A 54,391-nucleotide genomic window follows, 5' to 3' on the forward strand; every position below is an offset into this window, starting at 1 on the left:
CGACTGGGAAGCGGTTCAGGACAGGGTGCTGGCGTCGGGCCTGCGCGGGCTGGGCGGGGCCGGTTTTCCGTCCGGCAAGAAATGGGGCTTTGTGCGGGCCAACGAAGGTCCGCGCTATCTGGCCGTGAACGGTGACGAAGGGGAGCCAGGAACCTTCAAGGACCGCTTTCACCTTGAACGGGAGCCCCATGTTTTCCTTGAGGGAATGCTGATCGCCGCATGGGCGGTCGAGGCCGAGCGCTGTTATCTCTACATGCGCGATGAATACCCGGCGCTTCTGGAGATCCTGCGGCGCGAGATCGTCCTGATCGAAGATGCCGGCATCGTGGAAAAGGGCTTTATCGATCTGCGCCGGGGCGCCGGTGCCTATATCTGCGGCGAAGAAAGCGCGATGATAGAGTCGATCGAAGGCAGGCGCGGTCTGCCCCGCCATCGCCCGCCCTATGTGGCGCAGGTCGGCCTGTTCGGCCAGCCCACGCTGGTCCACAATATCGAGACGCTTTATTGGGTCGCCAAGGTCTGCCGCGAGGGGCCGGAGGTTCTGTCTTCCACCGAAAAAAATGGGCGCAAGGGGCTGCGCTCCTATTCGGTCTCTGGGCGTGTGGCGACACCGGGCGTCTACCTGTTGCCCGCCGGGTCGACCATTCTGGACATCATCGAGGCTGCGGGCGGCATGGCTGAGGGGCACAGCTTCAAGGCCTATCAGCCGGGCGGCCCGTCCTCGGGACTGTTGCCTGCATCGATGGATGATATTCCGCTGGATTTCGACACTTTGCAGCCGCACGGATCCTTCATCGGCTCAGCGGCGGTCGTGGTCCTGTCGGACAAGGACAGCGCCAAGGACGCGGCGCTGAACATGCTGCGCTTCTTCGAGGATGAAAGCTGTGGCCAGTGCACGCCGTGCCGCGTCGGGTGTGAAAAGGCGGTCAAGCTGATGAGCGCGGAACGCTGGGAACAGGGCTTGCTGGAGGAACTGTGCCAGGCGATGGCGGATGCCTCTATCTGCGGACTGGGGCAGGCCGCGCCGAACCCGATCCGGCTGACCATGAAACACTTTCCCGACGAGGTCTGACAAGGCGTCAGTCGTTTCGGTAGACGGCGCAGACACAGCCAGAAGCCTTGAGCCTGCGGCACAGATCCCATGCTGCATCGCGGGTGGTCCGGCCAAGGCGGGCCATGAAATACCCGCCTTTCGGGCTGGCGCGGCTCTTTTGCCAGACCAGATCGGGGGTTTCCTGACCGACGACACCGGCGCAGGACCGGGCGCGCTGCCGGAACTGGGTCAGCGCGCGATCCTTGGTGGTGCCAAAGGCCATCTGTACGCCCCACGGCGGGCGGGATGGTTCCGGGCTGGGGTAGGCGGTCAGGCGGCGATTGTGCGCCAGCGCGTAACAGGCGGCGCGAAACCCCTTGTCGGGGTCCAGTGAAAAATCGGGCTTGTCGGGTGTGGCATCGCGCCATGTCTCTGCCGACAGGCCGGTGATGATCCGTACATAGTCAATGGTTTCGCGGGCCAGTCCGCCGGTCCGCGTCACCAACCCGTCGGCGCGCCGTTCACCACCATTGTAGGCCACTGCTGCCAGCCCGTGATTGCCGTATCGCCGACGCAGCTCTCCGAGGTATTCGGCAGAATATTCAAGCGCTTCGGCCGGGTTATAGGGATCTTTCAGCCCGCGCAGCTTGGCCGTGGAAGCAATGAATTGCGCGATCCCCTGAGCATCTGCGTGGCTGAGCGCGTTCGGGTCAAAACGGCTTTCCTGCCAGATCAGGCGCGCAAAGAAATGCGGGTCCAGCCGGTGCTCTGTCGCGAAGCGTTCCAGCGCCTGACAGGTGTCATGCACAAAATGCGCTGGCCGGATGCACTGGACATGCCCAAAGGCCCCGGCCGAGCACATCGTCCCGGCCTCTTCTTCAGCCGCCGCCCCATGCACCAGAGCAAGAAACGCCAGGACCTGTACCCACACCCGCATGAGCGCATTAACCGGCGCGGGCGCGCGGCGGTCAACTCACACTTTTATTAGAGGCCCGAGCGTATTAGGTGAGAGGGATATCTTTGACAGGCGGCACCATGTCCTTTTTCGGCAAACTCAAGAACAAGTTGTTCAAATCCTCGTCCAAGCTGGATGAGGGACTGGACGCGATCGTGCAGGATGGCGGCGAGGAAACCGCCCCCGATCTCGCGCCCGAACCGGCAACACCGGCGGTGCCGGAACCGGAACCGACGCCGGAACCGAAGCTGACGCCAAAAGCTGAACCGACGCCGAAACAGGAACCGGCACCAGAGCCGACGCCGGAGCCAATGCCCATAGAGCAGGCCGTTGCACCTGCACCCGCACCCTCAGCAGAGCCTGCGCCGAAAGTAGAACCAGCCCCGTCTCAACCCGCCGCATCGCCAAAACCCGAGGCCGACAAGCCGCGCGCGGGTTTGCTGTCCCGGTTCATGGGCCGGCGGGAGGACAGCGCGCCCGTGGTGCGGCGCGTCTTGGACGACGACATGCTGGAGCAGCTCGAAGAGCTGCTGATCGCCTCGGACATGGGCGTCGATACCGCGCTGCGTGTCACTGCCAACATCGCCGAAGGGCGCTTTGGCAAGAAACTCTCCGTTGACGAGATCAAGCAGGCGCTGGCGACAGAGATCGCCCGCATCATGGAGCCGGTGGCCCGGCCCCTGCCGCTTTATGCCAAGAAACCGCAGGTGGTGCTGGTGGTGGGCGTCAACGGGTCCGGCAAGACCACGACCATCGGCAAGCTGGCCAGCCAGTTCAAGGCAGCGGGCAAGAAGGTCGTGATCGCGGCGGGCGATACCTTTCGCGCGGCGGCGGTGGAACAGCTTCAGGTCTGGGGAGACCGTGCCGATGTGCCGGTGTTGACAGCGCCCGAAGGGTCGGACCCCGCCAGCCTTGCCTTCGACGCCATGACACGGGCGCAGGCGGAAGGCGCGGACCTCCTGATGATCGACACGGCGGGGCGTTTGCAGAACCGCGCCGACCTGATGGAGGAACTGGCCAAGATCGTCCGCGTGATCCGCAAGAAGGACCCCGACGCCCCGCACAACACGCTGTTGGTGCTGGACGCCACCACCGGCCAGAACGCCATCAGCCAGGTCGAGATTTTCCGCAAGCTGTCGGACGTGTCGGGCCTTGTGATGACAAAGCTGGACGGCACCGCAAAGGGCGGTGTTCTGGTGGCGCTGGCGGACAAGTTCGGCCTGCCGATCCATGCCATTGGCGTGGGGGAACAGATCGACGATCTGGCTCCCTTCGACCCCGAGGAATTTGCCGCCGCGCTGACCGGCCTCGAGGGCTGATACCCGCAACTCTGCGGGTCGGCGCGATCAGGGCGGCGGGACGATACCTGTCTTGTGGCCTGTATACGTGACTGATGGCATCAGGTGCGGCGGCTCATCGCCAAGGCCGCGATGCCAGCAAGCAGCATCAACCCGCCAGCGGGCAGTGGGACAGGAGCGATTGGTGTTTTGTCACCGCGAAGCTGAAACGAATACGGATAGCCAGCGTTCTTCTCCAGATCGAAAGTCCCGACGCTCAACGCCCCTCCGCTGTCCGCACCGAACGCGGCAAGATAGAATTCCATCGAGGTGACCTCAGTGTATGCCGAGAGATCGACATCCGCATAAATCCTGGGACTTGCCGAGTCGCCAAAATCGTCGCTCAAAAGCACCGTCGCGGACCCGCCGTTGATCGTGGCCAGAAGCTCGAACTGCCGGGGACCCGTGCTGGACCGGTCCAGCAGGATGTCAAATGCATCGAGGTCATAGGCTTTCGTGCTGCTGAAACTCCAATTCCAGAAATTGCCGTTTGTGATTGCGGCGATGCTGTCGGTGTTCACGCTGCCATCGCCGTTGGTCCAATCACGCCAGTTCCATGTGGAACCGGTATTCGCAACAAGGCCTGACCCGGCCGTCATTTCCGTGGCTGTCACGCCGGTACCCGTCGCGCTTGCGGCAAGGGTCGGCGTGGTCAGGCTGGGGCTTGTGACAAATTCCAGAATGGTTGCGGCCTGCACTGCCGATCCCGCAAACAACAGTGCCGATCCAAGAAATAGATTCTTCATGTCACCTCCCAATTGAGCGTCCTAATAACAGATGGGTAAGCGCCTTCATTGGCCAACTCAAGTCGCTCGCAGGTGTTGTTGAACCCTCCGCGGAGAAAGCGCACAAAAGCGCGGCAACGGAGGAAGAATGTCTCAGTATCTCCTGTCAATCGAAGGCACCGAAAGCGGGCATACACTTGCGCTTGTTCTGGCCCTGCTTGCGGCCTTTCTGCATGCGGTCTTTGGCGCGCTGCAAAAGGGTCGGCACGATCCATGGGTGACGCGCGTCGCCATCGACATCAGCCTTGTGGTCCTGTCCTTTCCGATGCTTTTTCTGGTTCCTTGGCCGGAGCCGCACATGTGGCCGATCTTTGCCGGGATGGTGGTGATCCATTTCATCTACAAGATCCTGCAGGCGATGGCCTACACGCGTGGCGCCTACACGGTTGTCTACCCGGTGGTGCGCGGCACCGGCCCGCTGTTTGCGGTGATCGGTGCGTGGCTGATCTTTGGTGAGAGTTTCACAGCGACGCAGTGGCTGGGCCTTGGTGTCCTGCTGGCGGGGATTTTTGGCCTTGCGGTCTACAACCTGATCTTTCTGGAAACCGCGCGTGAAACGCTTGCCCCGGCGCTGGGCTATGCGTTGGCGACCGGGCTGTTCGTGGCGCTTTACACCACCTATGACGCCTATGGCATCCGGGCGACCGCGGATCCCTTTACCTTTCTGGCGTGGTTCTTTTTCCTCGCGGCGCTGGATTTTCCGATCCTGATGATGGTGACACCGCTGCGCCATCGCCTGTCGGGCGTTGCGCTGCGCCCGCTGATGGCGCGCGGGGTGATCGGAGCGTTGGTCGCCTTTGGATCGTTCGGCGCGGTCATGCTGGCCACGCGGCTGGACAAGGTGGGAGAGGCGGCTGTCCTGCGAGAGACCTCGACGGTTTTCGCCGCCGTCATCGGCTGGCTGGTACTGCGCGAAACCGTGGGACCACGGCGCATCACCTTGATGGCCCTGATCGCCCTTGGTGCGGTCATCGTTGAGGTTGGCGGCTGAAGCGCCTATTTGATGCGGAAACGACAGGAGTTTTCATGGAAACGCAGAAGGTCAATCCGATGGTCAAGACGGCGCTGGAATTCGGCCCGATCCTTGCGTTCTTCGTTGCCTATCTCTGGCTGAAGGACCGGATCTTTACCATCGGCGGCACGGAGTACGAAGGGTTCATCGTGGTCACGGCGGGCTTTATCCCGGTGTTCCTGATCTGCATGGGCATCCTGTGGAAGCTGACCGGGCACCTCAGCCGGATGCAGGTTGTGACGGCGGTACTGATCGTGGTCTTTGGCGGCCTCAGCGTCTGGCTGAACGATGACCGTTTCTTCAAGATGAAGCCGACGCTGATCTACTTGCTGTTTGGCAGTGCGCTGGCCATCGGGCTGATGCGCGGCGAAAGCTGGCTGCAACTGGTGATGGAAGGGCTGGTGCCGTTGAAACAGGAAGGCTGGATGATCCTGACCAAGCGGGTGATGGGCCTTTTCTTTGCCCTTGCGGTGCTGAACGAGTTGATCTGGCGCACCATGCCCACGGAAACATGGGTCTATTTCAAGACCTTCGGCCTGACGGCGGCGGTGTTCCTGTTTTTCATGTTCCAAGGCGGGTTGTTCAAGAAATACGGGACCGAAGAAGAGGCGGAGTGACGCTCTGATCTTGGCCGCGTTGGGGTGTCGTTCCCCAGCAAAGTAACCTGAAAGCCTGCCCAAGGCGCGCTCAACTGCCCCTGTCGATCCGCGTGCTGAGGTGGATCAGGCTTTCCGAGCCCTTGACGCCCTTGGCCTCGCCAATGGCGTCCAGCGTGCGGTCCAGAGCCTCTGTCGTGTCGGAACTGACCACGGCGATCAGATCGAACCGGCCAGAGGTCGTGTGCACGGTTTCGACGGCGCTCAGCGATTTCAACCGGGACAGCACGGCGGCGGTGGCGCGCGGTTCGACTGATATCAACACGGTCGCGCGCAGTTTCGGTCGCAGCTCCGGTCCGCGTTTAAGGGTGTAACCCGCGATGGCGCCACGGCTTTCCAGCCGGTCAAGACGCGCCTGTACGGTGGTGCGGGCAAGGTCCAGTCGCCGCGCCAGATCCGTCACCGATAGCCGGGCGTTTTCCGCCAGTGCCGCGATCAGGGCGCGATCCGTATCGTCAATTTGCAGACTCATTCTGTCATTTTGCCGATTTTTGACTGCGATACGTCCATAGTGCCAAGTGAATTTGACGCGTTCAAGCGGCATTCTGTTTCTGCGAGCGAACAGGAGGCAAAAATAATGGTACTGCAGCAGGCATTTCAGGCGGACCCCGCGCGTTGGATGGCGCGCGAACAGCCCGATGAACCGGTGTTTTTCTTCGATCCCGCGCGGCTGCACACCACGGCCCGGCTGTTTCTGGATCACTTCCCCGGCGAAGTGACCTATGCGGTCAAGGCCAATCCCGATCCCAGCGTTCTGTCCGTTCTGGGGCAGGCGGGGCTGACGGCTTTTGACGTGGCTTCGCCCGAGGAAATGGAACTGGTGCGCGTGGTGATGCCCAAGGCGCATCTGCATTACCACAACCCGGTTCGCGGCAGGTCCGAGATCGAAGCGGCCCGTCGGCATGGCGTCCTGTCATGGTCCGTGGATCGCATGGCGGAACTGGACAAGCTTGGGCGGATCGAGGGGCAGGAAATCGCCGTTCGGCTGAAACTGCCGGTGGCCGGAGCGGCCTATGACTTCGGCTCCAAATTCGGGGCCGACATGGAGGCGGCAGAAACCCTTTTGCGCATTGTGGCCGCGCGTGGCGGCCTGACGTCGATGACCTTTCATCCCGGCACCCAATGCCGCGATGCGGGCGCATGGGTCAGCTATATTCACGCCTGCGCACAAATCGCCACGCGGGCAGAGGTGCGCCTGCACCGGCTGAATGTCGGCGGCGGCTTCCCGGCGCACCGCGAAGATCCCGCGCCGGATCTGCCCGCGCTGTTCGCCCGTATCGAAACGGCTGTCCGCGCGGCCTTTGGCGACGATGCCCCGGCGCTGGTTTGCGAACCGGGCCGCGCGATGGTTGCCGATGCCTTCGAACTGGGCCTGCAGGTAAAGGCGCGCGACGGCGATGCGCTGTACCTAAATGACGGGATCTACGGCGGCCTCAGCGAATGGCGGGATCTTGGCCCCTCGAACCGGATCAGCGCCCTGTCCGCCGACGGGAATCCAAGAACCGGGGAAAGCCGCGCCACCGTCCTCTTTGGCCCGACCTGTGACAGCCTTGACCGCTTGTCAGACCGGGTGAACCTGCCCGGCGACATTGCAGAAGGAGACTATCTTCTGTTCCACGCCTGCGGTGCCTACTCGACAGCCCTGTGCACGCGCTTCAACGGTTATGGCGCCCGCCGGATCGTCACCTTGGCCAGATAACATCGGCGAACGTCCGGGCGCCTCTGGACACCCGCGTCATGCAGTCTAGTGTCCCCGCAAAAGGGACAGGCGCGAAGGAGTTGCCCCATGGACAAATTCGGCAAGAGCCAGCCGGTCACGCGGGTCGAAGATATGCGCTTTCTGACCGGCCAGGGCCGATACGTGGACGATATCGCGCCGGCAGATGCGCTGCGCGCCTATGTTTTCCGCTCACCCGTGGCCCATGCAGAGATCACGACGCTGGACGTCAGCGCGGCACGAGAGGCCGACGGCGTGCACCTTGTGGTGACATCAGAGGATCTGCGGGCCGCCGGGATCGACACCGGCATGACCGGATCGCTAGCGACCAACCGCGATGGCAGCAAGGGCGCCGCGCCCAAACGCCCCGTTTTGGCCGAGGGGCGCGTGCGTTTCGTGGGCGAAGCGGTGGCCGTGGTGGTGGCCGAGACGCTGGAACAGGCGCGCGATGCGGCGGAACTGATCGAGTTCGACTATGACGACCTGCCGGTGAGCATGGCGCTGGAGGCAGGTGGCCCGACAATCCACCCAGAGGCACCGGACAATCGCGGCTATGATTTCGGCATTGGCGACGAGGCCGCGACAGAGGCGGGCTTTGCCAAGGCGGCGCGCATCGTGCAACTGGACATCGGCGACAACCGGGTGATCGTGAACTCGATGGAGCCGCGCGGCGCCTATGCCGAATGGCAGGACGGGCGCGTGCACCTTGCCTTTGGCGGGCAGGGGGTCTGGGGCATGAAGGGCGAATTGGCCCGCACCTATGGGCTGGCGCCCGAGATGATCCGCATCACCAACCCTGATGTGGGCGGCGGCTTCGGGATGAAGGGCTTTCCCTACCCGGAATACTTCGTGCTGCCCCATGCGGCGCGGGTGACGGGGCGGCCGGTGCGCTGGATGTCGGACCGGACAGAGGCGATGCTGTCGGACAACGGCGGGCGTGACCTTGTGACCACCGCCGAACTGGCCTTTGACGAGGGCCACCGGATCCTTGCCTACCGTCTGCACACGCGGTCGAACCTTGGCGCCTACAACGCGCATTTCGGGCAGATGATCCAGTCGCAGCTGTTTTCACGCGTGCTGACCGGGCCCTATGACATTCAGGCCGCCTATTACCGGGCAGAGGGGTTTTATACCAACACGACCCAGATGGACGCCTATCGCGGTGCCGGACGGCCCGAGGCGATCTATGTGATGGAACGCGCGATGGACCGCGCGGCAAGAGAGTTGGGCGTCGATCCGCTGGAACTGCGGCGGATCAACTTCATCAAGCCGGATCAGTTTCCTTACAAGACCGTCACCGGTGAATCCTATGACGTTGGCGAATTCACGCGGGTCATGTCGCGCGGGGCGCAAACGGCGGACATGGCGGGCTTTGCCGCCCGTCGCGCGGCGTCCGAGGCTGCGGGCAAACTGCGCGGATTGGGGATTTGTTATTACATCGAGTCCATCCTCGGGCAGCCGCATGAGGATGTGAAAGTGGAATTCACCGAAGACGGGGGTGCCCGGATCTATGTCGGGACACAGTCGAACGGGCAGGGGCATGAGACCGTGTTCCGCCAGTTCCTCGCCGATCAGACAGGCATTTCGGCGGACCGGATCGAGGTGGTGCAGGGCGACAGTGACCTGATCCCCGCGGGCGGCGGCACCGGTGGGTCGCGCTCCGTGACGGTGCAGGCGAACGTCACCCTGCAGGCGGTCAGCCAGATGGTGGCGGGCTTTTCCGAATTTCTGGCCGGTGAGATGGGTGTCGCGCCGGAGGCGGTGACATTCGACGATGAGACATTCCGCGCCGAAGGGTCCAACGTCACCCCGACCATGCTGGAGGCCGCGCAGATGGCACGGGAGGCGGGGCGCGACGACCTGCTGGTCTGGCAGACCAATGCGCCGCTTCCGGGCCGGTCCTACCCCAACGGCGTGCACATGGCTGAGGTCGAAATCGACCCGGAAACCGGGCAGGTCGTCTGTGACCGCTACAATGTGGTCGATGATTTCGGCAACCTCATCAATCCGATGCTGGCCGAGGGGCAGGTGCACGGCGGTGTTGCGCAGGGGCTGGGTCAGGCGCTGATGGAGCACGTAGTCTTTGACGAGGACGGGCAATTGCTCACGGCCTCTTTCATGGACTACGCGATGCCGCGCGCCGACACTATGCCCATGATCGGATTCGAAACAGAGCCGGTGCCCTCGACCGCCAATCCCATGGGGATGAAAGGCTGTGGTGAGGCCGGGACCGTGGGCAGTATGGCCGCGGTGTCGAACGCGGTGCAGGACGCGCTTTGGGCGCGGGGAATCAGGCAAGTGGACATGCCCTTCACGCCGGCGCGCGTCTGGGCCATGCTGGAAGGTGATGCGATCGCGGCTGAGTGACAGGTTGTTTGGGTGGCTTCGGCGTCGTCCGTCCGGGGATCACTCGGCCTATGCGCGACGCCGGGGACCGGTCGATCATGTCATCATCCTTGATGGCACCATGTCCTCGCTCAATCCCGGGCATGAGACCAATGCCGGGCGCACCTATATGCTGTTGCGCGAGGTTGGCCATGCCTCGGTCTTTTACGAGGCCGGGGTGCAGTGGACGGACTGGAGCCGGACGCCGGACGTGGCGCTGGGCCGGGGAATCAACCGGCAGATCCGCCGTGCCTATGGTTATCTGGCCTCGCGCTACCGCGAAGGGGACCGGATTTTCCTGATGGGCTATTCGCGCGGCGCCTACGCCGTGCGGTCCCTTGCGGGGATCATCGACATGGTGGGTCTGTTGCGGGCTGACGCGGCGACCGAACGCAACATCCGCCAGATCTATCGCCTGTATCAATACACGCCCGGTGGGGATGCGGCCCGCGCCTTTGCCGCGCGTCACTGCCATCCAAGCGCGCCGATCGAGATGGTGGGCGTCTGGGACACGGTCAAGGCGCTGGGCCTGCGTCTGCCGCTGCTGTGGCGGCTGACCGAACCGTCACATGACTTTCACAACCATGCGCTTGGATCGTCGATCCGGCACGGTTTTCATGCGCTGGCGCGGGACGAAACCCGCGCCGCCTTTGGACCGGTGATGTGGAATTGCCCGCCGGGCTGGGCGGGCAAGGTGGAGCAGGTCTGGTTCCGTGGCACTCATGGCGATATCGGCGGACACCTTGGCGGGCATGAGGCGGCGCGCCCGCTGGCCAACATTCCTCTGGTCTGGATGCTGGAAAAGCTGGAGAGCTGCGGCGTGATTCTGCCCGATGGCTGGCGCACGCGGTTCCCCTGCGACCCGGAGGCGCCTTCGGTCGGGACGTGGATGGGGCTGGGCAAGCTGTTTGTCATGCGCCAAGCCCGCGCCGTGGGCCGCGATCCATCAGAACGCCTGCACGAAACCGTCGTACAGGCCGAAGAGCAGAAAGTCGGCGAGGAAGAAGTGGTTGGCTGACTTGCCGACCGCCTGATGAGGCGGTTTTCGAGCAATTGAGGTCAGTCAAGCAAAATGTTCACGAATTCTTTACGGGGGTTTAAACTGTGGCATTGACGCCTATTTCTCTATCAGGCCGCAGGGACGGAACCCCTGCGAGACCTTCACTGTCCCTCGTTCCGTGACTTGCGCCCGGGTGTATGCCCGGGCGCTTTTTCTTTTTCGCGGGGCCGTGTAGTCCTGTGGCATGACCTACGCCGACTCCTTCCTCAAAGACGTCCTGACGCGGACAAAGACCGTCGCCGTTGTCGGTGTTTCCCCCAATTCGGTGCGGCCCAGCTACTACGTGGCGCGCTACCTGTCGCTGAAGGGGTTCACGGTGATCCCGGTGAACCCGGTGCACGCGGGCAAGGTGCTGTTCGGGCGTGAGGTTGTTGCCACCTTGGCGGATTGCCCCGACACGGTGGACATGGTCGATATCTTTCGCCGGTCCGAACACGTGCTGCCCATCGTCGAGGACGCGCTGGAGGTCTTTCCCAAGCTGAAAACCGTCTGGATGCAGATCGGCGTGGAAAATGCCGAGGCGGCGGCGCTGGCCGAGGCGCGCGGCGTCGATGTGATCCAGAACCGCTGCCCCAAGATCGAATATCAGCGTCTGTTCGGAGAACTGCGCATGGGCGGTTTCAACACCGGTATCATTTCGTCCAAATTGTAAGGCGCGGGCCGGACGGACGCTGTTTCGCGCGTGCCGCGCGAAAGGCGCCCCGCCCGCCGTCCCGCTCTGCCGCGCCTAGCGGCGGCTGAGCGCGCCATGGGCAAAGACGAGTTTTTCACGCATCTGCGGCGTCAGGACAAAGGGATAGAGATCCGGCAGGTCCAGCGCCCGGTTCACATGGGTGACGGCAAGAGACAGGCGGATGGCATGGTCCAGAACGCGGGCGGCATCGGTTTCTGCGTACGCGTCATAGCCGGACGACGGCCCTTCGGGCAGGGCCAGGTGTACTGCCGCGGCGCTGTCCGCGATGTCCACCAGATGCAGCAGATGTGCCACCGTCTCAGCCCAGTCTTCGTGCGGATGTGCCGTGGCATAGCTGGTCACATGTGCGTCCGAGGGCGAGGATGGCCGCGCGTAGTGCGCTTTCAGCGCTGCGCCGTAATCGCGCTGTTCGTTGCCGAAAAGGCTGCGAAAAGAGTCCACGAATTCAGGTTCGACAGACAGCCTCTCGAACAGGTAATGCGCCACTTCGTGACGCATATGGCCCAGCATGGTTCGATAGAGTTCGCCCATGTCCGCCCGCAATTCGGCGCGAACGGCCTCGTTCGCCTCGCTGACGTTGATGGTGATGACGCCATTGGCATGGCCCATGGTCACCTGCATTTCGCCATGCGCGGTTTCTTCGGAAAGCAGGCGAAAGACCGGGCGCGGTCCGGGGTCGGCATCGGTGAACCAGCCCCATCGGCCAAGGTTGGCCAGCATCCAGCGTTTCGCGCCCTCGGTTCCCGCCCAAAGCGGCAGATTGTCCGTTTCGCGCAGATCGGGAATCGTCCCGGTCATCGCGCAGGAACGGCAGAGCCCATCGGCGTTGTCCGGTTCGGGAATCCAGTTGCAGGAGATTTTTGAAAACCGGGCGCAGCGCTCCGAGGTTGCGATCATGACTTGCCGTTCGGGATCAAACCCGATGTCCTGCCCGCAAGCACATTGGTGATTGTCGAACCACAGCGGGGTCTTACACCCGGGGCAATGGAATACCTGCATGGATCACCTTTCGCGTTTCGTGCGCCCGGATAACGCATCCTGGACGGATTGGTTGCGGCAGACGGGAAAAATCAGCCCTGTCGCGCCGCCTTTTCCGCCAGACCAGAGGTGCTTTGACGCCGCGCAAGTTCCGCCATCACATCAGCAAGTGGCACGTCGCGGGATTTTAGCATCACCAGCAGGTGAAAGAGCACGTCGGCGGCCTCAGACGTCAGCTTCTCGCGGTCGTTCTTCACCGCTTCGATGATGGCCTCCACGGCCTCTTCACCGAATTTCTCCGCGCATTTTTCCGGGCCCTTGGCCAACAGCTTGGCGGTCCAGCTCTCGTCCGGCGAGGCGGCGGCGCGGGTGGCGACGATCTGTTCGAGGTCTTCAAGGGTCATGGCGGCTCCGTTACAGGCGGCTGTCCGTGGTCAGGATAAGATCGATCAGCGTCCAGAGTTGCGGTTCCATCGGGGTGCCCTGCACCTGGGCGCGGTTCAGCGGGCTGAAGACCAGCCGCAATTGCGGGACATCCTTTTCCGGCCAGTCGAGCAGGCTGGGCCCGTCGCGGGAGATGCCCACGCGCAGGCCCCAGCGTTCGTCCGGTCCGGCGCTGTCGGTCCAATCGCCGATATAAAGCTGTACCAGCGGCAGGTGATCCGACGCACCATGCGTCGCGGCGACGGTGTACCACCCGGCGGACATCTCCCCCACCTCCAGGTGCCCCGTGACGACAGTTGTCGGCGCGCCGCAGCAGTTGCAGTTCGCCTGTTCTGTCTCCCCTTCGCGCAGGGTGACGTCTGAGCCGTCAGAGATCACGGCCGCAGGCTCATAGGCGGACCGGGATGCCGGCGGCGGCCATATGCGCTTTGGCCTCGCCGATGGTGAAGGTGCCGAAGTGAAAGATCGAGGCCGCAAGCACGGCGCTGGCATGGCCTTCGGTCACGCCTTCGACAAGGTGGTCCAGCGTGCCGACGCCCCCGGAGGCAATCACGGGTATGTCCACCACATCGGCAATGGCGCGGGTCAGGGGCAGGTTGAACCCCGCCTTGGTCCCGTCACGATCCATCGAGGTCAGCAGGATTTCCCCGGCGCCCTTGGCGGCGATGGTGCGGGCAAATTCCACCGCGTCGATGCCTGTAGGTTTGCGCCCGCCGTGGGTAAAGATTTCCCAGCGTCCCGGCTCCACCGTCTTGGCGTCGATAGCGCAGACGATGCACTGGCTGCCGAACTGGTCGGCGGCCTCGGCCACAACGTCGGGATTGGCGACGGCGGCGGAGTTGAAGGACACCTTGTCGGCCCCCGCCAGCAGTAGGGCGCGCACATCAGCCACGGTGCGCACGCCGCCGCCCACGGTCAGCGGGATGAAACACTGCTCGGCGGTGCGGGTGACCACGTCGAACATGGTGCCGCGGTTTTCGTGCGTGGCATGGATGTCGAGGAAACAGATCTCATCCGCGCCGGCGGCGTCATAGGCGCGGGCGGCATCCACCGGATCGCCCGCATCGCGCAGATCGACAAAGTTGACGCCTTTGACCACGCGGCCATCGGCCACGTCGAGACAGGGAATGATGCGGGTCTTCAGCATGGCCGGAACTCACGTGGGGATCACCGGGTTGTTTATGGGCAAATGCCCCGACATGCCAGAGGCTGACAGCGGGAAAGCGGGTAAAGGAGTTTTCAAAATGCGTGGACTGATGACAGCGGCAGCGGTGATGCTGGCCGGGTTGCCGGGATTGGCGGCCGCCGAGACGATAAGGATCAAGGCCGAGGGTGCGGTGCCGGAGGTGACGGATGCGCTGGAGGCCGCCGTCGAAGGGGCAGGGGCCACGGTCTTTGCCCGGGTCGACCACGCGGCAGGGGCGGCCAAGGTCGATATGCAGCTAGCCCCGGCGCAACTGCTGATCTTCGGCAATCCGGCGCTTGGCACCCCCGCCATTCAGGACAACATCGAAGCAGGGCTGCATCTGCCGCTCAAGGTTCTGGTTTATAGCGACAACGCGGGGCAGACTTGGCTGACCTATGAGGACCCGGCCGGAACGGTGGGTGCTTTGGAGGGCGTGGCGGGCGATGCGCCCTACCTGGCCAAGATGCAAGGCGCGCTGAAGAAACTGACCGGCGCGGCGGCTGGGGACTGAACGATCAGCCCTTGAGCGCCTCCAGCGCCTCCTTGAGATCAATTGCACCGTCATAAAGCGCGCGGCCCGAAATCGCGCCGTTCAGTGGTGCGCCGCAGTCGCGCAGCGCCTTGAGATCCTTGATCGACGATACCCCGCCCGAGGCAATCACCGGGATGGTCACGGCATTGGCCATTGCGGCGGTTGCCTCGACGTTGGGGCCCTGCATCGCGCCGTCGCGGTTGATGTCGGTGTAGATGATCGCGGCGACGCCTGCGTCCTCGTAGCTGCGCGCAAGCTCGATGGCGTCGACCTTCGTTACTTCGGCCCAGCCCTTGGTCGCCACGCGACCATCCTTGGCGTCGATCCCCACGGCGACTTGCCCGGGGAAGGCGCTGGCCGCTTCGCGCACCAGTTCGGGGCGTTCCACCGCCACGGTGCCAAGGATCACGCGAGACAGCCCCTTGGACAGCCACATCTCGATCGTGGCCATGTCGCGGATGCCACCGCCCAACTGGGTGGGCGTATTGGTTTGTCTCAGGATTGCCTCGACGGCAGCGGCGTTGACAGGCTCGCCCGCGAAGGCGCCGTTAAGGTCGACAAGGTGCAGCCACTCGCACCCCTTGGCCACAAACTCCAACGCCTGCGCGGCAGGGTCGTCATTGAAGACCGTCGCTTTGTCCATGTCGCCGCGCAGCAGGCGCACGGCCTTGCCGTCCTTCAGGTCGATCGCGGGATAAAGGATCATTTCTGCTGCCCTTCCAGTCTTTTATCGCGCCTTATTATGACGCAACGATAGACGCAAGACGACCTCGCGTCATGCTTGAAGATGCGTCAGCCCCCCTCACACAGTGGATTGTGTTCGAAAGGGAGGAGTTGAACATGAAAACAACGATGATTGCGGCGGTTTTGGGCATGATCGCGATGCAGGTCGCAGCCGATCCGGTCGAAGGCGTGTGGAAGACACAGCCCGATGATGGCAGCTATGCCCATGTCACCATGAAACCCTGCGGCGGGAACTACTGCGGCGTGATCTCACGCACCTTCAACGGGCAGGGTGAGTACAATTCTGCCAACAAGGGCAAGACCTTGGTGATCGACATGGCGCCGCAGGGCGGCGGCAAGTACGAGGGCAAGGTCTGGCGTCCGTCCAACAACAAGATCTACCTCGGCAAGATGACCCTCAGCGGCAACAGCCTGAAACTGCGCGGCTGCGTTGCGGGCGGCTTGCTCTGTTCGAAACAGGATTGGACCCGGGTTCAGTGATCCGAACGGGCGCGGCAGGGACCGCGCCCTTTTTCGTCAGGGACGCCAGTTCAGGAAATTGGCGATCATGCGCAGGCCCGGTCCGGCGCTTTTTTCCGGGTGGAATTGCAGGCCGATCCGGTTGTCCCTAGCGACGATGGCGGTGACATCGCCGCCATAGTCCACATGCGCCACCCGCTGTGTCGGATCGTTCAGCCGCATCTGGTAGGAGTGCACGAAATAGGCGTGCTCGCCACTGTCGATCCCCTCCAGCAGCGGGTGGGGCCGGTCGATCACCAGGTCATTCCACCCCATGTGCGGCACTTTCAGGGACTTGTCAGCGGGGGCGATCAGTTCGACCTCGCCGTCGATCCAGCCAAGCCCGGGGGTTTCGCTGTATTCATGCCCCTTGCGGGCCATCAACTGCATGCCGACGCAGATGCCAAGAAAGGGGCGCGCCTTGACCTCGACCGCCTCGATCATCGCATCGAAACAGCCCGAGGCGCGCAGCGCCGCCGCACAGGAGGGAAAGGCGCCGTCACCGGGCAGCACGATCCGGTCCGCCCGCGCCACAACATCGGGGTCGTCCGTCACGCGGACGTCGCCCGCGCCGGTCTCAACGGCCATCTTCTGAAAGGCCTTTTCGGCGGAATGCAGGTTTCCGCTTTCGTAGTCGATGATCGCCGTCAGCATCGCGGTCTCCCTTGGTCGGGCGCTAGGTCGCGCAAAGGGCAGGGCAGGTCAAGGCCGCCTAGAGCGCGCCCTTGGTCGAAGGCACCGCATCCGCCTTGCGCGGGTCGGTCTCCAGCGCGTCGCGCAGGGCACGCGCCACGGCCTTGAAAGCCGCTTCTGCGATGTGGTGGCTGTTGACGCCATGCAACTGGTCGACGTGCAGGGTGATGCCGCCGTGGGTACTGAACGCCTGAAAGAACTCGCGCACCAGTTCGGTGTCGAAACTGCCGATCTTCTGCGTCGGCATGTTCACGTTCCAGATCAGGAAAGGACGCGCCGACAGGTCCAGCGCCGCACGCACCAGCGCATCGTCCATCGGCAACAGACAGGAGCCGTAGCGCACGATACCCTTCTTGTCGCCCATGGCGCGGCTCAGTGCCTGGCCCAGCGTGATGCCCACGTCCTCGACCGTGTGGTGATCGTCGATGTGCAGGTCGCCCTTGGCGCGCACGGTCATGTCGATCAGCGCGTGGCGCGACAGCTGGTCCAGCATGTGGTCAAAAAAGCCGACGCCGGTCTGGTTGTCATAGGTTCCGGTGCCGTCGAGGTTCACCTCGACGGTGATCTCGGTCTCGGCGGTCTTGCGGGTGATTGTGGCGGTGCGCATGGGTATCCCCTTGAGGTTGGCACCTTTTAGGCCGGGCACCGCCGAAGGCCAAGTGGCCGCGCACCGGATTTCCGGGCTTGTGCGCAAGCGGCAACTGCGTTTGCCCCGCAGGGCCAAGCCGGATGTCAGATCCTGCAAGCCCCGCTCATCCGGGAACACATGCCCTAGACAGGACATCCAATGTGTTGGCATCCGGGAAATTGCCCCCGGCCCAGTACACGCCTGTCGCCATCCGCAGTTTCGTGGTGACGAAACGATACTCCTGCCCAAGATGTCGTCGCGGATCGACGGGGAGCGCGACGGCCATGCGAAGGTCGTGGCCATTGCTCTCTTCGGCCAGGATATCCGCCTTTGCCATCGCAAAGCTCTCACGGCCGATGCGGATGTGCATGTCGTTATACATGAACGCGTCATGCTCGAACGGTGCGAAAACCAATTCGGATCTCGGGGCAGAGGCACGGTCGGCCTCGGGCACGGCGTTCAGCCTTGTGACGGTCAGGACCCAGTGATCGGGGGACTGGCGGCAGTGCAGCTGGATGTAGCGTTCGACCCGCCGGGCGTCGTCATACACGGTCCATTCCACGCCAAGTCCGCCCTCAAGGATCCTGGGGGTCGCCTCGCTTTGCGAGCGTGTGGTGACAAGGCGAAATTCGCTCAGTTCCGGCTGTGAAAAGAAGTACATGTCGTCTTCGGCCGCCGTGCTGGCAAGGGACAGAACACGCGGGTCGACGCCCATATCCTGCACATAGATCAAAAGCTGCCCCATGATCTGCTGCGTGGCGGCGGACGGGATTTCATTGCCCGTCCGGGTGTAAAACCGGTGCATTCCCAGCCGTCCGGGAAGCGGAACAAAGACATTGGCGTCCGGCAAATCGATCCTGCGAGCCTCTCCGCCCATGAACGCAAAGGCGCAGGCGCTTTCGCAACTGCCTTCGATGACATTACTGAAGGTGCCGAAGTCATCCTTCACGGTGGTGCCAACGCCTGTCAGATGGCCGCGTTCCCGCAGGATCCTGCCAAATCGCAGGGCCGCGCCAAGATCCCCGCCGGGGGAGTTGAAGACCACCAACCGCGCGAACTTTCCCTCCATGAATTGCGTAAAGTCGTCGGGAGTGGAGACAACAATCTCGCCTTCGGCCACGACCCACGCGCATTCGGCGCAATTGCCGCCATTTCCGGCAAGCCGGAAGGACATCTCATCGGCCAGCACGGGAGAGGCGCAGATCAGGAACAGGAGCGCGCAGAAAACGTGTTTCATCGAAAAAGTCTCCGGTAAAATAATGTCTCGAAGACTACTTTGGGTTGCAGATTCTGTAAACTGCGGCGCGTGGGGAAGTAGGCGCGCCCGTCAGTCTCCGCAGGCGCGCTGCAGGGCATCCAGCGTTTACGCGTCGGGAAACTGTCGGGAAACTGCCCGCCGCCGGACAGAACGCTGCGTTCGCGCGGCAGATCGTTGCTTTCACAAATGAAACGCGTTTCGGGATGGTTTTTCAGGTTCGGAGGCAGACCAACAGTCATCCAATGAGCCTGCCATCAATGCCGTGGTCGATACCGACGCAAATGCCGCCTTTCGAGGCGTGCTTGAAGCTCGTCGGCTCGGCCCCGGCGACGCCGGCGACGGCACGGATTCCGATTGGAACTGAATTCCCCGGTGTCAGGAACAGGTGTGACGCTAATTAGCGCCGCATACCCTGTAAACCGAAGAGAGTGACAGATGGAGCGGGCGAGGCGATTCGAACGCCCGACCCTAACCTTGGCAAGGTTATGCTCTACCCCTGAGCTACGCCCGCGAAACCATCTTGTCTGTCTGATCTTCCTGTGTCTGACGGTGGGTGCCCGTCCAGAAAGATCGGTCCATTTGGAGCGGGCGAGGCGATTCGAACGCCCGACCCTAACCTTGGCAAGGTTATGCTCTACCCCTGAGCTACGCCCGCGCACCAAATGGTGAGCGGCGATTTAGCCTCTACCGCGGGGGGGCGCAAGAGGAAAATTCGCGCGGCCCGCCGGATTTGTGCAATGCTCCGCGCAGGGGCGACCCGGGGCAGGGACGTCGGAACAGGTCCGTTACCCATGATGGCCGAGGGGCGTGTCGCGGGGCCAGGTTCAGGCCGGGCGGGCGAATTCGATCAGGTCCCAGCGATTGCCGAACGGGTCACAGAAAACGGCCACGGTGCCATAGGGCTCATGGCGCGGCGGCTCTTCGAAACTGACGCCAGCGGCGCTCAGCCGGGCATGGTCCCGCGCAAAATCATCCGTCTGCAGGAACAGCCAGACCCGACCGCCGCCCTGTTTGCCGATGAAAGCAGCCTGCTCCCCCTTGGCCTCGGCCAGCAGGAACGCGGTCTGCGCGCCTGTCGGGGCCACCCGGACCCAGCGTTTGCCGCCGCCAAGATCGGTGTCTTCGAGCAGGTCAAACCCCATCTGCCCAACGAAAAAGTCCAGCCCCGCCTCATAGGTGGGGACAAGGATCGACAGCAGGGCGAGATGCAGGCTCATTGCCAGATCGCCGGAACGGGACGCGGCACAAGGGTCGCACGCAACGCGCTGGCCAGCGGCTCTTCGATCCCTTTCAGGCGCGCGCGGGTGGTGAAATAGCCGTAATAGCGGCCATCCTCGGCCTGCACCGCCCAATCCGCGATCTCGGGGTTGAGGAAACTGATCCACGATCCCAACCGCTTGCCCGGCATGAAGCGCGGATGCCCGGCGATCCGGCCGCGATAGCCCTTGCCGTCCCGGCGGATATTGTCGACCCAGACAAATTCCACCGGCTTTCCGGGGGCGTTCACGAAGACCGCCACATAAAGCGCAAGCGATGGAGAGAACCGGCCACCGCTTTTTTCCGTTCCGGCCAGAGCGGCGGGCAGGGTGGCCCGTGCCGCCGAAAAGGCGCGGTTCAGCGCCGGGTCAGAGCTGCGCACCCGCAGCGTGGGCAAAACGCCCGGTGGCAGCGCGTCTTCGGGAATGATGTGGATCGGGCCGGGGTGGTCATACACCTGCGCCAGCGCCTCCTGCCGGGCCTCTTCCAACGCGTCGAGGCGCATCTGTTCCTGCGTCATCGTCTGCGCATGGGCGATGGGGGCCAGCGCGGCACAGGCGCAGAGCACGGCGATCACCCGTCTAAACAGCATGCGGGAATCCTTCCCAGAATCGGAATTGGCAGCGCTGCACAGCATAACCGCCCAAAGACCATGCGGCAACGTCGCGGTTTTTATCCGAAATTTCGCTTGTCCACAGGTGCGGACCGACTCAGCGCCAGGCCTCCGGCAGCGGGTCCGGTGTCAGCAGATCCTGCACGGCCTGCGCCTGTGCAGGCTCCAGCGTCTTCAACAGCACCCGCGTCGTGTAATGGCCGTACATCAATCCGCTGGTGTCCAGAACGCTCCAGTCGACGATCTGCGCCCGGTCGAACCGGACCGCATCGCCCAGCCGCGTGCCCTTGAGATAGGCCGGGGCATTGGCGACCGTTCCGGCATAGCGGCCATCCTCGATGCTCAACTGGTCAACCCAGAGCATCTCTTCTTCGATATCAAGGTGTTGGATGGGGATCTTTATCTTCAGGTTCAAGGCCGGGTGGATCCGCCCCTTGTCATCCGTCAACTGCGACAGGGCCAGGTCCAGCTGGGTGCGCGCCTCTTCCATGGCGGCGCGCATCCCGTCTTCATCGGCGGTAAAGGGCAGGCCCTGCGCAGGGGCCGCTGTCGCCAGCGCCCCCCACAGCAACAGGGTCAGGACCCGCGCCGCCGTCATTCCAGTTCGACCAGCAGGTCCTTGGCGTCGATCTGGCCGCCGGGTGTGACGTGGACGGCCTTGACGGTGCCATCGCGTTCGGCGTGCAGGCCGGTTTCCATCTTCATCGCTTCGATGGTCAGCAGCAGGTCGCCCACCTTGACCTCCTGCCCGACAGAGACCGCCACGGTCGCAACCACCCCCGGCATCGGCGCGCCGACGTGGTTCGGATTTCCCAGTTCCGCCTTGGGACGGGCGACGGTCTTGGCCTTGGCATCGCGGTTGGGCACGCGGATCGTCCGCGGCTGGCCGTTCAGCTCGAAGAAAACCTTCACGTCGCCGTCTTCTTGGGTTTCACCCACCGCCTGCAGGCGGATTTCCAGCGTCTTGCCCGGGTCGATCTCGGCGGTGATCTCCTCGCCCGGCTCCATGCCGTAAAAGAAGGTCCGCGTCGGCAAGGTGCGCACCGGGCCATAGGTCTCGTGCCGCGCCGCGTAGTCGGTAAAGACCTTGGGATACATCAGGTAGCCGTTCAGGTCCTCGTCATCGAACACCGTGTCTTCGAACTTGGCGGCCAGTTCCTTGCGCGCCACGTCGATGTCGATGGGCGCGGCCTTCAGGCCCGGGCGATCGGTGAACGGCCTTTCGTCCTTCAGGATCTTTTTCTGGATCTTCTTGGGCCATCCACCGGGAGGCTGGCCAAGGTTGCCCTTCATCATGTCGATGACTGAGTCGGGAAAGCTGACGTCCCGCTTCGGATCCTCGACATCGGCACGGGTCAGCCCCTGGCTGACCATCATCAGCGCCATGTCACCAACGACCTTGGAAGAGGGGGTCACCTTCACGATATCGCCGAACATCTGGTTCACATCGGCATAGGTCTGCGCCACCTCGTGCCAGCGTTCCTCAAGGCCAAGGCTGCGCGCCTGCGCCTTGAGGTTGGTGAACTGGCCGCCCGGCATCTCGTGCAGGTAGACCTCGGAGGCGGGCGCCTGCATGCCGGATTCAAAGGCGGCGTACTGGCCGCGCACGGCCTCCCAGTAATTGCTGATCTCGCGGATGGCCGCGATGTCCAGCCCGGTGTCACGCTCGGTGAACCGCAGGCCCTCGACGATAGAGCCCAGCGTCGGCTGCGAGGTGTTGCCCGACAGCGCGTCCATCGCCCCGTCAACCGCATCCACACCCGCGCGCACGGCCTCCATGATGGTAGCGATTGCCGCACCAGAGGTGTCATGCGTGTGGAAGTGGATCGGCAGGCCGACCTCTTCCTTGAGGGTCTTGATCAGCTGCGCCGCGGCGTTGGGCTTCAACAGGCCCGCCATGTCCTTGAGGCCAAGGATGTGAGAGCCCGCATCGCGCAGCTCCTTGCCCATGGCGACATAGTATTTCAGGTCATACTTGGCGCGGTCCGGGTCCAGCACGTCGCCGGTGTAACAGACCGTGCCTTCCAGCACCTTGCCGGTTTCCAGCACCGCGTCCATCGCCACGCGCATGTTCTCGACCCAGTTGAGCGAGTCGAAGACGCGGAACACATCGACACCGGTTTCCGCCGCCTGTTTGACAAAGAACTGCACCACGTTGTCGGGGTAGTTGGTATAGCCCACCCCGTTGGCACCGCGCAGCAGCATCTGCGTCATCAGGTTGGGCATCGCGGCGCGCAGGTCGCGCAACCGCTGCCAGGGGCATTCCTGCAGGAACCGGTAGGCCACGTCAAAGGTGGCGCCACCCCAGCATTCGACGCTGAACAGCTGCGGCAGCTTGTGGGCGTAGGCGGGCGCCACCTTGATCATGTCATGGCTGCGCATCCGCGTCGCCAACAGCGACTGGTGGCCGTCGCGCATGGTGGTGTCGGTGATCAGCACCTGTTTCTGCGCCGCCAGCCAATCGGCCACCGCCTGGGGGCCTTTTTCGTCCAGCAGGTTTTTCGTCCCCGGCGGCGGTGTCTCCAGCGGCACCTTGGGCGCGCGGGCCGGTTTCAGGTCCGGGTGCGGCATCGCGCGGCCCTGCACCTCGGGGTGGCCGTTCACGGTGATGTCTGCGATATAGGTCAGCACCTTGGTGCCGCGGTCTCGCCGCTTCTGAAAGTTGAACAGCTCCGGCGTCGTATCGATGAACTTCGTCGTGTACTGGTTGTTCAGGAAAGTCGGATGTTTCAGCAGGTTGATCACGAACTCGATGTTCGTGGTCACACCCCGGATGCGGAATTCGCGCAGGGCGCGGTCCATGCGGCGGATCGCCTGTTCCGGGGTCGGCGCCTTGGCCGTGACCTTGACCAGCAGCGAATCGTAAAAGCGGGTGATGACGCCGCCCGCGTAGGCCGTGCCGCCGTCCAGACGGATGCCCATGCCGGTGGCAGAGCGGAACGCGGTGATGCGACCGTAATCGGGGATGAAGTTGTTCGACGGATCCTCTGTGGTGATCCGGGTCTGCAGCGCATGGCCGTTCAGGCGAATGTCGTACTGGCTGGCCTTGCCGGTGGCTTCGGCAAGTGATTTGCCCTCGGCGATCAGGATCTGCGCCTGCACGATGTCGATGCCGGTCACTTCCTCTGTGACGGTGTGCTCCACCTGCACGCGCGGGTTCACTTCGATGAAGTAGAACTTGCCCGAATCCATATCCATCAGGAATTCGACGGTGCCGGCGCATTCATAATTCACATGGGCACAGATCTTGCGGCCCAACTCACACAACTCTTCGCGCTGCGCCTCCGAGAGATAGGGGGCAGGCGCCCGTTCCACGACCTTCTGGTTTCGCCGCTGGACCGAGCAGTCGCGTTCGTAAAGGTGATAGATGTTGCCCATCTTGTCGCCAAGGATCTGCACCTCGACGTGGCGAGCCCGCAGGATCATCTTCTCCAGATAACCCTCACCGTTGCCAAAGGCGGCCTCGGCTTCGCGTCGGCCTTCCATCACCTTGTCCTTCAGCTCTTTCGGGCCTTCGATCGGGCGCATGCCCCGGCCGCCGCCCCCCCATGAGGCCTTGAGCATCAGGGGATAGCCGATCTCCTCGGCCTCCTTGGCGATGGCGTCGAAATCGTCGCCCAGCACCTCGGTCGCCGGGATCACCGGAACGCCGGCCTTGATCGCCACCTTGCGGGCGCTGGCCTTGTCGCCAAGGGCGCGCATGGTTTCCGCCTTTGGCCCGATGAAGGTGATGCCCGCGGCCACGCAGGCATCCACGAAATCGGGGTTTTCCGACAGCAGGCCATAGCCCGGGTGAATCGCGTCCGCGCCCGAGGCCTTGGCGACACGGATGATTTCCTCGATGGAGAGATAGGCCTGAACCGGACCCAGACCCTCGCCGATGCGGTAAGCCTCGTCCGCCTTGAAGCGGTGCAGCCCCAGCTTGTCTTCTTCGGCGAAGACGGCGACCGTCTTCTTTCCCATCTCGTTCGCCGCCCGCATGATGCGGATTGCAATCTCGCCCCGGTTCGCAACCAGGATCTTTTCGAAATCAGCCATGTGTCGAGGGTCCTTCTCCGGCACAGATGCGCGATTTTTTCGCAATATTGTTACTTTGATGCCGTGCCGCGCCGCAGCGCAAGGGGTATTTGCAAATTATTCGGGAGAGAGGGTCGCGTTTGCAAAGTTTGAATAGAGAGCGTTCTTCGGTGCCCGGGATTCTGCAACGCGGCAAGCCTGTTCAGACCTCTGCCATTCCGCGCAGATCGACAGGACGCGACACGCCAAGCTGGCCGATGTTGGCCACCAGATCGCGGCGCAGCATCTCGATCAGATGCTCCGGTCCGCGGGGCCCCAGCGCGCAGACCGCGTAATGCCAGGCCCGCCCCATCATGACGAAATCCGCCCCCAGCGCCATGGCCCGCAGGATGTCCAGCCCGCCTTCGATGCCGCTGTCAAAGATCACCGGCAGGCTTGTTGCCGCACGGACCTGCGGCAGGTAATCGGCGGCCCCCCGCGCCCCGTCGAACTGCCGCCCGCCGTGATTCGAGACCCAGACCGCATCAACGCCCTCGGCCTCCAGCTTTGCGGCGTCCTCGGCCCGCAGCACCCCCTTGACCACCAGCGGCCCGGTCCAATGGGCGCGCAGCCAGCGCAGGTAATCCCAATCCGGCGCGGTGCGCAGCAGATAGCCGATGTGCTCTGTCGGGTCCCGGCTGGCCGTATCCTGCGTGTAGCGGTCCAGCGTCTTCATCCGTGGCATCCCGGCCTGCACCCGCGCCAGGGACCAGGCAGGCCGCAGCGCACATTGCAGCGCGATGCGCGGCGTCAGGCGCGGCGGCTGCACCAGCCCGCCTTTCACCTGCCGTTCCCGGCGCGAGGCGACCGGCACATCCACCGTCAGCACCAGCACGTGAAACCCGCTGGCCTTTGCCCGCGCCAGCATATCTTTGCGCATCTCGGGATCGCGCGGCGGATACATCTGAAACCAGCCCTTGCCCCCCGTTTCCGGGCCAACCTCCTCCGGCGTCGCATTGGCCACGGTGGACAGGGAATAGGGCAGGCCAGCCCGCGTGGCGGCACGCGCCAGCATCCGCTCGGCCCCCGGCCACAGCAGTCCGGACTGGCCCACCGGGGCCACGCCAAAGGGCAGGGGGTGCGTCTCGCCGAACAGCGTGGTCGAGAAATCGGGGGCAACCTCGCCATCCAGGATGGACGGGGTGAACAACACCCGATCCAGCGCCGCGCGGTTGCGCCGGGCCGTCGATTCCGTTCCCGTCGCAGTGTCGAGATAGGCCCAGGCAAACCGCGGCACCCGGCGTCGGGCGGCGCGGCGCAGATCGGCGATGGTCATGTAACGGGCATGCAGGCTCATCCCGGCATAGGATCGGGTCGAGGCGGAATTGTCCACGGCCCTTGGCATTCCCAAGCGCTATCAGGGATCGTTGTCCGCAGGGCCCCGGCATTACAGGACGCTTCCGGCGCTGGCTCCCGGGAGCAGGCATAGAACAGAGCCTCAGGGTCGCCGAGGGCACGGGCAACTATCTGAAATAAAATAAATTAACGCTTTCTTCAGGAAAGAGTTAACAAATCGTTAATCCGTGTCCATCGTGAACTGATTGAATTGCAGCATTCTTAAAAGGAGCTTTCGATGCCGCGAATTCCATTGGTCCCGGGCTGTGCCGCAATACTGATTTCACTATTTGCTTTCGTGGCGGATGAGGCTGCGGCGGTGACATTCACGCACACGGGGGGCGGCGAATACTGGCTGTCGGGGCAGGCGGCGTGGGATTTCGAGATGACGGTGACCAATGTCGACAACGGACCCGATGACAGCGTGGGGAACACCGGAAGCGCACGGGTGCTGTCAAGTTACACCGGTCTCTACCAAAAGGATCGGTTCGGGCCGGGCTGGGACAAATGGAGCTTTTGGTTCGATCAGCTTGTTTTCATGGATCCCGCGAGCCGTCTGGAAAAGGACGTGCCACTGTTCGCCGGGACCGATTGGTCGTGGACGGATCTCTACAACAACACTGATCATGGGTGCGGATTGGTCATCAATCATTGCACCGGCGCTCTTTCGGTCGCCAATGGCTGGCGTCTAGTTGACGCAAGCCTCCATGCCTATTCCGTTGTAATACCGTTCATCTCTTCGGACGGGCTTGGCTGGGATGGCGCACGCGTGACAGATTTCACCTTCACCGAGGAAATGATTTTCGAATCCATCGGGGAACCGGGCCGATATGCGTTTCTGACGGCGGAAGGCAGCGGCACTGCTGTGCCGCTGCTTGTAGGCGGGCCTGTCTCGGCACCTTCCCCGGTCCCGCTGCCCCCGGCATTGCCGCTGCTTTCGATGGCTGCACTGCCTTTGCTGGCCCTGCGTCGGCGCAAGCGCAGCACCGACAAGGACGTTTGACCGCCACTTGTTAGGCTCTGTCACACGCGGTCCTGTAATTCCTAACAAGGAAAAAGAAACTTCATACGCGTGGAGCGGGGTGACGTCCCGGCCGACCATGCGGTTTGTGGCGACCAAGAGCGCCGAGCAACAAGGTCAGGCGATGGTGCTGAAGACCCGTGATTTGCTAACCGGGCAACGAACCCAAACGATCAACGCGTTACGAGGGCATCTGGCGGAGCACGGAATTGTCGCTCCGAAGAGGGCCCTGAGCACCTGCCTCGGTTGGAATGGGATGTGATTGAGCACGCAGAAGGCTTGCTGTTCGAAGTGGCCGGCCTTTGTCAGATGTTCTTCGATCTGATCGCCGAGTTGAGCGCACGCATTGACGCACTGACCCGACAGCTCCGCCAGATTGCCCGGCAGAACGATGTTGCCCGCAGGCTGATGACCATGCCGGGGATCGGCCCGGTTACGGCGGTATCGATTGCCGTGCTTGCTGCGCCGCCGGAGATGTTCTCCAAGGGGCGCGACTTTGCAGCCTGGATCGGGTTGACGCTGCGCCAGCATTCAACCGGCGGCAGGATACGGCTGGGCAATATATCAAAGATGGGGCAACGCGACCTGCGACTGTTGCTGATCATCGGCGCCATGTCAGCGATCCAGGGCGCACAAAAGCGCGGTGATGCGGCGGAGGGGTCATGGCTGGCCCGCATGTTGGCGCGCAAACCCAAGATGCTGGTTGCTGTCGCACTGGCAAACAAAATGGCGCGGACGGCCTGGCGATCATGGCTCATGGCGGCGTCTACGAGACCCCAGCCAACGCCTGAGCGCGAGGCTGGGCTGGGGATGCGGTGGTTCTGAACGGAGGTCATGGCAAAGCGTCGACGAGATCAGGAATGGGTAAACCAGTAATGTCCCGAGTAGCTTGCACTACGGCCTCTCGTTTTGGACCCGTTCCTCGAACTCACCACGAGGGCCCGCGACGTTGAAGGTCGCAACCAGAGGCCGGATACACGAAGGAACTCGACCGCATCGCCTGTGACAAAGCCAAAGAAAACACTTGCAACCCCGGGGCGTCCATACACGGAACATTGCTGCGCAATGCCCTGCCGGGCAGTGGATGCTCTGTATGAAACTGCTGGGCCTGCGGCTCACGGCACGGGACTTCGATCGTCAGGTCGCGGCGGTCCAGATCCACATCGCCGTCTTGAATGGAAACACCGCGCTCGGCATCCCTGTCACAGAGGCCGTGGGATAGGTCCGACTGGGGAAAGGGGAAGCCTGCCGGTCACCAGATTTGTGCAATAGAGCACCAAGTCGATGAACCCTAAGTCCGCATCGGGGTCCTAAACGGCTACGCCGCGCTTGGAATACCCGTCACGGAAGCCGCTGGAAAAGTCCGCCCGGGGAAAGGGGAAATCCGACCATCAGCCAATCTGTGCAATCGAGCCCGACTGGTCGACCAATCGATATTGTATACATGGTCGTCATTCGTTGGGTGCGCGCTTTGACAACAAGCGAGAGACAGCAGAAAGAAGTTCTGCCTTCGGAACTGGCTTCATTATTCGAAGATCCTCTGGCCGAAGACCGTTTCCATGAACTGTTGCTTCGGCGGCGTAGCCGGACAAGAAAATGAACGGAATTTCCATCTGATCTTTACGTATCAACTTCGCCAACTGAGTGCCTTGCAGTTCTCCTGGCATGACTATGTCGGTCACGACCAGATCGAAGTTGCTGTCATTCTGAAATAGTTTGTATGCATCATCTCCAGAAGGCGCCGAAACCACTGTATAATTGGCCCGCTTTAGTATGGTACGCAACATAGCCCGAACTCCATCATCGTCTTCGACCAACAGTATCCGGGCGGAATTTGTTTGTTCGACTTGTTTTTCGATTTCGGGGGTAAACACCCGACCAGAGCCATGATGTTCGGCGGAGAAATAAAGCTTGAACGTCGTGCCAACGCCGATTTCGGAATAAACTTGCACCGTACCGCCAGATTGTTTGACGAATCCTTGCACCATCGACAGCCCAAGCCCCGAACCCGAGCCAGGTGGCTTGGTTGTGTAGAAAGGTTCAAAAATCTGAGCCATAGTCTCTGCGTCCATTCCGGAACCGGTATCGCTAACCGCCAACATTACGTATCGGCCTGGAGGGAGTTCTTCTTTTCGACTGTCGATATATGCCTCGTCTATTCGAGTATTCGCGGTTTCAATGGTGAGTTTGCCGTGACCGCCCATGGCGTCACGGGCGTTCAAGATCAGGTTAAGCAGGCTGCTTTCGATCAAGCTTTGGTCCAAACGGGTCGGCCATAAGCCTGCGAGTAGCGATGTCTCAACTTGGATCGATTCAGGCAAGGCTCGACGCATCCAGTTCTGGGCTTGCCTTGCTACATCGTTTAGATCAACGATTTCGGGCTCAAGTTGAGTCTTGCGCGCAAACGCTAGCAGGCTTCGGGAAAGATCAGCCCCGCGTTGGCTTGCCCTTATTCCCGCGTCAGCCATTTCGATCAATACTTCATCGTCGATCTGTTCGCGGAGAAGCTCAAGGTTGCCCATAATGATCGCAAGAAGGTTGTTGAAGTCGTGCGCGACGCCGCCGGTCAATTGTCCAATGCTCTCGTTTTTCTGTGCCCGGTGAGCCAATGAGGTTTGGAGCTCGGCTTCTTCTTGGGCGACCACTACGCCGGTTATGTCCATTAGAATGCCAAATACACGGTATCCGCCATTTGGCTGTGCGACCGCCCGTACGACATGCTCGACCCAATGAGTTCTGCCGTCAGGCAATTCAATTTTTTCCCTGTGGGACTGCTGAGATCCAGTAGTGATAGACCGTCGAATTGCTGCGGATACCAAGTCTTCGTTACTTGAGTTTCCCGTCTCCAGGATTAGTTTGGGATTCAATCGGAATTCATCTTGACTGCGGCCTGTCAGGTCCAAGCACTTCGGGCTAACGTAGACCAAATCAGTCATATCGTCGTCTTTCCAGGTCACTTCGTAAATTGCGCCAGGTACGTTGTCAGCGATTGCCGCGATGTGTTCCAATGCGTTCGCGCGATCCTTTTGGGCCGTTACGACATCAGTCACATCTATATGCAATCCGATATTGTTCTTGGCGCCATTGGAAACCGTTGTATCTTGTTTCCAAAAAGACCGCATATATCGTTGTCTGCCGTCGGGCCAAAGAGCACGAAAAAAATGACTTCCTTGTGTTTCGCGACTATTGATGGAATCCGAGATGAATTTTTGCATACCAGGTTGATCGTCTGGATGCACCCTGAGCCGCGCGAAGTCGCCCGGTTCGATGCTTGTATCGGCATCGAAACCATAGAGCTTTAAGAAACTGTTGTCATAGGTTAATGTTTTCTTTGCCCCATCGTATCGGAATACACCTATGCCGCACCTCTCGAAAACCAATTGGAGTTGTTGCATGAGTGCGTGGTTTTCCAGAAATACCCTTTCTAGTTCCTGGCTCTGGCGCATACGTGCCGTGACATCCTTGGCAGTTCCCTTGTAGCCGACAAAATCGCCATTGGTGTCAAACCTCGGTACGCCTGCCAACTCTGCATAGTATTCTTTCCCATCCGGATGCGTCGCCCGTACTACATAGTCGTATAGCCGTTTGTGTTCGGCTATCCGCGCCTGCAAGTACTCCCATCCTCCATCTTGTGGTGACAGGAGCGGAACTTCCCACAGTTTCTGCCCCACGTACTCAGCGGGGATCTGCCCGTCTAAAGCTTCGGGGCCTTCGACCATGGTGAACGTGAAGTCTGCATCAGTTTGCCAATACCAGTCCGTTGCCAGTTCGGTGTAGATTTTCAGTCGATCTTCTTGTTCGGTAGCAGAAGCCTCAGCCGCGAGCCGTTCCTGGTGCTCCATAGTCAATGAAACCAGGCCAGTCACAGCGACGGCAAAGTCGATTTCTGGGCGGGTCCATTGCCGAGTTGTATTGATGTGCTCAATGCAAACAACGCCAGCAAGCCCTCCGAACGTGCGGATGGGACAATCTAGCATGGCCGCGATGTTGTTCTTTGGCAGATACTCCTTCGCGAGTTCCACGCAGCGGGAGTCATTCATCGCATCGGAGATTTCCAAAACGTAATCTGTCGCGACCGCGTCAAGATATGTCCGAGCCTGATCCTGCGTCAGCCATCCCTCGCTTTTGACTTCTCCGGTAATACTGTCGAAGAGACACAGCAGTCGTAGTGCGTCCCCACCTTCTTCAAATGCCCAGATCCCAACGCGAGGCGCTGCCAGCATGTTGGACAACGTTCGACAAAAAAAAGTCAGTGCTTCATGGAAATCTAGACGGCTGAACTCCCGTTCGGTCACAAGCTGCCTGATAACCTCATCGTACGATGAATTGCCCCTTGTCTGATCGTTAGTCATCCTAGCAAGCCTCAATTGTTCCAGATGCGTAGACGACCAACTATCAAGCTGCCTTGTGACGTCCTGTAGGCCGATTCAACCATTCATTCCATGGTTTAGGCCTGCACCAAAAGAGTAAACATCTGAAGTCTCAGGCCAAGCCTGAACTCGGTCCACGGATTGGCAGATCTGAACCGCGCCCGGTTCGCCGGAGGCTCCAGTTCCTGAGTAGGATGGAGCATCATGAGCAAGACCACGAACAAGTTTTCCCCGGAAGTGCGTGAGCACGCCATGCGGATGGTTTTCGACGGCGAAGGCCAGCATGGTTCTCGCTGGCAGGCGATCACGTCGATCGCAGCGCAGATCGGCTGTTCGGCGAACACGCTGAACGACTGGAGCAGGGGAGCCGAAGTCGACTGCGGCAAGCGCGCAGGAATCCCAGCGACATGTCCGAGAGGATGAAGTCGCTCGAGCGGGAGAGCCGCGAACTGCGCCAGGCTAACGAGATCCTTCGCAAAGCCTCGGCGTATTTTGCGATGGCGGAGCTCGACCGCCGGTCGCAGTGATGGTGGATTTCATTGAAGCGCATCGTGAAGCGCATGGGGGCTGCTCTGCCCCCTGAAAACTGATTCTGTGGCGGCGATGCGCATCTCGATTAATTCCCCCTCGTCCAGCACGCCAAGTGATGGCCGAATCGGGCTACGGCATCTAGTTAAAAGGGTGCAAAGTCTGCGACCATTATTGTGCACGAGGGGCGGTGGAAGAGTATGAGTGTGACGGGTCGGGTAACTAAGACAACTGTCCGTATGCTGCTTGCTGGTCTCGCGATGACTTGGTCGAGTATTGCGGGCGCAACGCCCTTCACTACAACGGTTCCCGGTACATCAATCGTACTGCCCGACGACTACCCGGAGGCGGGCGGGGTCGCGATTGTCTTGGTCGGGCTCAACGGCAACCTCTACTATCAGTTTTCAGATCCGACCGGCGCCTTTGTCGGGTTCCAGAACAGGGGCACGCCGGTCGCCTTTCGCGGGAACCCTTTCACAATCAACGACCCGATCAGCCTCGACTGTGGGTTCTCAAGTTGTTCGGACTACTTCGGCGGTGGTCTGGCGAGAGTTCACATTCGCTTTTCGGCTTATGATGGGGATACACAGCCGCGCGGGTTCGACGAAAACGACATCTCTCTGATTCTAAATGGATACAACGTCGGAAGCTGGTCCGGTTTTACCACCGAAATTACCAACACCGACGGAACACAAAGCTTTGGTTTTACCACTGGGTTTGGCAACAACACCTTCAATACAGGCTGGTTCAGTTCGACGAACTCTGCGCTGCTCAACAACATTCTAGCAACTGGGCAGACTGTCACTCAGGTCTATGACGATGACCCGAACGACAACTATTGGGATTTCACGCGGGGGCCATCTTTGACCAACCCGGCCATTGTGACCGTCGCCCCTGGGTACACGCTGGAGAAAACGGCGCCCACGAGCGCGTTCGCTGCGGCAGGTGAATCCGTTGTGTTCACCTATGAGATCGCCAACATCGGCTCTGTCCCGATCCGCAATATTTCGGTGTTCGACGATCAGATTGGTGCGGTGTCTTGCGCCGACACGGTTATTCTGGATCGCCCCAGGGGGTCTCCAGCCCCTGACACCACGACCTGTACAGCAACCTATGTCACAACGCAGGCTGATGTGGACCGTGGCTTTGTCACAAATATCGCCAATGCAGAGGGAACGCCCGATTTCGGTACCTTGGGTGCCCTGACAGATGATTGGACGCTGACCGGTCCGGCGGCAAATCCGGTGCTCTTCTTCGACAAGGCTACCACGGCAGCCAGTTTTGGCGCGGCAGGCTCTACGGTGCCTTACACCTTTTCCGTGCGAAACGACGGCAATGTTACCTTGTCGAACGTCTCGATCAGCGATCCGCTCCTGCCGGGGTTGACTTGCATTGTACCAAATCTGGCCCCGGGCGACGACTTTCTCTGTTCGGGTAGCTATGCCGTTCGACAGACAGATGTGGATGCGGTGGCGGCAAACCCGGCGTACACGCTGGACAATACGGCAACTGCGAGGGCGGAAGCACCTGACGGTACAACGCTGACCGAAACGGACAGTGTCAGCCTTCCCGGCGACACGCCGGTCCTGGATCTGCTACTGGAAAAGGTTGCGCTGACAGCGGACTACGATGCCTTAGGGGATATTCTGCAGTACGAGTTTCGGGTTACCAACTCTGGGACCGTGACTTTTCCTGTGGCGCCGACGATTTCGGATACTCTCACCGGCGGGGCGGTCTGTCCGTCCGGCGCGGTCGCTCCCGGTGCGCAGATCATCTGTACGGCAAGCTATGCGGTCTCTCAGGCGGATCTGGACGCCGGTGAAGTCTTCAATGACGCGACTGCCGAGATCACTGTGGGCGCTGAAACTGCCAGTGACGACGATACTGCCACGGTTCTTGCCGTACGCAGAACCGGTCTAACACTCGACAAGCGACTGGCCTCGGGCTCGGCCACGTCGTTTTCTGCTACCGGTGTGGCGCTGGTCTACGACTATGTGCTGAGCAATACCGGCAGTGTCACTCTGACAACGCCTGTGGTGACGGATGACCGCGTGGCCGTCACCTGCGCGGATTCCGTGATTGCACCTGGGAGCAGCATCACCTGCACGTCGCTCGTTTATGGCACAACACAGGCCGATCTCGACGCTGGCGCCGTGACGAACACAGCGAGCGCCAGCGCCACAGCCGCAGGCCCGGCTGCCGAACTGGTGAACAGCAATAGTGACAGCGTCACGGTGACCGCGACGCAGCGTCCGGCTTTGGCTCTCGAAAAAACCGCGCCCGTGGTCGATGCCTCGGGCTTTCAGGTGGGCGAGACGATCACCTACAGCTTTGAAGTTACGAACTCGGGCAACGTGACCTTGACCTCGGCACTGACCGGCGTGGGCGAGGTCAGCATCGACGATGACAAGATCGGAACATTCGTTTGTGGTCCGCTGCCTCTGAATGTGGGCGACAGCCTGTCCTGTACTGCGGATTACACTTTGACAACTGCGGATATCCTTGCGGGAACGGTGGTCAATACCGCGACCGCCGAGGCCGGGGCGGTCACTTCGTCCGAGGACAGTGCACAGGTCACTCCAAGTTTGAACCCGGGTGTGACACTTGCAAAAAGTGCTGTCACTGCTTCGGTCAACGCCACTGGCGACACGATCAACTATAACTTTCTGATTACCAACAGCGGCGACACGCAAATCCTCCTGCCTGATCAGCCGATCTCTGTCATCGACCCGACGCTCAACGAAGCAGCCGACTGCTCGGCACAGCCCGCGATCTTTGACCCGGGCGACAGTTTTGTCTGCACAGGTTTCCGTACCGGGGTAACTCAGGCAGAGCTTGACGCCGGTCAGGTGGATAACACCGCCACGGCGCGGTTTTCCTATACCGCAGGTGGGGCACCGGTCGTCTTCCGCTCGAATTCAAGCCGCGCGAGCGTGCCAGTTCTGGCCGCTCCGGCCATGATCTTTGCCAAGAATGGCCCGGTTCAGTACACGGTCGTTGGCGATCTTCTGACCTACACCTTCTCAGCGCAAAACACCGGCAACGTGACCTTGGTCGAGGTTACGGTGAGCGATCCGCTCATCCCCGGGCTGAACTGCGTTCTTTACAACATTGCGCCCGGTTCCAGCGACAGCTGTACCGGCACATATTCCGTCCAACAGTCGGATGTGGATCGTGAGACCATCGACAACGTGGCCACGGCCGTTGCGGTACCTGCTCAAGGGGGGCAGTTGACGCAGACCGACACCCACAGCACGGCGATCGATCCGCTGGCCGCAACCATGCTCCTTGCGTTGGACAAGGTGGCGGACCGCACCACGTTCGGGGCGGTTGGTGATGTCATCACCTACACCTTTAATGTCGAGAATACCGGCACGCAGACGCTGACCAGCGTGACAGTGACCGACGCGCTGGATCCCGGCTATGCCTGCCTGATCCCAAGCATCGCCCCCGGAACAACAGACAGCACTTGTCTCTATCGCCACAGCGTTTCGCAGGCCGATATAGATGCGGGTCAGGTCGTGAACGTCGGCTCAGCCCAGAACGCGGATGTCGGACCGGTCATTGATGGTGAGGCGGTTTCTGGCCCGGCGCGCTTGGCAGCCTTCACCTTCGACAAGAGTGCGCCGTCCAGTTTTTCGGCCGTTGGGGATGTTATCAATTTCACTTTCGCGGTCAGCAACACCGGGAATGTGACCCTGAACAGTGTCGTCGTGAACGACCCGTTCTTCGGTTCGCCGGTCAGTTGCACCCTTTCAGACCTTGCGCCGGGAGCCACGGATACCAGTTGCACCGCAAGCTACACGATCCAGCAGTCGGACATCGACGCCGGCCAAATCACCAATAGCGCGACAGCCGACGTGACGGTGCCGGCGGGCGTGGCGGCCCCAGCCCAGAAAAGCGATACAGTAACGGTTTCAGGCCCGGCGGAGGCGGCTTCGGTCGAGTTGGTCAAAATGTCCGCTGACGGCGTATATTCTAGCGCGACGGACACCGAAGTCTTTACCTTTACCGTTACCAACACCGGCAACGTCACGCTGACTGGACTGCGTGTTGAAGATACAGATCTTGGTCTGGATTGTGTGGTTGATGACCTGTTGCCGGGCGCGTCGGCGACAACCTGCACGGGCGGCGCCGCATTGACGGCCACCAAGTCTTTCGAGCAGGCCGATGTTGATGCGGGTAGCTATACCAACACGGCGACAGTTTCAGGCGTTTCTGCGGTGCTTGGAACAAGTGTTGCGGACACTGCAATCGAAACGGTGAAGGGTCCGGTGCAAGTGCCCGCCATTTCGCTTGTCAAATCCAGCACCTTCACGGGAACACTTGAAACGGTCGGTCAGGTCCTGACGTACGACTTCGTCGTGACGAATACTGGCAACATCACTTTGACGTCAGAGATATCTATCAGCGACGGATTGATACCTTCGGTTTCTTGTCCGACGCTGCCAGCCGGCGGGGTTGCGCCGGGCGGGACCTATACCTGTACCGGATCCTACCGTGTGAACCAGGCGGATCTCGATTCCGGTCAGGTTTTGAATTCAGCTCAAGCCTCCGTGACCCAGGCCGTGATCCCGCAGAATCCAGGTGATCCTGCTTCGGTCACCGTATCCTCGAACACGGATTCCGCCACCGTAACTGTGGACCAGCAGCCCGCGCTGCGTATCGTCAAACGTGTGAAAACGGGTAGCGAGGCCAGCTTTGACGCGCCCGGCGACACGGTGACATTTGAGTATGTGGTCACGAACATCGGCAACGTCACGACCACAGATCCGATCGAAGTGATCGACGACAAGATCCCCGGCACCTTGACCTGTTCCGCTTTGCCGCTGGCTCCTGGCGGGCAAGTAACCTGTGAGCAGAACTGGACGGCAACCCAGGCTGATATCGATGCCGGTGAGGTCACAAACGTGGCGACCGCTGACACGGTTTACGACGGAAGTCCCGTGCAATCGGCGCCGCGCAGCGTGACTCTGAATGCTGTGCAGAGTCCCTCTCTGGCCATCGTCAAGACTTTTGACCCCGCTGGTTCCAGCAACCCCACCCGTTTCGTGCCCGGCGATACGCTGAGCTATGACATTGTCGTCACAAACGACGGCAACGTGACGGTCGCAGCGCCGATTAGCCTGACCGACAACCTCGCAACACCCTCTTGTCCTCCAGTGCCCGGCGGCGAACTGGCGCCCGGAGACACATTGATCTGTACCGCGACACATACGGTCACTTTGCAGGACGTTCAGCTTGGTTCCGCCACCAACGTCGTCTACGCGACCGGGTCGTTCGACGGGGCGTCGGTGCGCTCGCCCAGTGATGACGCAATCTTCCCGGTTGATGCGCTGCCAGCGCTGTCCCTGCTGAAAGAGGCCCTGCCAACCAACGTGCCTTTCAGTGCAGTGGGGCAGGTGGTCACTTACCGCTATACCGTCCGCAACACCGGCAACGTTGCGTTGACAGAGGTTATCACGATCGAAGATGACGTGATGGGCTCTTTGGCATGTCGTGCGGCGGGGACTTTTGTGCCGTATTATCCGACGCCCGGCGACACCACGGTTGTCGACCCGGCCGGAGAGCACGTGTGTGAATTCCCCTATGCGATCAAGCAGGCCGATCTGGACTTGGGCAGCGTTACCAACAACGCCAGCGCCACCACGGTCTACGCCCCACTGAGCCCGAACCCCGTGAATGTGGTGTCGCCGCGTGCAACCGAAGTGATCGCCGCAACACAGGTCGAAAGCTTGACTGTCGCCAAGACGATGACCACCACTCTTTCCGGTGGCGTGGCACGTGTGGGTGACGTGCTTACCTATCAGATCACAGCCACAAACGATGGCAACCAGACACTGTCGTCGGTTGCGCTCTCAGACGATCTCGTGCCGGACCTGACCTGCACGGTCGGCGGTTCTCCTGCAGGCGTGAACGTGATGCTTACGCCGACCTCGGCGCTGGTTTGCACTGGCACCTATACCGTCAGTCAGTCGGACATTGACAACCAGGTACTCAGTAATACAGCCGATGCCACCGCGACGGATCCCCAAGGTGAAACGGTTACTGGCACCGATACGCACAACCAGCCGCTTGTTGCACCGATTTCGGCCATCGAAACGGTCAAAGTGATCACTCCGGATCCTGGTGGCGATGCCGCCTTCACCGACCCGGGCCAACCGCTGACCTTTACCATAACCGTCACGAACACAGGCAATGTCACGCAAGCAAGTACCGTCGTGACCGATAGCCTGCCGGTCGCGCCCGCTTCTTGCACGCTCAGGGCGCTGGCCCCCGGTGAGAGCGAGTCCTGTGTCTTTACCTATGAGGTGACCCAGGCGAACATTGATGCTGGCAGCCCGGATGGATCAACGGTCTACGCCGGCTTCACAAATGTGGCTACGGCAACCGCGACTCCGGTGAACCCTGCGCTGCCGATTGCGACAGACGATGGTGAGGTTTTCGTTCGGGGCCCCGACCTTGAACCTATGTTGACGCTGGTCAAGGAGTCGACGACATCGACGATTACTGCGGCGGGGCAAGTGGTCGACTACCGGTTTACCATCGCCAATATCGGCAACGTGACCCTGACCGAAGTGCCGGTCATCACAGACGACAAAATCGGCACCTTCACCTGTGATGGCATGCCCGCGGGGGGAATTGCTCCCTCCGAATTCTACAGCTGCACGCGCTCTTATCTCGTGACGCAGGCGGACATGGACGCAGGCGAAGTTACCAACGTCGCCAGCGCTGACAGTTCCGAAGTGCCGGTTTCGGCGACCGTCAACCTCACCATCCCTGTCGTCCAGTCTCCGGCGCTGACGTTGGATAAACTGGCCGACTCGACCACTGGTCTTCTTCTCGGGCAGAGTGTCACCTATTCCTATACGGTGGTGAACACCGGGAATGTTACTCTCACAAATGTTGGTATCGCAGACCTTCATACCTCTGCTGCCGGAACCGTGCCTCTGACAGTCAGCGGTGAGGTGCTAACCAGCGACGTGAACGAAGTCGGTACGTCAACCGATGCCCTTTCCGGAGATGGAACCTGGTCGATTTTGGCCCCGGGCGACACCGTCAAATTCACAGCGACCTATGTGGTCACTCAGGCCGATCTGGATGCTCAGACGGATCTGACAAATGTCGCGATGGCCACCGGGACCGGCCCTCTGGCCAGTGGTTCCGCTACGGATACTGCTACTGAGGTCGTAACCCCCGTCACAAAGCTTCCTTCTCTGGCGTTGACCAAGACAGCGGACGACAGCGCGCTGAGCGATCCTGTCGTTCTGGGTCAGGAGATCGTCTTTACGATCACGGTCGAAAATACGGGCAACGTGACCCTGACACCGCCCGTTCTGACGGACACGCTGACAGATGCGAACGGCGATGCGTTGGCCCTGACGCAGGCCCCCAGCCTGACGGGTGGCGATGACGGCGACAGCCTCTTCGAGGTCGGCGAGACCTGGGTTTACACTGCGACCTTTGCCGTCAACCAGCAGGCGCTGGATGCCGGTGGTGTAGAAAACACCGTGACGGCCACGGCGGACGATCCGCAGGGCGCTCCGGCGACCGGAGATTTGCCGGCGCCGGTCGTGGTTCCGGTGCCGCAGGCCCCGTCGCTGGCGGTGGTGAAGTCCTCGGTTCTGAACGATGGCGGCGATGGCCGGGCGGATGTGGGGGATACGATCACCTACACCTACGTGGTGACGAACACCGGCAACGTGTCGCTATTCGATGCGACGGTGTCCGAGACCGGGTTTGCCGGCGCGGGGACAGCGCCGGTGCCGGCCTACGCCTCAGGCGGGACGGATCTGGATGCCGACACCGTGGTGGATGACATTGCGGTGGGCGGCACAATCACTTTCACCGCGACTTATGCGCTGGTGCAGGCGGACATCGACGCGGGAACCGTAACCAATCAGGCAACGGCGCGTGCCAATGACCCGGCCGGTGCGCCGACAAGCGACCCGTCTGGCGCCACCAACGGTGATGACGATCCGACCAGTACGCCAATTGCGAACGCTCCCGCGTTGCAGGTCACCAAGACAGCGGATGACAGCGCGCTGAGCGATCCTGTCGTTCTTGGTCAGGAGATCGTCTTTACGATCACGGTCGAAAATACGGGCAACGTGACCCTGACAGCGCCCGTTCTGACGGACACGCTGACCGATGCGAACGGCGATGCGTTGGCCCTGACGCAGGCCCCCAGCCTGACGGGTGGCGATGACGGCGACAGCCTCTTCGAGGTCGGCGAGACCTGGGTTTACACTGCGACCTTTGCCGTCAACCAGCAGGCGCTGGATGCCGGTGGTGTAGAAAACACCGTGACGGCCACGGCGGACGATCCGCAGGGCGCTCCGGCGACCGGAGATTTGCCGGCGCCGGTCGTGGTTCCGGTGCCGCAGGCCCCGTCGCTGGCGGTGGTGAAGTCCTCGGTTCTGAACGATGGCGGCGATGGCCGGGCGGATGTGGGGGATACGATCACCTACACCTACGTGGTGACGAACACCGGCAACGTGTCGCTATTCGATGCGACGGTGTCCGAGACCGGGTTTGCCGGCGCGGGGACAGCGCCGGTGCCGGCCTACGCCTCAGGCGGGACGGATCTGGATGCCGACACCGTGGTGGATGACATTGCGGTGGGCGGCACGATCACCTTCACCGCGACTTATGCGCTGGTGCAGGCGGACATCGACGCGGGAACCGTAACCAATCAGGCAACGGCGCGTGCCAATGACCCGGCCGGTGCGCCGACAAGCGACCTGTCTGGTGCCACCAACGGTGATGACGATCCGACCGCAACTTTCATCCCTGGTACCCCGGCACTGGAAGCCACGAAGACAGCGATCACCACCGGACTGAGCGATCCCGTCGCGGCAGGTGACGCAGTTACCTTTGTGATTTCCGTCCAGAATACCGGAAACGTTTCGCTTGCAAGTGTCGCTTTGGCTGACGATTTCCGAAGCCGTGACGGCGCACTCCTGAGCCTGTCACCGGCTCTTGTGTCCGGAGATGGCGGCACAGCTGACGTACTCGACGTCGGCGAAACATGGGAATACCGGGCCAGTTATCTACTGACACAAGCGGATCTGGACGCGGGTGGCGTGCAGAACCAGGTGACTGTCTCGGCGCAGGCGCCGTCGGGTGCAATTGTGAGCGACGTGTCGGATGATGGCGATGACACGGACGGCGACACCACGGGCGACCCGACTTTGGTCAATGTACCGGGACGCCCTGCCGCCACTTTGGCAAAGGCTTTGGCGGCGAGCAGCCCCGATCCCTTCGACGCCGTGGGCGATGTTTTGAGCTACCAATTCACGTTCACCAACACCGGAAATATTACCATCACGGCACCGGTGCGCGTTTCTGATCCATTGCTGGCAGGGCAGGGGGTGGCGATCACTTGCGCCGCTCCACCGCTGGCTCCGGGCGCAAGCCTGATTTGTACCGGCGACTATACTGTCACACAGGCCGATCTGGACGCTGGGGTAGTCAATAACACCGCAAGCGCCAGCCTTATCCAACCGGTTGTTCCGGCCAATCCCGGCGAACCGACAGAAGTCTCCGTAACTGCGGACAGCAACGCCGTTACCGTTTCGGCAGATCAGAAACCCGCCCTGACTATTGCCAAGGCGCTTTCGGCAACCTCTGCAGTCAGTTTCGACGCCGTGGGGGACCTGCTGTCCTACGATTACACCGTGACGAACGGCGGTAACGTGACGCTGACTGGCGCAATCGCCGTCGACGATGACCGGATCGGAACGGGTCTGGCTTGTGGAACAACCTCCTTGGCGCCGGGCGAAAGCACCACCTGTACCTATGCCTACACGATCACCCAAGCCGATCTGAATGCAGGCGAAGTCACCAACACGGCCATCGCGCTTGGTTCATACAAAGGCAGCCCGGTGATTTCAGGTTCGAATGATGTCACCGTGCCGGGTATTCAGTCGCCCGAATTGACCGTGGTAAAGGAACTGGTTTCGGCGACGCCTGATGCGTTCGACACCGGAACTGTTCTGGACTACCGGTTTACGGTGACAAACCCCGGCAACGTGACCCTGACAGGCCCGCTGACAATCAATGACAGCCTTGTCGATAGTGTTTCCTGCGCACCGCTGGTCGGCAATGAGGTGCAGCCGGGCGAGACGGTTCTGTGCACCGCTCGATACGTGATCGAAGAGGCAGACCTTGCAATTGGTGCGATCACGAACCTTGCCAGCGCCACGGCGACGTTTGAAGGGGTTCCTGTCACATCGCTGATCGACGATGCCATTTATCCGGTAGATGCCGTTCCGGCGATTACCTTGGTCAAGGACAGCATCCCAGCTGACGTCACCTATTCTACCGTTGGTGACGTACTGACCTACAGCTATACGATCGCCAACACATCGAACGTCGGATTCGACCAGGCGATATCGATCACTGATGACCGTCTCGATGCGCCTTTCATCTGCCATGACCCGGCGACCAGCGGTGTCCTGAACGTCGGCGATACGACCAGTTGCACTGCAACCTATACCGTCACGCAAGCGGATCTTGACGGTGGCGAGGTGACAAACGAGGCTGTCGCGTCGACCATTTTCGCCCCTGGGACCGTCAATGAACGGTCCGTGGTGTCGAACCCCGCAACCAAGACGGTTCCGGCGGATGCAATGCCCGAATTGACGCTTGAGAAAGTGGTTTCGGATGCGCCGACTGCGGCCGTAGCAGGCGATGTGGTGACCTTTACGATCACCGCCAGCAACACCGGAAACCAGACCATTGCAGGGGTCACAATCTCCGACGCGCTTCTGCCGACGTTGACCTGCACCGTAGAGGGTCTTGCCGCGCCGGCAAATGTTTCGCTGGCCCCAGGGGCCGCTTTGGTCTGTACGGGAACCCATACGGTCTTGCAGGCTGAAATGGACGCCCAGCGACTGGTCAATACTGCCTCTGTTCGAGGCAGCGACCCTGAAGGCGACGATGTCACTGCTAGTGGCGATGCCGAAGTGACGCTTGCTGCGCCAGATCCGATCCTTCGCGTCGTCAAGGCCGTTTCGCCTCAGCCAGCAGCAGGTCAGCCCACGTTCACGAAGCCGGGAGATATTGTCGAATTCCTGATTACCGTCATCAATGATGGCAACGTCAGCATCGACGACATCACCGTCACCGACAATTTGCCGATCACTCCCGCCACATGTGACGTGGGATCTTTGGAGCCCGGTAAACAGGACACCAGTTGTCTGGTCACATACTTGGTGACGCAAGCGGATGTGGATGGTGCACCCGGCGATGGTTTTGGATCGGTTCTCAATATCGCGACAGCAACGGGCACGACACGGTCGCCCGATGCCTCGGAAGTGACCGGCGAAGGCCGTGTCACTGCACGCGGCCCGGACGCTGAGCCTGCGCTGGCGATGGTAAAAAGCGCCTCGAGTTCTGCAATCACCGCAGCGGGAGAGGTAATCAGTTACAGCTACCTTGTCACGAACAGCGGTAACATCACCCTGACCGATCCTGTCCGGGTTGCGGACGACCGTATCGCACTGGTGGATTGCCCCGAGATGCCAGCCGGTGGATTGGCGCCTCTGGCGACCCTGACCTGCACAGCGGACTACGCAGTAACGCAGGCGGATGTGGACGCGGGTGAGGTGACGAACATCGCCACCGCGTTCTCCGATCAGGTTGTGGCCCCGGCGATCCCGGGCACCGAAACGGACACTGTGACGATCCCGGTCATCAAATCTCCGTCGCTGTTGCTGGAAAAAGTGGCGTCGGAGACTGTCGATGTTGGCGCTGGAACCGTGATCGCCTACACCTATCGTATCACTAACAACGGCAACCAGACGTTGACCCGCGTTGGCGTCTCCGATCAGCACACTTCTGCCGCGGGCACTATCGCGTTGCCAATTGTTGGAGATGCTCTGGAGACGGACGCAGCGCCGGTAGGGGACAGCACCGATGCGGCGGAAGATGCTGTCTGGGATGTATTGCGTCCCGGCGATGTCGCGGTCTTCAGGGCCAGTTACTCCGTCACTCAGGCGGATATCGACACGCAGGTTGCGATCGTTAACACGGCCACGGTCAACGCGACCTCTCCGGATGGGGCGATCGCTCCTCAGGAGGTGACCGTGACAATTCCGGTGGCGCAAGCCGCCCCGGCCCTGACTTTTGAAAAGCTCGCCTCGGAAACCGGTGATCTTACTGCGGGCACGGTGGTCACTTATACCTATCGCCTCACCAATTCGGGCAACCAGACCCTGACCGGCCTCGCGATCTCTGATCAGCACACGTCGGCAGCAGGCACGGTCGCACTGGTGCCGGGCGGCGACGCGCTGGAAACCGATGCGGCGCCAGCGGGCGACAGCATTGATGCAGGCGTAGACGCGGTTTGGGATGTGCTAAGCCCCGGTGATGTCGCGACCTTCACGGCCAGCTATATCGTCACTCAGGCCGATATCGACGCGCAGGTGATGGTCGCGAACACGGCCACGGTCGCCGGGACCGGACCGGGTGCAACACCGGTGACCGAAACGGCGGCGGTATCTTTGCCTGTCGCGGTGGCGCGGCCACAGTTGACCGCTCTCAAGATCCTTGATGACAGCACTCTTTCCGTACCGCCGCTTGCAGGTGATGTGGTCGGCTTTGACATCACGGTCACGAACACCGGCAACCAGACGCTAGACACCGTTTCGCTGATCGAAAGCCTCCGTCGAAATGACGGAACCCCGGTCCCCCTGATTAATCCACCGGTGCTGACCGGCGGAGATGCGGGCAACTTGGGCGTGATGGAGATCGGGGAAACATGGACCTATCGTGTTGAATACGTCCTGACGCAGGCGGACATCGACGCCGGAGGCATCACCAACAGTGTCGTGGCTCGAGCTTTGTCACCAAATGATACACTGGTGCAGGATGTGTCTGACAACGGTACGGTGGGCGGAACCGACGATGATCCTGTTGTCATCACAATCACGCCGGTGCCTGAACTTATCGCAGAAAAAACCGTGAGCACGTCGGCGACAGAACTGGGTGAGGTTGTCACTTTCACGCTTACGCTGACAAATGCGGGCAACGTGACGCTCAGTGACGTGGCAATCGTCGAGGAGAGCCTGACGCGCCTCGACGGAAGCGTGATCACACCTGCACCCTTGCCGGTCTTCTTTGGGGCGGATCAGGGATCCGGTGCCGGAACGCTCTTGCCTGGAGAGGTTGCGACCTACCGCGTCAGCCACCGTCTGACGCAGGCCGACATCGACGCCGGAGGCTTGTCCAATACGATCCGCGCCATTGGGACGCCACCGGTTGGCGGTCCGATCTCGGATCGTCCGGATACGCCGGCCGTTCAGGTGATCCCGCCGGCCCCCGCCATCTCATTGCTCAAGGAGTTGGCACCGGGGGCGCCGGCAAGTTTCGACGCGGTCGGTACCGAGATCCCCTATCTCTTTACGGTGGCGAACGCGGGTAACGTGACGCTGACCGGAGCGGTCACTGTCGACGATCCTCTTTTGTCTGCAGCCGGTGTCACCCCGGTCTGCGAGCCGGTTCCTGCGGACGGACTGGCCCCCGAAAGCACTGTGACCTGTACCGCGATACTGACCGTGACGCAGGCCGATATCGACGCGGGTGCCATTGTTAACACAGCGACTGCCACTCTGGCGGGCCAGACGTCCGCCCTTTCGACAGTCACGATCACAGCTGCACAGCGCCCCGAGCTTTCACTGGACAAAATCGCGCCAGATATGCCTGCCGCAGCTTTCGTTGTCGGCGCTGATGCGACCTATCAATTTGTCACAACAAACACCGGGAACGTCACTGTGACGGATCCCATTACGGTGGTGGACAGCCTCATTCCCGCCGCCGAGATGACCTGTGAGGCATTTCCTCCGGGCGGACTTTCGCCCGGCGCGACGTGGACCTGCACAGGTACGTATACGGTGACGGCGACGGATGTGGATCTGGGAAGCGTCACCAATGTCGCATATGCAACAGATGGCTCCGTGAACTCACCACTTGACGACGCGATTATTCCAAACACGGGGATCCCTGCGCTGTCGATCGACAAGATCGCTGGCGTGACAGAATTTTCCGCCGTTGGCGACGTCGTGCCTTTCACCTTCCTCGTCACCAATTCAGGCACGCGTGCCTTCGCCAGAACTGTCACTGTCAGGGACACGCTGCTGGGAGAATTGGCCTGCTTTACCCCTTCGGGCGTGGATCCCGACCTGATTGCCGGAGAAAGTGTCACCTGCTCAGGCGCCGTTACAATCACTCAACAGGATCTTGACCGGGGCTTTGTTGTTAACGAGGCGTATGCTCAGACCACCTTTGGTGCGGACGACACTCTGGTGCTCTCTGGGGCCGATCTGGTGCGAGTGGACGGACGTCTTGCTCCGGCTCTGGACATCGTCAAGACTGTGTCACCCTTGCCAGTCAGCGGCGCGGGTCACCTCCTGACCTTCACTGTCACGGTAACAAACACTGGCAACCAAACGATCTCCAATGTGGTGGCGCGTGATCCACTGCTGTCAGGGTTCTCTTGCGAAGCGGTGGCTCTGATTCCCGGTGAACAATTGGTTTGCAGTCAGAATTATACGGTTAGTCAGGCAGACATTGATCGAGGAACTCTGGTGAATCAGGCCAGTGTTCAAGGTGTGGACCCGCAAGGCGACGCTGTGACTGATGACGTCACGTTGCCTGTCGACCTGCCTGCGGCAACCCCGGGTTTGTCTTTGGTCAAAAGAGCGACGCCGTCGCCATTCGGCCCTGTCGGATCGACCCTCACCTACCTGTTTGCGGTCGAGAATACCGGCAACTTGACGTTGGCTGATCTTCTCGTAACAGATCCCCTGCAGCCTACCTATAGCTGCACGATCGCGTCGTTGACGCCGGGCGAAACCGACAACTCTTGCAGCTTGGCGGTGACGGTGACGCAGGAAATGGTGGACGCTGGAGTGCAAATCAACAGCGCAACCGTCACAGGTCGCACACCTTCCGGGGCTCCCATTTCCGTTTCGGACAGGATAATCACCAATGGTCCATTGCAGGTGCCGGGCCTTGTCGCGACGAAGACCCTTGTACCGGGCACAAGTTCTGCCGCAGGCCATCCCGTGGCTTATCGCCTGACGGTCGAGAATACCGGCAACGTCACGCTTTTTGGCGTCTCGGTTTCCGACGTGATGACCGACGGAGACGGCAATCCGATCACTCTGGACGCGCCTTTTGCCTTGTTGGCTTCTTCAGATTCAGATCGAGACGGCGCTCTGGATGTCGACGAGACTTGGGTCTTCACGGCACAGCGTACCCTAACACAACCCGATCTCAATTCAGGAGCGCTGACCAACCAGGTGACGGTCACTGCAACAGACCCGAGTGGCGCCACGCTTCGCGACATTTCGGATGACGGTATCGATAACGATGGCGACAGGGACGGGGATCCCACCGTTTTCACGGTTGTTGACGGGCCCGAATTGACCGTGGTCAAACGTGTGACTCAGGAGGGCAATGCCCCCGGCGACGTCGTTATTTTCGAAATTACGGCAACCAATACGGGCAATCTGGACCTGACCGACATCGATGTGGTCGACAGTCTGACGCGCGTAGACGGCAACATACTGCCCGTCAGCATTGCTGCATTGAGTGTGCCAGCTACGATATCCCCCGGCGAGGTGGCGATCTGGCAAGTCACGCACGTGCTCACACAGGCGGATGTGGATGCCGGTGGCATCACGAATGCTGCGGTGGCCAAAGCCACGGCACCCGACGGGGCGCAGCTCAGCGACATTTCTTCGGATGATGATCTGACTGACGGAAACACAACAGACGACCCCACCGACGTGCTTCTCCTGCCTCAACCCGGACTGACCGTCATCAAGACGGTACTGGACACCGGGACCTCGGTCGGAGATTCGGTGACTTTCCAGATTGCAGTGAAAAATACGGGTTCCGTGACATTGTCGGACATTTCGCTGGCGGATGAGATGACAAATCTTGACGGCAACGATGCGAGAAGTCTGACCCCGGTATTCGTCTCGGCTGACGGGACGCCGCCGTCTGCCGAAGGCACGTTGGCGCCCGGTGAGACAGCGCTTTATCAGGCCACCGGCACCTTGACGCTGGAAGACATCGACGCCGGCGGACTAGTGAACTCTGCAACGGTCGTGGCAAGGACGCCGCAGGGGGGCACGATCAGGGATGTTTCCGATGACGATGGTACTGGCATTGACGATCCGACCATTGCACCGATTACGCCGCTGCCCTCGTTCGACATTGTCAAAGATCTCGTCGCGCTGTCGAACCTCTTTCCAACAGTCGAGCAGGCGACGTTCACCATCACCGTCATCAATACAGGCAACCTGACGCAGACCGGCATCCAGGTGCAGGACGATCTTGCGGCTTTCTTGTCGCCGGCTGTGTTGCTGGGCGACACGTATCCGGTTGAAATCTCAGTCTCCGGATTTGCGGGAACGGGAGCGGCCAATGCGGGATTTGACGGAATTGCGGACATTGATCTGCTCTCCGCAGGTGCGGAGCTTGCTCCGGGGGCAACAGGCACGATCACACTGACCGTGGTCTATTCCACTGCCGCCGGACAGCCGGGATCGCCCAACACGGCATCCGTCACGTCGGATCAACTGATCACACCGACAGATGCGCACGTAACAGTCCTGAGCACAGACACGGATGGAGATGGCATTCCCGACAGGCTAGAGACGGGGGATCGTGACGGTGACGGAATTCCGGATGCGCAGGATTATGACCCGACGGGCTATTTCTACTGTGAAGAGGACGGACGAATCCTGACCGGTGGTCTTGTTACAGTGAGCGGAAATGGGTTCACTCAAACCGGTGTCGGTATTTCGGGTCCGATCACTGTGATCCGCGACGGGTCGCTGGGGTTCTATCAGTTCCACGTAAACCAACCCGGGTCCTATACGCTGAGTTTCGGGTATCCGTCGATGGGCGTACCTTCAGCCAGCCGCCTTCCGGGTGCACCTTTGGACGCGACGACGCTTTTGCCCGCCAACCCTGCGGCGCTTGGATCGACAGAAGCGGGAACCAGCGGCGTCCTTATTGACTTCACCGCCGGAGCGAACCCGTTTGTGCATACCTTCGTGTTTGAGCCGGGTGATCCCTTCGTGATCAACAACAATATCCCATTGGTGCAATGCGGGGGCGCACGTGACGTCGTGGCGACGAAACAGGCCGACCGGCGAACCGCTGTCTTTGGCGAAACGGTCAACTATGCATTGACGTTCCGCAACGACACTCTGAATACCTACACCAATGCCCGCATTGTCGACCGACTGCCCGATGGGCTGGTGTATACCCCGGGAAGCGCCCGCGTCGATGGAGCCGCTCAAGAGCCAGTGCGAGGCTCCGGTCGGCTGACATGGACGACCAACCTTGCCCCGAGCGCGACGGTGACAGTGACATTCGCCGCGCGGGTGACAAACACCGGAACCTTCGGAGAGCGGACGAACCGCACATGGATAGAGCACAGCAGCGGCCGCAGGCTGTCCAACATTGCCGAGGCGACAGTAAGCGTTGAGCCTGAGCACGTCTTTGATTGCGCCGACGTGATCGGCAAGGTCTTTCATGACAAGAACGGCAACGGGTATCAGGACGGTCCTGGTACACTGGCGGAACCGATCTTGCGAGATGACTATGTTGCCGGAGGCAAGGGCAAGTTGGACAAGCTGACGCCCGAACCAAACCGTCCGGACAGAACCGAACCCGGCATACCCGGCGTACGCTTGGTGACGCCGGACGGCACGATCATCACGACAGACGAACATGGGCGGTTCAGCGTGCCATGTGCGGCACTGCCCCGCGACATTGGCACGAACTTCCAATTGAAACTGGATACACGCAGTCTGCCGACCGGTTTCCGGGTCACCACTGAGAACCCGCGTAACATCCGGGTTACCGCCGGCAAGATGGCGCGGATGAACTTTGGTGTGGCTCTGGGCAAGCTGGTCAACATTGACTTGGCCGCGGCTGCCTTCGTGCCGGGCCAGGCCGCGGCAGTGCCGGCACTGGAAGAGGCTGTGAATGGGCTGGTCCGAAAGATTGCCCGCGATCCGTCTTTCCTAAGGTTGACCTACGCGCTGGCGCCCGGTGAAAACGCCGCTTTGGCCCGCGCCCGGCTCAGAATGCTGGAAAAGGACTTCCGCCGGGCATGGCGCGGGAGAGGGACCTACAAGCTGGAGATCGAACGGCGCCTCGTTCGATCCTCACGGTAAGGGATGAGTATGATGAGTTTTGGTATCCTTTCTCGTACGGCCGCAACTGCGCTGGCCCTTGTCGTCACCGCTCAGGCCGGATCGGCGCAAGAGGTCGTGGCCTCGGGCACAGGATTTACCATAACAATTGATGACGGAAGCGCCCCTGCGCAGGTTACGCCGGACATTACAGGGCAAAGCGTTGCTGTAAGTGGCACAGGGGGGACGTTTGCACCTGAGCCCGTGGACTGGGCGCTATCTGTATCGGACATTGCGATCAGCTTTGACGGTTTGGCAATCAAGCGCCGGCTTGACGCGATCCTGCTGACCGAGGGAGAAGTCGATCCAGGGCAAGTGGTGCGCGTTCAAAGCCAACTCAACTATCCGGCTTTTGTTCAACGCGCTGAATTCCGGATCGTCGATCTTGGAGCGCGTGGTGGCCCCCGCACATTGGAGGTGATTTCCGTCGCACCGAACGGCGTTGCCGCTGTGACGGTTCCCGAGGCGCTGGATGTCGTTCTGGTGCACCGGGTCTACGACGCGCGTGGCCGATATGACGAAACCGGACCGATCCCTTTGCGTGCGCAAAAACAGGCGGCAGTGGTTCTGGGGGACCGCGCGGTCGAAGAAGGCACGTCTATGTTAGTGCGCCAACGCATCCCCGTTCACGGCGGTGCCATAACCGTTCGAGGTCAGAACGTTCCACCGGGCGCTTCTGTTGCGACGCTGGGGGAAACGCTGCGCCCCGATCCGGACGGGGCATTTGTCATTCAGCGTATCCTGCCTCCGGGCGATCACCCGGTACAGGTTGAGGTCGATGGGGTCTCCCAGCATCTATATCTTGAACGCGACGTGACAGTTCCCGCCTCGGAATGGTTCTATACCGGTACCGTGGACCTGACATTTGGTCGTCGTATGGGCAGCCCCCAAACCGCCGCAGGTGAACCTTTGCCAAGGGATTATCAGATTGGCCGCATCGCCGGGTATGCAAAAGGCAAGGTAAAGGGCGGATGGGAACTCACGCTTGGTGCCGACACGGGTGAGCGTGACCTTGACGAACTATTTGACGATTTCGACAAGAAAGACCCGTATCACACCTTGCTCAGAATGAGCCGGCAAAGCGCTTACCCAACCTATGGCGACGATTCCACGATCGAAGACGGCACGCCAACGGATGGAAAAATCTACCTAAGGGCTGAACGGGACGGCAGCCATCTGATGTGGGGTAACTTCAAATCCACCATCAGAGGCTCGTACTACTTGCGGAATGAGCGTGAACTGTATGGGTTTCAAGGACTCTACCGCAGCCCCGCTCAGACAGAGGCCGGGGAATCCCGGGTGGCTCTAGAGTTCTATGCTGCAACACCTGACCGATTGCCGGGTCGTGAAGTTTTCCGCGGAACCGGAGGGTCGGTCTATTTCCTACAGAACTCCGACATTTCATTGGGATCAGAAACAGTTTCCGTCGAAATCCGGGACAAGGACACAGGTCGGATCGTTTCGTCATCCGTTCTGACTGAAGGTCGGGACTATTACATCAACTACACTCAGGGCTCTGTCGTGCTCTCCGCTCCTCTGACGGGATCAATCGGGGGAGGGGCCGTCATCACCGATCCCGGAGGTGAGTACGATGTCCAGTTGACTGTGCAATATGAATACACGCCTGTAACCGGGCAGGTGGATGGCACCAACTATGGCGGCCGGGCCGAGGTTTGGATCAACGACTTTATTAGGCTCGGGGCCACCGGGATGGTCGAGCGCACGGGCTTCGCGGATCACGACGCTCATGGCGTTGACCTGAGGCTGCGGTATTCGGAAAATACCTACCTAGACATCGAGAAAGCGTATACCTCTGGCCCGGGATTTGGCTCATCTTATTCGTCCAACGGCGGTTTGGTCGTGTCGAACAATCCGGCGGCCAATGGCACCGGCGAGGCCTTCATGGCGCGCGGGCGTGCGGAATTCTCTGAATTGGGACTGGGCATAGAGGGCAATATCGCTGCTTATTTCGAAAAGCGCACTGCCGGGTTCTCAACGCTGGATTACCAGATCACCGACAAGGAGGAACTGTGGGGCGTTTCTGCAGAGTTCCTACCGTCAGATCGGGTTGCACTGCGTTTTTACTACGACGACTATCATGTCACCACCGGAAAGACCGTTCGTGAAGGCGGTGCTGAACTGGACTTGATCCTGAACGGCACGACCACGTTGACCTTTGCAGCAGAGCATCTGGATCGACAGGATCCGGTTGCCGCCAGTAGCGAAACTGGCAAACGCACAGACGTTGCCGCTCGTGTCACGCTAGAGCCATCCGATGATCTGGCGTGGTACTTGTTTGCCCAAGGGACGGTCGATCGTTCGGGAGGGCTGGAAAAGAACGATCGTGTCGGGGCTGGCGTACGTTTTCGGTTTGCCGAGAATTGGACGTTCGAAGGCGAATTGTCCGGCGGTTCTCTGGGAACCGGGGCGGATCTCCTGTTCACGCGACAAGGTGAAGGACAGGACAATGTCTACTTCGGCTACCGTCTGCATCCCGGACGTGACTTCTCTGGGGTTACTCTGAGCGGCGAAGATCGCGGCACATTCGTCGCGGGTGGGCGTCGTAGGATCAATGATGAAGTTGTTTACTTTGGCGAAAACACATATGACATATTTGGCCGTCACAACGCGCTGACCAGCGCATATGGCGTCGAATACAGTGCCACTGCGGCTACGACGATATTCGGCGCGCTGGAAATCGGGCGCGTTCACGATGCGGGCAACGGAGACGACTACGACCGTAATGGGGTCTCTCTGGGTCTGCGGCACGATGACGGTGACGGACTGCAGGTCCGAGGCCGGCTTGAATATCGCATCGACAATGGGCAGCTTTCCGGATCTTCGCGCGATCTAGAATCCTTGCTGTTTACTGCCGGTGTAAACTACCAGATCGATGAAGAGCGCCGCCTGATCTTCGATCTGGATTATGCCGACATCGATGCGCGCAACGCCTCCCTTCAGAATGGTACCTATATCGAGGCAACCCTTGGCTATGCCTACCGTCCGATTCTGCATGACAGGCTGAATACCCTGTTCAAGTATCGTTACCTCTACGACAGCATTGGTCAGGAAATCGACGGAACCGACCTGCGTGGTCCGCGACAGGAAAGCCACGTCTTGTCGCTGGATGCCGAATATGACCTGACCCAACGTTGGTCTTTGGGTGGAAAAGTCGGCGGGCGTTGGTCCAAGAGCGCCCCGGACGATGCATCGCCTCTCTCGCGCAATGACGCCTGGTTGCTAGTTGGTAATGCGCGCTACCATTTCGTGCACAACTGGGATGTTCTCGTTGAGGCGCGGCACCTTGAGGCAAGGCAGGCCGGGATTTCAGAGACTTCTGCGCTTGCTGCCGTATATCGCCACGTCGGTAACAACTTCAAATTCGGCTTGGGTTACAACTTTGGCTCATTCTCCGACGAATTGACGGATTTGACCTACGACGACAAAGGTGTTTTCGTGAACTTGATCGCCAAGTTCTGATGGGCATACTGGTCTTCCCCCACTGAAGTGGTCCTCCGCTATGTTTAGGTAAACGGAGGAAATACATGGCCAACAGGCGCCCCAAGCCCGAAGAGATTGTCACGAAGTTACGGCAGGTTGAGGTTCTAACGGGGCAGGGTATGCCGCGTCTGGATGAGATCCGGCAGATCGGTGTGACTGAACAAACGTATTACCGTTGGAAGAAGAAGTACGGCGGGATTAGCACGGATTAATTGAAGAAGCTGAAGCGTCTGCAGAAAGAGAATGAGCGACTGCGCAAGGCTGTTTCTGACCTGACGCTGGACAAGCTGATCCTGGCGGAAGCTGCAAAGGGAAACTTCTGAGCCCCGCTCGCCGCCGCGCTTGCATTGATCGTGTTCGCGCTGAGTTGAAGGTCTCAGAGCGCCGGGCCTGTCGTGTTCTGAAACAGCACCGATCCACGCAACGCAAAGTGCCGGTTGGACGTCCTGACGAAGACCTGTTGGTGGCCGACATGATCGAGTTGGCCAGGCAATATGGCCGATACGGGTATCGTCGGATCGCGGCGTTGCTGAGAGACGCGGGTTGGCAAGTGAATGACAACCGCGCTCCTGGACCGGCTCACTCACCGCTGCCACATCCTGGAAACCGGCAACGACAGCTACCGCTTCAAAGCCAGTTCCGAAGCCGCCAAGAAAACAAGAAAGGAGACGCCGGCATTGACCACAACATGACCGCCGAGGAATAAACAAGGGTGGGTCAAATCTCGGTGAAAAAACCGGGTCACTTCTCAGCGGAAATCAACAGGCTCGGCTTCCGATGCGCCAATGGCCATGCCAAGCACCTCTCGCCTGCCGTCCATGTTGACGCCGACGGCGATCGTGACCGCGACACTGACGATGCGACCGCCCTGGCGCACCTTCAGGTAGGTCG

33 protein-coding genes, 2 tRNA genes, 5 pseudogenes and 1 other annotated feature (1 of these 41 cut by a window edge) are annotated in these 54,391 nt (G+C 61.0%); of the genes and pseudogenes, 19 read left to right on the top strand and 21 right to left on the bottom strand.

Annotated features, from left to right (window positions below; all coding sequences use genetic code 11):
• On the top strand, positions 1-1,072 hold the 3' portion of the coding sequence (locus ACTXGA_RS13800) for an NAD(P)H-dependent oxidoreductase subunit E (RefSeq protein ID WP_443394552.1). It extends 614 nt beyond the left edge of the window; only the last 1,072 of its 1,686 coding nucleotides appear in the window; its start codon lies beyond the left edge, outside the window; its stop codon occupies positions 1,070-1,072.
• A 7-nt stretch (positions 1,073-1,079) separates the two neighbouring features.
• On the opposite strand, the gene ACTXGA_RS13805 is transcribed toward ACTXGA_RS13800, so the two are convergent.
• Positions 1,080-1,970 carry a lytic transglycosylase domain-containing protein gene (locus ACTXGA_RS13805; protein WP_443394554.1) on the bottom strand — a complete coding sequence of 297 codons (891 nt, stop codon included), beginning with the start codon at positions 1,968-1,970 and terminating at the stop codon, positions 1,080-1,082.
• A 98-nt stretch (positions 1,971-2,068) separates the two neighbouring features.
• Here ACTXGA_RS13805 and ftsY point away from each other — a divergent pair, with 98 nt between their 5' ends.
• Positions 2,069-3,307, top strand: a complete 1,239-nt coding sequence (gene ftsY, locus ACTXGA_RS13810; protein ID WP_443394556.1) for a signal recognition particle-docking protein FtsY — start codon at positions 2,069-2,071, stop codon at positions 3,305-3,307.
• Between the two features lie 80 nt (positions 3,308-3,387).
• On the opposite strand, the gene ACTXGA_RS13815 is transcribed toward ftsY, so the two are convergent.
• Positions 3,388-4,083, bottom strand: coding sequence for a VPLPA-CTERM sorting domain-containing protein (locus tag ACTXGA_RS13815; protein ID WP_443394558.1), 696 nt, complete (start codon positions 4,081-4,083; stop codon positions 3,388-3,390).
• Positions 4,084-4,198: 115 nt separating this feature from the next.
• Here ACTXGA_RS13815 and ACTXGA_RS13820 point away from each other — a divergent pair, with 115 nt between their 5' ends.
• Positions 4,199-5,101, top strand: coding sequence for an EamA family transporter (locus tag ACTXGA_RS13820; protein ID WP_443394560.1), 903 nt, complete (start codon positions 4,199-4,201; stop codon positions 5,099-5,101).
• Between the two features lie 35 nt (positions 5,102-5,136).
• Positions 5,137-5,739, top strand: coding sequence for an inner membrane-spanning protein YciB (locus ACTXGA_RS13825; protein WP_443394562.1), 603 nt, complete (start codon positions 5,137-5,139; stop codon positions 5,737-5,739).
• A 70-nt stretch (positions 5,740-5,809) separates the two neighbouring features.
• Here the strand turns inward: ACTXGA_RS13825 and ACTXGA_RS13830 are convergent, their stop codons facing one another.
• Positions 5,810-6,244, bottom strand: a complete 435-nt coding sequence (locus ACTXGA_RS13830; protein ID WP_443394622.1) for an Lrp/AsnC family transcriptional regulator — start codon at positions 6,242-6,244, stop codon at positions 5,810-5,812.
• Between the two features lie 111 nt (positions 6,245-6,355).
• On the opposite strand from ACTXGA_RS13830, the gene ACTXGA_RS13835 reads away from it, so the two are divergent.
• The 4 genes from ACTXGA_RS13835 to ACTXGA_RS13850 all read left to right on the top strand — a co-directional run bounded on the left by ACTXGA_RS13835 (position 6,356) and on the right by ACTXGA_RS13850 (position 11,592).
• Positions 6,356-7,477: a type III PLP-dependent enzyme gene (locus tag ACTXGA_RS13835; protein WP_443394564.1), complete on the top strand. Its 1,122-nt coding sequence runs from the start codon at positions 6,356-6,358 to the stop codon at positions 7,475-7,477.
• An 87-nt stretch (positions 7,478-7,564) separates the two neighbouring features.
• On the top strand, positions 7,565-9,862 hold the full coding sequence (locus tag ACTXGA_RS13840; protein ID WP_443394566.1) for a xanthine dehydrogenase family protein molybdopterin-binding subunit: 2,298 nt from the start codon (positions 7,565-7,567) through the stop codon (positions 9,860-9,862).
• Positions 9,840-10,898, top strand: a complete 1,059-nt coding sequence (locus ACTXGA_RS13845; RefSeq protein WP_443394567.1) for a T6SS phospholipase effector Tle1-like catalytic domain-containing protein — start codon at positions 9,840-9,842, stop codon at positions 10,896-10,898. The genes ACTXGA_RS13840 and ACTXGA_RS13845 overlap by 23 nt, the downstream gene beginning before the upstream one ends.
• A 226-nt stretch (positions 10,899-11,124) precedes the next feature.
• Positions 11,125-11,592: a CoA-binding protein gene (locus tag ACTXGA_RS13850; RefSeq protein ID WP_443394569.1), complete on the top strand. Its 468-nt coding sequence runs from the start codon at positions 11,125-11,127 to the stop codon at positions 11,590-11,592.
• 75 nt (positions 11,593-11,667) lie between these two features.
• Here the strand turns inward: ACTXGA_RS13850 and ACTXGA_RS13855 are convergent, their stop codons facing one another.
• The 4 genes from ACTXGA_RS13855 to hisF form a co-directional block, all read right to left on the bottom strand.
• A complete protein-coding gene (locus tag ACTXGA_RS13855; protein WP_443394571.1) occupies positions 11,668-12,633 on the bottom strand; it encodes a zinc-binding metallopeptidase family protein in 966 nt (321 codons plus the stop codon).
• A 71-nt stretch (positions 12,634-12,704) separates the two neighbouring features.
• The gene (locus ACTXGA_RS13860; protein WP_443394573.1) at positions 12,705-13,016 is read right to left on the bottom strand and encodes a phosphoribosyl-ATP diphosphatase; all 312 of its coding nucleotides are present in this window, start codon (positions 13,014-13,016) and stop codon (positions 12,705-12,707) included.
• A gap of 10 nt (positions 13,017-13,026) precedes the next feature.
• Positions 13,027-13,434 carry a hypothetical protein gene (locus ACTXGA_RS13865; RefSeq protein ID WP_443394575.1) on the bottom strand — a complete coding sequence of 136 codons (408 nt, stop codon included), beginning with the start codon at positions 13,432-13,434 and terminating at the stop codon, positions 13,027-13,029.
• A gap of 10 nt (positions 13,435-13,444) precedes the next feature.
• Positions 13,445-14,203, bottom strand: coding sequence for an imidazole glycerol phosphate synthase subunit HisF (gene hisF, locus ACTXGA_RS13870; RefSeq protein ID WP_443394576.1), 759 nt, complete (start codon positions 14,201-14,203; stop codon positions 13,445-13,447).
• Between the two features lie 97 nt (positions 14,204-14,300).
• Here hisF and ACTXGA_RS13875 point away from each other — a divergent pair, with 97 nt between their 5' ends.
• Positions 14,301-14,753: a DUF302 domain-containing protein gene (locus tag ACTXGA_RS13875; protein ID WP_443394578.1), complete on the top strand. Its 453-nt coding sequence runs from the start codon at positions 14,301-14,303 to the stop codon at positions 14,751-14,753.
• A gap of 4 nt (positions 14,754-14,757) precedes the next feature.
• Here ACTXGA_RS13875 and hisA read toward each other — a convergent pair whose 3' ends face one another.
• Positions 14,758-15,480, bottom strand: coding sequence for a 1-(5-phosphoribosyl)-5-[(5-phosphoribosylamino)methylideneamino]imidazole-4-carboxamide isomerase (hisA, locus tag ACTXGA_RS13880; RefSeq protein ID WP_443394580.1), 723 nt, complete (start codon positions 15,478-15,480; stop codon positions 14,758-14,760).
• Positions 15,481-15,614: 134 nt separating this feature from the next.
• Here hisA and ACTXGA_RS13885 point away from each other — a divergent pair, with 134 nt between their 5' ends.
• Complete coding sequence (locus ACTXGA_RS13885) at positions 15,615-15,998, top strand: DUF2147 domain-containing protein (RefSeq protein ID WP_443394581.1); 384 nt, start codon at positions 15,615-15,617, stop codon at positions 15,996-15,998.
• Between the two features lie 36 nt (positions 15,999-16,034).
• On the opposite strand, the gene hisH is transcribed toward ACTXGA_RS13885, so the two are convergent.
• The 11 genes from hisH to ACTXGA_RS13940 all read right to left on the bottom strand — a co-directional run bounded on the left by hisH (position 16,035) and on the right by ACTXGA_RS13940 (position 25,818).
• Positions 16,035-16,670: an imidazole glycerol phosphate synthase subunit HisH gene (gene hisH, locus ACTXGA_RS13890; protein WP_443394582.1), complete on the bottom strand. Its 636-nt coding sequence runs from the start codon at positions 16,668-16,670 to the stop codon at positions 16,035-16,037.
• Positions 16,671-16,728: 58 nt separating this feature from the next.
• Positions 16,729-17,316: an imidazoleglycerol-phosphate dehydratase HisB gene (gene hisB / locus ACTXGA_RS13895; protein ID WP_443394584.1), complete on the bottom strand. Its 588-nt coding sequence runs from the start codon at positions 17,314-17,316 to the stop codon at positions 16,729-16,731.
• A 145-nt stretch (positions 17,317-17,461) separates the two neighbouring features.
• On the bottom strand, positions 17,462-18,574 hold the full coding sequence (locus ACTXGA_RS13900) for a COG3904 family protein (protein ID WP_443394586.1): 1,113 nt from the start codon (positions 18,572-18,574) through the stop codon (positions 17,462-17,464).
• The gene (locus ACTXGA_RS13905) at positions 18,571-18,834 is read right to left on the bottom strand and encodes a hypothetical protein (RefSeq protein ID WP_443394587.1); all 264 of its coding nucleotides are present in this window, start codon (positions 18,832-18,834) and stop codon (positions 18,571-18,573) included. The genes ACTXGA_RS13900 and ACTXGA_RS13905 overlap by 4 nt, the downstream gene beginning before the upstream one ends.
• A gap of 197 nt (positions 18,835-19,031) precedes the next feature.
• Positions 19,032-19,106 (bottom strand) — tRNA-Gly (locus tag ACTXGA_RS13910).
• 69 nt (positions 19,107-19,175) lie between these two features.
• Positions 19,176-19,250 (bottom strand) — tRNA-Gly (locus ACTXGA_RS13915).
• A 169-nt stretch (positions 19,251-19,419) separates the two neighbouring features.
• On the bottom strand, positions 19,420-19,812 hold the full coding sequence (locus tag ACTXGA_RS13920) for a VOC family protein (protein ID WP_443394589.1): 393 nt from the start codon (positions 19,810-19,812) through the stop codon (positions 19,420-19,422).
• The gene (locus ACTXGA_RS13925; protein ID WP_443394591.1) at positions 19,809-20,444 is read right to left on the bottom strand and encodes a DUF2314 domain-containing protein; all 636 of its coding nucleotides are present in this window, start codon (positions 20,442-20,444) and stop codon (positions 19,809-19,811) included. The genes ACTXGA_RS13920 and ACTXGA_RS13925 overlap by 4 nt, the downstream gene beginning before the upstream one ends.
• Positions 20,445-20,562: 118 nt before the next feature.
• A complete protein-coding gene (locus tag ACTXGA_RS13930) occupies positions 20,563-21,063 on the bottom strand; it encodes a DUF2314 domain-containing protein (protein ID WP_443394593.1) in 501 nt (166 codons plus the stop codon).
• Positions 21,060-24,503: a pyruvate carboxylase gene (pyc, locus tag ACTXGA_RS13935; protein ID WP_443394595.1), complete on the bottom strand. Its 3,444-nt coding sequence runs from the start codon at positions 24,501-24,503 to the stop codon at positions 21,060-21,062. Before pyc ends, ACTXGA_RS13930 begins: the two co-directional genes overlap by 4 nt.
• Before the next feature lie 181 nt (positions 24,504-24,684).
• Complete coding sequence (locus ACTXGA_RS13940; protein WP_443394624.1) at positions 24,685-25,818, bottom strand: alpha-hydroxy acid oxidase; 1,134 nt, start codon at positions 25,816-25,818, stop codon at positions 24,685-24,687.
• A gap of 357 nt (positions 25,819-26,175) precedes the next feature.
• On the opposite strand from ACTXGA_RS13940, the gene ACTXGA_RS13945 reads away from it, so the two are divergent.
• The 3 genes and pseudogenes from ACTXGA_RS13945 to ACTXGA_RS13955 form a co-directional block, all read left to right on the top strand.
• Positions 26,176-26,859 (top strand): hypothetical protein, encoded by a 684-nt coding sequence (locus tag ACTXGA_RS13945; protein WP_443394597.1) that lies wholly within the window; start codon positions 26,176-26,178, stop codon positions 26,857-26,859.
• A gap of 264 nt (positions 26,860-27,123) precedes the next feature.
• Positions 27,124-27,702: a transposase gene (locus ACTXGA_RS13950; protein WP_443394599.1), complete on the top strand. Its 579-nt coding sequence runs from the start codon at positions 27,124-27,126 to the stop codon at positions 27,700-27,702.
• Positions 27,703-27,961: 259 nt separating this feature from the next.
• A pseudogene (locus ACTXGA_RS13955) lies at positions 27,962-28,099 on the top strand (IS5/IS1182 family transposase); the annotation flags it as partial.
• A 229-nt stretch (positions 28,100-28,328) separates the two neighbouring features.
• On the opposite strand, the gene ACTXGA_RS13960 reads toward ACTXGA_RS13955, so the two are convergent.
• Positions 28,329-31,229: a PAS domain S-box protein gene (locus tag ACTXGA_RS13960; protein WP_443394600.1), complete on the bottom strand. Its 2,901-nt coding sequence runs from the start codon at positions 31,227-31,229 to the stop codon at positions 28,329-28,331.
• A gap of 222 nt (positions 31,230-31,451) precedes the next feature.
• On the opposite strand from ACTXGA_RS13960, the gene ACTXGA_RS13965 reads away from it, so the two are divergent.
• The 6 genes and pseudogenes from ACTXGA_RS13965 to ACTXGA_RS13990 all read left to right on the top strand — a co-directional run.
• Positions 31,452-31,670, top strand: a complete 219-nt coding sequence (locus tag ACTXGA_RS13965; protein ID WP_443394602.1) for a hypothetical protein — start codon at positions 31,452-31,454, stop codon at positions 31,668-31,670.
• Positions 31,667-31,830, top strand: a pseudogene (locus tag ACTXGA_RS13970) (IS3 family transposase); the annotation flags it as partial. The gene ACTXGA_RS13965 and the pseudogene ACTXGA_RS13970, both read left to right, overlap by 4 nt.
• Positions 31,732-31,828, top strand: a sequence feature (AL1L pseudoknot). Its footprint overlaps the pseudogene before it by 97 nt.
• Before the next feature lie 184 nt (positions 31,831-32,014).
• Positions 32,015-49,981 (top strand): CLIPPER-2 domain-containing protein, encoded by a 17,967-nt coding sequence (locus ACTXGA_RS13975; RefSeq protein ID WP_443394604.1) that lies wholly within the window; start codon positions 32,015-32,017, stop codon positions 49,979-49,981.
• 12 nt (positions 49,982-49,993) lie between these two features.
• Positions 49,994-53,479, top strand: coding sequence for a hypothetical protein (locus ACTXGA_RS13980; RefSeq protein WP_443394606.1), 3,486 nt, complete (start codon positions 49,994-49,996; stop codon positions 53,477-53,479).
• Between the two features lie 65 nt (positions 53,480-53,544).
• Positions 53,545-54,065: pseudogene (locus ACTXGA_RS13985) on the top strand (transposase); the annotation flags it as partial.
• A pseudogene (locus ACTXGA_RS13990) lies at positions 54,055-54,192 on the top strand (ATP-binding protein); the annotation flags it as partial. The pseudogenes ACTXGA_RS13985 and ACTXGA_RS13990, both read left to right, overlap by 11 nt.
• Positions 54,193-54,266: 74 nt before the next feature.
• Here ACTXGA_RS13990 and ACTXGA_RS13995 read toward each other — a convergent pair.
• Positions 54,267-54,391, bottom strand: a pseudogene (locus ACTXGA_RS13995) (transposase); the annotation flags it as partial.

This window comes from Antarctobacter jejuensis (assembly GCF_052266595.1).
Classification (GTDB): domain Bacteria; phylum Pseudomonadota; class Alphaproteobacteria; order Rhodobacterales; family Rhodobacteraceae; genus Antarctobacter; species Antarctobacter jejuensis.

Coding starts and splice junctions, on each gene's coding strand:
- ACTXGA_RS13805 (WP_443394554.1), bottom strand. CDS start 1,970: ATGCGGGTGTGGGTACAGGTCCTGGCGTTTCTTGCTCTGGTGCATGGG.
- ftsY (WP_443394556.1), top strand. CDS start 2,069: ATGTCCTTTTTCGGCAAACTCAAGAACAAGTTGTTCAAATCCTCGTCC.
- ACTXGA_RS13820 (WP_443394560.1), top strand. CDS start 4,199: ATGTCTCAGTATCTCCTGTCAATCGAAGGCACCGAAAGCGGGCATACA.
- ACTXGA_RS13825 (WP_443394562.1), top strand. CDS start 5,137: ATGGAAACGCAGAAGGTCAATCCGATGGTCAAGACGGCGCTGGAATTC.
- ACTXGA_RS13835 (WP_443394564.1), top strand. CDS start 6,356: ATGGTACTGCAGCAGGCATTTCAGGCGGACCCCGCGCGTTGGATGGCG.
- ACTXGA_RS13840 (WP_443394566.1), top strand. CDS start 7,565: ATGGACAAATTCGGCAAGAGCCAGCCGGTCACGCGGGTCGAAGATATG.
- ACTXGA_RS13850 (WP_443394569.1), top strand. CDS start 11,125: ATGACCTACGCCGACTCCTTCCTCAAAGACGTCCTGACGCGGACAAAG.
- ACTXGA_RS13855 (WP_443394571.1), bottom strand. CDS start 12,633: ATGCAGGTATTCCATTGCCCCGGGTGTAAGACCCCGCTGTGGTTCGAC.
- ACTXGA_RS13860 (WP_443394573.1), bottom strand. CDS start 13,016: ATGACCCTTGAAGACCTCGAACAGATCGTCGCCACCCGCGCCGCCGCC.
- hisF (WP_443394576.1), bottom strand. CDS start 14,203: ATGCTGAAGACCCGCATCATTCCCTGTCTCGACGTGGCCGATGGCCGC.
- ACTXGA_RS13875 (WP_443394578.1), top strand. CDS start 14,301: ATGCGTGGACTGATGACAGCGGCAGCGGTGATGCTGGCCGGGTTGCCG.
- hisA (WP_443394580.1), bottom strand. CDS start 15,480: ATGATCCTTTATCCCGCGATCGACCTGAAGGACGGCAAGGCCGTGCGC.
- ACTXGA_RS13885 (WP_443394581.1), top strand. CDS start 15,615: ATGAAAACAACGATGATTGCGGCGGTTTTGGGCATGATCGCGATGCAG.
- hisH (WP_443394582.1), bottom strand. CDS start 16,670: ATGCTGACGGCGATCATCGACTACGAAAGCGGAAACCTGCATTCCGCC.
- hisB (WP_443394584.1), bottom strand. CDS start 17,316: ATGCGCACCGCCACAATCACCCGCAAGACCGCCGAGACCGAGATCACC.
- ACTXGA_RS13900 (WP_443394586.1), bottom strand. CDS start 18,574: ATGAAACACGTTTTCTGCGCGCTCCTGTTCCTGATCTGCGCCTCTCCC.
- ACTXGA_RS13905 (WP_443394587.1), bottom strand. CDS start 18,834: ATGACTGTTGGTCTGCCTCCGAACCTGAAAAACCATCCCGAAACGCGT.
- ACTXGA_RS13920 (WP_443394589.1), bottom strand. CDS start 19,812: ATGAGCCTGCATCTCGCCCTGCTGTCGATCCTTGTCCCCACCTATGAG.
- ACTXGA_RS13925 (WP_443394591.1), bottom strand. CDS start 20,444: ATGCTGTTTAGACGGGTGATCGCCGTGCTCTGCGCCTGTGCCGCGCTG.
- ACTXGA_RS13930 (WP_443394593.1), bottom strand. CDS start 21,063: ATGACGGCGGCGCGGGTCCTGACCCTGTTGCTGTGGGGGGCGCTGGCG.
- pyc (WP_443394595.1), bottom strand. CDS start 24,503: ATGGCTGATTTCGAAAAGATCCTGGTTGCGAACCGGGGCGAGATTGCA.
- ACTXGA_RS13940 (WP_443394624.1), bottom strand. CDS start 25,818: ATGAGCCTGCATGCCCGTTACATGACCATCGCCGATCTGCGCCGCGCC.
- ACTXGA_RS13960 (WP_443394600.1), bottom strand. CDS start 31,229: ATGACTAACGATCAGACAAGGGGCAATTCATCGTACGATGAGGTTATC.
- ACTXGA_RS13965 (WP_443394602.1), top strand. CDS start 31,452: ATGAGCAAGACCACGAACAAGTTTTCCCCGGAAGTGCGTGAGCACGCC.
- ACTXGA_RS13975 (WP_443394604.1), top strand. CDS start 32,015: ATGCTGCTTGCTGGTCTCGCGATGACTTGGTCGAGTATTGCGGGCGCA.
- ACTXGA_RS13980 (WP_443394606.1), top strand. CDS start 49,994: ATGAGTTTTGGTATCCTTTCTCGTACGGCCGCAACTGCGCTGGCCCTT.